Source organism: Klebsiella planticola ATCC 33531, from assembly GCF_000735435.1.
GTDB lineage: Bacteria > Pseudomonadota > Gammaproteobacteria > Enterobacterales > Enterobacteriaceae > Klebsiella > Klebsiella planticola.
The window spans coordinates 1-57,671 of record NZ_JMPP01000046.1 but is presented as its reverse complement, the minus strand read 5'-3'; the positions used below and the strand labels follow the sequence as shown (position 1 = coordinate 57,671).

Genomic DNA, 57,671 nt, shown 5'->3' with positions numbered 1-57,671 from the left:
CTTCGGAAATGAACGTTGGTGCTGTGACGGAAGCGCCGCCAACGGCGTATCCGAGCAGAAAACGGGATATCAGTAATACGGTGATATCCGGCGCGAGGGCTGACATTAATGCCCCGACAAGGAAAATAAATGACAGGCAGAGCAGATATTTTCGTCTGCCAAAATAATCGGCGAGGGTTCCGCCAAAAACGCTGCCAATAGCGGCGCCCACCAGCAATACGCTCATGACCAGACCTTCCGTCGTCGGCGTCAGGCCCATATATTGCTTCAGTGAAGAAAATGCACCATTAATAACCCCAGTGTCATAGCCGAATAGCAGGCCGCCAAATGTTGCCACCAGCGTTATTTGGTGAAGCCGCTTTCTTTGCTGTACGTTCAGTTTCATGATAGCTGACATTTTCATACCTTTTATTTTCATTAACAGCACCGGTCATTTTGTTTCTCTTCGCCCGCGGCGACAGGTTTATCCTGTCGAACGATGACGGAAGGAGACGAGATGGGTGGTGCGATTATTCGTCTTCATCACACTATGCTGAGGAGCAGCGGGCGATGAGGCGTGTTTTTGATTGACGGTGTGTTATCAGTGTCTCTGGATTGTGTGTGGCATCTGTGATGCTTGCTGTCGACCTTCACACGCTTACCCGACAGCGCTTTTGCACAGAACAGACTGTGCGGATCTGCCACCGCGTGTGGCCGTCGTTTATGCAGCGATGAAAGCCAATCTGCGGTACGAGGTGTTTTGCCGACGCCCCGTTGTTCTTTGTCACCGGCGTTCCTTTCAATGGGAAAACCATCGCGACCAGTACGTAGTCAATGGCATGACAACGCTCCCTGCCGTCCGACGAGGTCAATCTTCTTGCTGTTTCCTTCATGGTCTCCTCCGTGCTTGCGGGTTTGCGTACCGCCGAGAGTGGACAGATTGCGTTTTATCGAAGGGTAATATGACATCCGCTAATGAAATAAAATCACAAATAGATCACAAATTGAAAATTTCATTTCATTTCATTTTGTTTGAGACGAAACAAATTTCTCTTTGTGAGAAAAGATAATGTTTTTATATCATTGATAATTAAGGTTAAATTTTGATGGGGTTTGTGAGGGTGTTAAAAATAAGCTATTGAATTAAAAGTTAAATTTTTGATACGAGTCACGCTTTTAAATCCATACGATTATTAGTGAAATTAAAATTCCATTTTATATTTTTTATACGCTTTTGTTTTTTTTCCGGGTCACAGCCTGGTCAGGCGGGAACCGGGGCGAAACGCGCGGGACGAGGCCAGCCGGGGGAACACAGCGGACGTCAGGCGGGCACCCGGCGACGGATAGACGAACCAGAGGGCAACAGGGAGAGCGGCGGCCGGATAGCGCCGGGGGGGGGGGAACGCAAGTCTACGGCCCATTGGCGTATAAATCAGCGGCAGCGCTTGCGGTATTCCCCAGGCGACACGCCAAAACGCTGTTTGAAAGCGGTCGAGAAGTGGCTGTGGTCGCTGAATCCCCAGCTATAGCCAATTCCCGCCAGCTTTTCGTCATCACGGGCACTGTGCAGCGCCTGCGCGCAGAGATCGAGACGCCGGTTCTTAATATATTGCGCGACCACCAGCCCCTTGTCGGCAAACAACCGGTACAGACTGCGAACCGACATCCCGGTCTCGCTGGCCAGCCACTCCGGACGCAGATGTTCCGCCTGAATGGACTCATCAATTAAATCCATAATCTTCTGAAACTGCTTCTCCCTGCGCGATGGCCGGGGGTCGTGATGATGCAGCATCGGACGCAGCAGACAGACGATGGCCTCCAGCGCCGCGGCGCTCTCACTTTCCGACAGCTCCGGGCTGCACATGCTCTCCTGCAACAGCCGCTGGCTGAGCTGGACCATCGGTAGCGATTTTTCCAGCCGCGTGGCGATGCTTATCTCACTGCCGCGCAGCTGTTGTTCAAGCAGCTGTCGGGGGAGTAGCAGGGAGGCCTGGCGCGATGTCTGCTGCCAGAAAATAGAGCAGGGGCGTGATGCGTCAATCAGGGTGATGTCGCCGGCGTCGAGGACCACCTGGCGATCGTCCTGCTCGATAGCCGCCTGGCCGGAGAGCTGGAAAACGGTATAAAACCAGTCGTCATTGCTGCGCTTAATTTCGTTGCGGGTGCGGAACAGATTGACGCCGCTGGCGGTGACAGTGCTGACTTTCAGAGTGCCGGCATAGCTGGCGTCAATCTCCCCATGAAAGCGACCTTCCAGCGGACGAGCGGCAAAATGGCCGCAGACCTGATTGATTTTCGCCAACCAGCGCTGGTAGTCCTGTCCGTGCTCCGCCGTCGCCATAGTCTGTCTCATGTAAACATAATGTTTTTGCATTGTTGCATTTACACGGTGGCATACAAGAGCGAGGCGCGGAGTATATGAAAGAACTATTACCTGAGGCACATTTCTGCGTCCGCAATATGTTGAATTGCGGCGGCTGTCACAGCGGCACAAACGAATGTCACAGAGAAAAAAGCGCGATCGTCAGCCTCGTCGTAGACTGAATTCACGATCCGTGAGCAATAAGGAAGCGATATGTCCACAGCACAGGTAGCGCTGCTTGCCAGCGTTCAACAGTTTTTAGACCGCCAGCATGGCTTATATATCGACGGCACCCAGCAGGCGTCGCAGAGCGAACAGCGCCTGACCGTCTGGAACCCGGCAACCGGGCAGGCCATCGCCAGTACCGCGGATGCCAACGCGGCCGATGTCGATCGCGCGGTGATGTCGGCATGGCGCGCCTTCGTCGCCCGCAGCTGGGCAGGGCGCACGCCGGCCGACCGCGAACGTATCCTGCTGCGTTTTGCCGATCTGGTCGAACAGCACGGCGAAGAACTGGCGCAGCTGGAAACGCTGGAGCAGGGGAAATCCATCCAGATTTCTCGCGCATTTGAAGTGGGCTGTACGCTGAACTGGATGCGTTATACCGCCGGACTGACGACCAAAATCAGCGGACGTACGCTCGATGTGTCGATTCCGTTCCCGCAGGGAGCACGCTACCAGGCGTGGACGCGAAAAGAGCCGGTCGGCGTTGTCGCCGGGATCGTGCCGTGGAATTTCCCGCTGATGATCGGGATGTGGAAAGTGATGCCGGCGCTGGCGGCAGGGTGCTCTATCGTCATCAAGCCGTCGGAGACCACGCCGCTGACCCTGCTGCGGGTTGCCGAGCTGGCCACCGAGGCCGGGATCCCGGACGGAGTATTTAACGTCGTGACCGGCAGCGGCGCCGGATGCGGTTCGGCGTTAACCTCTCATCCGCAGGTGGCGAAGGTCAGCTTCACCGGTTCCACCGCAACCGGTAAGCATATCGCCAGGACGGCCGCCGACCGCCTGACCCGCGTAACGCTGGAGCTGGGGGGGAAAAACCCGGCGATCGTGCTGAAAGACGCCAACCCGGAGTGGGTAATCGAAGGGCTGATGACCGGCAGTTTCCTCAATCAGGGCCAGGTCTGCGCCGCCAGCTCGCGTATCTATATTGAAGCCCCGCTGTTCGATAACCTGGTGAGCGGTTTTGAACAGGCGGTGAAGTCGCTGCAGGTGGGACCGGGGATGCTGGAAACGACTCAGATTAACCCGGTGGTGTCAAAAGGGCACTGCGAGAAAGTGGCGGCTTACCTCGATGAGGCGCGCAAGCAGCATGCGGAACTGATTAGCGGACAGGCCGGGCCGGATACGCACGGCTATTATATCGCGCCGACGCTGGTGATTAATCCGGACGCCGGGCTGCGACTCAGCCGGGAAGAGGTCTTTGGTCCGGTGGTCAACCTGGTGCGCGTCGCCGATGGCGAAGAGGCGCTGCGTCTGGCTAACGACAGTGATTTTGGTCTGACCGCCAGCGTCTGGACCAGCGATTTGACACAGGCACTGAGCTACACCGAGCGCCTGCAGGCCGGGACGGTGTGGGTCAACAGCCATACGCTTATCGATGCCAACCTGCCGTTTGGCGGCATGAAGCAGTCCGGAACCGGGCGCGACTTTGGCCCGGACTGGCTGGACGACTGGTGCGAAACGAAATCGGTCTGCGTGCGTTACTGACTCTCGCCTCAGCGCCTGACGCCCGGAGTTCGAACTCCGGGCCGGGCGCTCTCCCGCTTCTCATTCTTTTTGCCATATGCCTGAGTTAGCCGCGGTTTATCGTGAAGAGTACGAGAAACAGCAGTGCGGGCATCGGTATGATGCCTGGTGACGTATCCTCGTGGGTAGTCCAGAAATCAACAATCATCTCCCTTCATGCCGACCACTACCTGTCAGTCTCTGCACCGATGATGGCAGTCACGTTTGACGATTGCCCTCCTGAGGTGATTGCCGTCTGCTATTTTTACTTTGTCAATCCTGACCGCTTTTCACGCAGCCTGCGATGAGGTTCCTATGAACTTACTGGTGTTTTGCGACGGTACCTGGAATACGCCCCAACAGCTTGATGATGGAAAACCCGCGCCGACCAATGTGGTCAAACTCAGGAATGCCGTGGCGGAAAACACCCAGCAGCGAGTCTATTACCACTCCGGCGTCGGTACCGATGGCGGGGTGGTCGATCGCTATATCGGCGGCGGCATCGGCGAAGGCCTTGATAAGAATATTATCAGCGCCTATTACTGGCTGGCGACCCGCTATCAGCCCGGCGATAAAATATGGCTGTTTGGCTTTAGCCGCGGAGCTTATACCGTCAGGAGTTTAGGCGGAATGATTTCGCGCTGCGGATTATTGAATGCCAGCCAGGCAGGAACCGGCGACGATAAAGTCTGGGAGGATATCAACGATCTCTTCAGCGATTACCGCCAGCCTGCAGGCAGCGCGCCGGCGATCGTTGCCAGCGTGGGTAGACCTTTTTATTCGGTGGCGACGGGGCGTCCGACCAGGGAGAGCATCCCTATATATTTTATTGGCGTCTGGGAAACGGTGGGGGCGCTGGGTATTCCCGACGATATGGCGTTAGCCAATCTGCTGGATGATCCCAAAAAGTATGCCTTCCACGATACGTCACTCAGCCCGATTGTCGAACATGCCCGCCATGCGCTGGCGCTGGACGAGCAGCGACAAAGTTTCATTCCCACGCTGTGGGACAATGTGGCGGATAACCCGCAGGTGAAACAGCGCTGGTTTGCCGGCGTGCATGCTGATGTCGGCGGCGGCTACGCGCAGTGCGGATTATCGGATATCACCCTGCAATGGATGATGGCAGAGGCAGCCGGACTAGGACTGACGCTGCTGCCGGGTATCGACGCCCAGCTGGCCCCCGATCCCCATGGACTGCTGCATGATTCGGTCACCGGCATTTTTAAACTGCTGCATACCTGCCCGCGCAGCGTACCGCGGATTGTCGCCGGAAGCCCCGATGTTGATGCCAGCGTGATACAGCGGCAAAGTCAGCCGATGCTGCTCCACGGTCGCTACCGACCGGTCACCGATGTGACGGCAGAACACCCGGCGACCTTTGACGTTTTTGCGCGCGAGCGCTGGAATGCAACGGGGATCTGGCTGGAAGCGGGAGTGGAGTATCGCTTTACGGCCACGGGGAAATGGCTGGATGGCTCGGTGCCCTGCGAGGCGGGCGGGACTGATGACGGTAAGTTTTATCCCGGCGAGGCCGCGCAGATTATGGCCTCCGTTTCCGACAAACTGGAAGCGTTATGGAAGGGGGCGACTAAAAACCAGGATGTGGATTTTTGGCTGAGTCGACGCGTCGGTACGGCACCGTGGTTCGCTCTGATTGGCGTGGTTGCCAATCACGCAGATCCCGCACCCGACGCGCCTGAGCCGCGGCATGAGATTGTGATTATCGGCAGCGGATGCCGGTTCACACCGGCTAAAAGCGGCTATTTTTACGCTTACGCCAACGATGCGTGGCAAATGTATGATAACAATCGTGGCAGCGTCTCCCTGACGATTTCCCGCTAAGCGCCATTGAACGCCGTGCCTGTCGTTATCCACGAACAGGACTTGCTGAATCACAGTATTTATCGCTACTGTTAATGCCTTCCCGCCATCGTGGCGGAGCTTATCATCAGGAGGCGGATATGATGTCGGAGGAGCCTACCGTTGCCCTTATCGGGCCCGGCGCGATTGGGACCACGATAGCCGCGGCGCTGCATGAAGTGGGGCGCACGCCGGTGGTGTGCGGGCGAACGTCTCATGCACAGCTGTTGCTCAGATTCGATGGCGGAGAGATTACGTTTCCCGGACCGGTACTGACCGACCCGGCGGCCATTGTGCGGCCATTTTCGCTGGTTTTCGTCGCGGTCAAGGCCACCCAGAACCCTACGATTTCCGCGTGGCTGAGCGCATTGTGCGATGAAAAAACGGTGGTGTGTGTGTTGCAGAACGGCGTCGAACAGCAGGCGCAGTTTGCTGACCGCGTTGCCGGGGCGACGGTGCTGCCTGCGGTGGTGTGGTTTCCGGCGCAGCGCGAACCCGATGCCTCTGTCTGGCTGCGAGCGACACCCCGGTTGACCTTGCCGGATCTGCCGCAGGCCCGGCTGGTACAGCAAACGCTGCAAGGGACCCGCTGCGCCGTGGATCTCGCCGATGATTTCACCACCGTCGCCTGGCGCAAGCTGCTGCAAAATGCGGTGGCTGGCCTGATGGTACTGACGGGCCGCCGTGCCGGTATGTTCGCCCGTGGCGATATCAACGACATCGCGCTGGCCTATTTACGTGAATGCCTGCTTGTCGCGCGCGCGGAAGGCGCAAGGCTGAGCGACAGCGTACCGCAGGAAATTATCGACGGATTTCATCGTGCGCCACCCGATCTCAGTACCTCGATTCAGATTGACCGCGAAAGCGGGCGGCCGCTGGAGTGGGAGATTCGTAACGGCGTGATACAGCGCCGCGGGCGTCGGCACGGCATTCCGACGCCGCTGAGCGATCTTATCGTTCCGCTGCTGGCAGCCGCCAGCGACGGACCGGGCTGACGGGATAAAGCGGCGGCGCTTGCAGCCGCCGGATAGCAGGCGGCATTCCGCGAGGTCTGGCCGCTGTGACTGGCAACGCGGTTGCCGTCTGTGTATGTTATCCCCTTGAGCGCTGGCAAGCGGAGATCTGCTTGCTCACTGTCCCACCGTCACACCAAAATTGTGTTTGATCTCAGCCTGCTATGTGCAAGCTGCCAATATATTTGGCGAAGAGAAGCATAGAAACTTGATCTCTTGTTAGAGCTGTCTACCATAAAAAGTAGCGCTGCGTTTAAATGCAATTCTTGCGTAGCACCATTCTGATTCTGGATATTCATTTCATTCTCTGACCTGGTTGTTACCCGGGATATTTATGCCTGTAACTCATCGTGTCGTTGAGCGAGGTGTCACATGACAAGACCTGCCTCTTATTTTAAAGATAACCTGTTTATATTTATTAAAAATGACTCCGGGCAAACATTGTAAATAACAGTCTGACTCAGCAGGTAATCGAGAGGCCAGATTTTATTTTTGGTGAGTATTAATGTTGCTGCTAATTATTGTATGCGTTGTACAAACCTGAGTTTATTAAATCACCTGAATGCTACGGGGGCTCTATGTTAAAAATCGGTGATGAAGGTAAGGCGGTAGCACAATTGGTTGACGATCTCCGCAAGCTATCATTCGGTCTTGCGCCAACGGATAAATTTGATCAGGTAGTAAAAAAGTCAGTAGAAGCTTTCCAGGTGGCCAACGTGGATGCCTCAGGCCAACCGTTAATTGTCGATGGTAAAGTAGGACCACACACCCGTTGGGCTCTCGATGCTGCTTTGGGTAAACACAGCGTTGTGCTTCAACACCCGACTCTCCCGACGTTCACCCCGTCAGGGGGAAGCCATGCGGGCCTGGCCGCGCTTAAAGTCGCTCAGGCGGAGATCGGCCATGGTGAAGAAGGTTCGGATAATCACGGTCCTGATATTAAAAAATATTTCGCCGGGTACGGAAACCAGGGGCAAAGCTGGTGCGCGGCCTTTGTCAGTTACTGTTTTAACCAGGGAGCAACTGCGGTATTCGGCTATCAAACATCAGCTCAGGCATTGCATAATAAAATGAAGTCATTAGGCCATTCTTACACTCCTTCATTGAGCAATCCACCACAGCCGGGTGATATTATTTGTTGGTTGAGAGTCGATCCTAAAAAGCAGCAAGAGACTGCCTGGATGGGGCATATTGGTATTGTTCAAGGCTATGCCGATGGCATTTTGTGGACTATTGAAGGTAATCGCGGAGCTTACCCCTCAAAAGTGAATATCTTCCATTATTCATGGTCAGTTTTAGTTGCTTCAGCAACTAATGATAAGTTTAAGGGACTGTATGGGCTCTCGCGCCATCCCTGATAATATTTAAATTCTACAGGATAATAAAATGGCCAATAAGAAAATGCCTTTTTACCCTATTATTTATGTTCGTGGTTATGCGATGACTGATCACGATATTAATGAGACTACCGCCGATCCTTTTAATGGTTTTAATCTTGGCTCAACGATGCTGCGAGCCTCTGCGAGCCAGAAAGATCGCCCGAAGAAATTTTATTTTGAATCGCCCGTTATTCGTCTGGCCTCGGAGTTTGGTTATAGCGATGTTTTTGAGCAGGGACTGGATATCACGGACGCTGGTTGGGCGCTGGATCCGGAGGGTAAACCTACCGGAAACATCCTGGATGATAAATCGGTGATTGTGTATCGCTATTATGACGATGCGTCCACGCTACTGGGAAGGGGTAAAACGCCCGACATAGCAACGGCGGCAGTTGGACTGTCAAGCCTGCTGGCCACGATCAGGCAGCTTTTGCTGGCAAACCCCAACAGCGGCGTGCAGGAGCCCGACGACTTTCGCTGTTATCTGGTGGCCCACTCGATGGGAGGCCTTGTTTGCCGGGCTTTTCTACAAAATCAGGCGCTTGATCCGCAGCAGATGGCCAGAAGCGTCGATAAATTTTTCACCTACGCTACGCCACATAACGGGATTGAGTTTGCGGAGATTAATATCCCGAATCTTCCCTGGCAAAGTAGCGTCGCTAACTTTAGTCGTGACCGTATGGCGCAGTATCTCGACCTCGAGAATGCGTACCAGCGTTATAAACGGGTCGATTTGATCCCTGAGTCCCGACTTCCCTCATCGCGCATTTTCACTATGGTAGGGACCAATCGCCTTGATTATGACGTTGCCGCCGGACTCTCGAGAACCTTTGTCGGGAACGGCAGCGATGGTCTGGTAAAAATTGAGAATGCTACGCTGAATGGTCTTAATGATGATGGCTCAATCGGCGCGCCTTGTGCGAAAGCCTTCACCTATCGCGCCCATTCCGGCTATTTCGGTATTGTGAATAGCGAAGAAGCTTTCCAGAATCTGGCACGCTTTCTTTTTGGCGATGTCCGCGTGGATATATGGTTGGAACTTAAGGACATTCGTCTTCCGGATGCGGCGCTAAAAGCGGCCGGTGGAGAGGCGAATAAGATTGACGCAATCTATCAGATAGAAGCTATTGCCTCTCCCCGGGGTAAACCCTGGTCGTTAACCCGACGTGTCGCCGAAGAAGATTCCGTTGCCTGTGTGACGCAAAAAGAGTGGAATACACAGGGACATGCTACGCAATATCTCTCGAGCGTCTTCTTGTCCAGGCGTGCGCGAGTGAATAAAGCCCGGCGCTCTCTGGCCTACAGCCTGATACTGGGAGTGAAAATTCCCGATTACGAAATAGAAAAGCGATTCTGGTTTAACGAACACTATGAAGGGGGGTATTTGTTCCGCAACTCTCTGATCCTTGAAATTGTTCCTCCGGCAAATGACGACAGCCCCTGGCGGATAAAATATGCCTGGCAGGACTCAGGGGTTTCCAACGCCGATATTATTCTGGACCCGCAGCAAATCGCCGATAATGCCTGTGAGGTCACGATTCCCGTAGAAAGTGTCTCCATCGATACCAAAGGCAATAAACGGCCTTCGGTGCCGGGGATCTCTGGGGCGTTGCGTTTTAACGTCCAGCTCTGGAACTGAGAAGCGTGCTAAAAGCGATAGCGCCACCGAGGTTACCCCCGGTGGCGGGCAGATTTCTCTCTCAGGCCTTGCGACAAACTACTTTTTCTTTTCGCCCAGCGTCGGGGTTTCGTCAAAGAAGTTCCACGGTTTCAACAGCGCATGCGCCCATTCGGTCGGCATAATCGGCCACTCCTCCGCGCGCGCCACGTGGGTGGTGCCGGTGGTTATCCAGACCACGTCATCGTGGTTGGTCAGCGACTCGTTATCCTTTGCATAGGCGCCAAGGCCAGTGTCATGGATCGAACGGTTCGGATATTTCCCTTCCGGATAACGCTCCGACTGATGATAGCGGGTGACCCACAGCTGCTTATCCATAAAGCTCAGACGGTGATAAATCCACTCATCCGGCGCGAATTTGGCGCCGGTTGCCGCCGGGTGAGTGCCGCCCGCGTAAGGGATAATCTGATACGACACCGGGTTACCCATCCGGTTCTCTTTGGTGGTATTACTCAGCAGGCGAATGGTGCCCGGGTCGAACTTCTGCGCCGCTTTTTGTTCGCTGTCGATGGTGTACTGGTTAATCTGCATGGTGCTGGTGCGCGGGCCACCGGCGGTATTGGGCTTCACTTCCGGGTCCATGGCCACCAGCGAGTTGTTCTCGCCATCAACGTCAAGGTCAAGGCGGAAATTGTAGATATGCTGGTGCGTGGTGCCGACGATGTTATGGTCGATCAGCGTCCCGTAACGGGTATCTTCTTTCGCGCTCGGATCGTGCATGGTCTTCGCCATGACGCCTTTGACCGCTTCGATTCCGGTGGCGCCGGCGTCGATGCCGATGGTGCCGTTCTCGTGGAACACCCAGTCAAAGATATAGTCGTAGTTGCCGACGGTACTGATCCAGCGGACCACCAGCTCGCGTCGTTCGGTGCTGACGTTCGGTTGCCCCATCTCCTGGTGTTTGTATTCCGGACCGGCATAACGCTCGAAGATTGCGATAGCGTGCGGGATAGTGGTTGGCGCGCCGGTATAATCAGCAATGGTTTCATCCAGCAGCACCGAGTTCGCCGGCGCATCTTTACCGCGGACGATTGGCGAGGTCAGGGTGCCCATGCCGTAGTCGCCGGAGTCGAGATAGGCTTTGAAGTACCAACCCACGTCCGGGTCACCATAAGGCACGATCATCCCGCCCAGCGAGCCTTCATACATCACCTGACGTTTCTGCCCGTTGTCGTTGTAGGTCACGGTGGAGAGAATCGGCCCGACGCGGGAGTTCAGCCGCAGGTGGAAATCCCAGTTCTGCCAGTGAATCGTGTCGCCGGTAATGGTGTAATTTTTGCCTTCCGGCTCGGTAATATCCAGCGGTTTAACCGCGGCAGCCACGCGGTCGCGGCCATCATAAGGGCGCGATTCCATCGGCACCGGGATCACCGGACCCTCTTCAATTTTGATGATTTTCTTCTGCTCAAGATCCACCACGGCGACCAGGTTTTCAATCGGGTGCGCCCAGTAGTTGCCGTCGCCGGTATCCAGATAGCTCACCACTTTCAGCAGACGTGAATCCTGCTTCAGGCCATCTTTGCCGTCAAAATAACCGACGGTCAGCGGAGTGGTGATGACTTTTTTGCTGTCGGTGATGCCGTGTTTTTTGAGCACTGCGGCGAATTCGTCACTGGCGTTAATAATGTTCTGCACGCTGACGAAATCATCCAGCAGGACCATGCCGTGGGCGTCTTTAATTGGCTGCCAGGAGAGGATTTTCTTATTCTGTAAATCCACCACGCTTTCGATGACGTGTTTACCATCGAGCATCACCACGTCAGCGGTGCGCGGCGCCTCAACGGCGGTTCCTTTTAACGCGAAGGCCCACACCGCCGCTTTATCTGGCTCGTGCAGTGAGATTTCGGTAAAACGGGTGTTGGGGCGGAATTGCGGCGAGGCTTTGACAATCGTCACCGCTTCGCTGATTTCCGCTGCGGATAACGAGTTGAGCGGATGCGGGCGTTTCTCGACCTGGAAGGTCTGATCAAGACCGGACTGGAAGACATCGTTGATAAAGGTATCGGAGACCCACGCCTTACCGTCTTTCATCACCACCGGAACCTGTAAATCCAGCGACTTACCGTTGACGATGGCCGTTTTCGCACCGGGCTTCACTTTGACGTAGGCGCCATCCTTCATCAGGGTAAACATCTGGGCATAATCATCCCACTGCACGTCGGCACCAAACGCCTGCAGCGTTTTGTCCATTGGGACCATATGCGCTTCGTCGCCGTGCGCGAACACCGGTGATTGCCAGGCACAAAACAGCGCAACGGCCAGGGCTAAGGCTGTTTTACGCGGGGAACGAATTGAGTTATTTGCCATTGTGACCTCATCTTATATTTATATTCCCGTCATGCTTTGGGTTGCATCTACGGTGACCACGCGTCCCTGCTGATTGTCTGCAACGCCAATGATTCCGGCGAGTTGTGTTGTCGCTTGCCGCTGCGAAATGCCGGCTTTACTCGCTTTAACCTACCAGCGGTTGGTCGGTTGGCGTTTGTGTGCTCTTGCCAGGTTGTTTGTCAGATTTGCCAGTTATGCCCGGAGCAAGCGGGCGGGGCACAAAAAATGCCTCCGCAGAGGCATCGGGTACCGGCCCGGCGCGCCCGGCGTTAGCCGGAACGGCGGGGACAGGCATCGGTTAAACCGCGAAGTCGCCGTGCTGACGGGCCACCAGCGTCAGGATGGAATAGAGCGCCACCGGCTGCTGGTGCTGGTTGAATATCTCTACCGCCCACTCCACCACCCCGGTCGCTTTCTCCTCGGCGCTACGCTGGCGCTTCACCGTTTTACGCTTGCAGGTCAGACGCACCTGAATGGTGTCGCCCGGCTTCACCGGTTCGATAAAGCGCAGGTTTTCCATGCCATAGTTGGCGATAACCGGCCCGACGCCGGCATCGACAAACAGCCCGGCTGCCGCGGAGATCAGGAAGTAACCGTGGACCACGCGCTCGCCAAAAATGGAGTCCGCGGCGGCAATTTTGTCCATATGGGCATAGAAGTGATCGCCGCTGAGGCAGGCAAAATTGACGATATCCGCTTCGGTCAGGGTGCGACGCGGGGTCAGCAGGCTATCGCCAGGCTGGATCTGTTCAAAATATTTACGGAACGGATGAATACGGTCCTCGCTGACTTCGGCGCCGCGAACCCACTGCTGACCGATGGCGGCCAGCATCGTCGGGCTGCCCTGAACCGCAGTGCGTTGCATATAGTGTTTTACCGCGCGCAAACCGCCGAGCTCTTCGCCGCCGCCGGCACGACCCGGCCCGCCATGAACCAGCTGCGGCAGCGGTGAACCGTGACCGGTGGACTCGACGGAAGAGGCCTCGTTGAGGATCTGGATACGGCCATGTGAACGGGCGGCGCCGAGGATAAACTCACGCGCCAGCTCGCCGCTGGCGGTCACCAGCGTTCCGACCAGACTGCCTTCCCCGGCGCGCGCCAGCGACAGCGCGTGCTCGCGATGTTGATACGGCATCAGGGTGGCAACCGGGCCGAAGGCTTCGATGGCATGTACCGCCGGCGTTTCATCCGGCTGCGGGCAGAACAGCAGCGTCGGCGGGAAGAAGGCGCCGGTGGCGTTAAGATCGGCCTTGCCGCCGAGCAGAACTTCGCACCCGGCCTGAATCAGCGCGTTCACCTTGTCCTGTACATCCTGGCGCTGGTCATGGCTGACCAGCGCGCCCATTTTCACCCCTTCCTGCGCCGGATCGCCGACGGTCACTTTTTGCAGACGGGCAATCAACGCTTCGCTGACCGCATGAAGCTGGGCCTGCGGAACGATGATGCGGCGGATAGCGGTACATTTCTGCCCGGCTTTGGTCGTCATCTCGCGCACCACTTCGCGGATAAACAGGGCAAATTCCGGCTGCCCGGGAGTGATGTCCTCTCCGAGCACGCAGCAGTTCAGCGAATCGGCCTCCATGGTGAAGGGGATCGATTTCGCGACCAGGTTAGGGTGAACACGCAGCTGCTGGCCGGTATGGGCGGAGCCGGTAAAGGTCACCACATCCTGGCTATCCAGATGATCAAGCAGATCGCCCGCGCCGCCGCAAATCAGGCTGATGGCCCCGTCCGGTACCAGTCCGCTCTCGACGATAGACTTGACCATCGCCTGGGTCAGCTGAGCGGTGGCGGTTGCCGGTTTGATGATGGCCGGCATGCCGGCAAGCCAGGTTGGCGCCAGCTTTTCCAGCATGCCCCAGCAGGGGAAGTTAAAGGCGTTGATATGCACCGCGACGCCGGATTTTGAGGTCAGAACGTGGCGGGCGGCAAAGCCCCCCTGTTTCGACAGCGGGATCAGTTCATCTTCCGGCCACAGCGTATCGTCCGGCAGCTCGCGACTGCCGAGGCTGGCGTAGGTAAACAGCGTGCCGATCCCCCCTTCAATATCAACCCAGCTATCGGCTCGGGTCGCCCCGGTTTGCGCTGAAATGGCATAAAACGCCTCTTTTTCTGCCTGCAGGTGTTTCGCTACCGCTTTCAGCATCGCGCTGCGTTCGATAAAGGTCATGGCCTGTAACGCCTTAGCGCCGCGGTCGATGGCAAAACGGCGCGCCTGTGCCATATCCAGCCCTTCGCTGGTGACTTCCCATAATGTCTCACCGCTGATGGCGTGGCGAAGCGGGCGGGCGTGGCCCCGACCGCTCTGCCAGGTGCCGGATAAATAGCTGGCTAACTGCTGCATGGTGAATCTCCAATATGTTACGTGAAATCTCTATAAATAGTTATTTTATGAATCATTAAATGCAAGCGACTATTTAATAATTTATTAACATTGTGATCGCGGGCGCGTCGTGTCCTGCCGCTTCCGGCCTGCGGTGTCGCGGTCTGGTGGCGATTTTTTGTCGTCATCATCACAAAAAACACAAACAAAATTTGTGGTTTTATTTAACCTGAGTGTAACTTTTATAAAACAAAGTGATTCACAAATGCGTATTTGTTGAATTTATTGGAATCATAAAGGTGATGACGTGACAGAAGAACAACGCTTTGACCAGCGTATCGCGCAGGATACGGCCATCGAACCGCAGGACTGGATGCCGGATGCCTACCGCAAGACGCTGATCCGCCAGATTGGCCAGCACGCGCACTCGGAAATTGTCGGCATGCTGCCGGAGGGCAACTGGATTACCCGCGCGCCGACGCTGCGTCGGAAGGCGATTCTGCTGGCGAAGGTGCAGGATGAGGCCGGACATGGCCTGTATCTGTATAGCGCGGCGGAGACGCTCGGCTGCGCCCGGGAAGATCTGTATCAGAAGATGCTCGACGGGCAGATGAAATACTCCTCGATCTTTAACTACCCGACGCTGAGCTGGGCGGATATCGGCGTGATTGGCTGGCTGGTCGACGGCGCCGCTATCGTCAACCAGGTGGCGCTGTGCCGGACTTCCTACGGTCCCTACGCCCGGGCGATGGTCAAAATCTGCAAAGAGGAGAGCTTTCACCAGCGTCAGGGGTTTGAAGCCTGTATGGCGCTGGCCGAGGGCAGTGAAGCGCAGCGTCAGATGTTGCAGGATGCGATTAACCGCTTCTGGTGGCCGGCCCTGATGATGTTTGGCCCGAGCGACGATAATTCGCCGAACAGCGCCCGCAGCATGGCGTGGAAAATCAAACTGCACTCCAACGACGAACTGCGTCAGCGCTTTGTCGATAACACCGTACCGCAGGTCGCGATCCTCGGCATGACCGTGCCGGACGCCGATTTGCAGCTGGATGAAGCGACCGGGCACTACCGCTTTGGCGAAATCAACTGGCAGGAACTGAATGAAGTGATCAACGGGCGCGGCATTTGTAACCACGAACGCCTGGCCGCCAAGCGTAAAGCCTGGGAAGAGGGGGCATGGGTGCGGGAAGCCGCGCTGGCGCATGCGCAAAAACAACACTCCCGCGACGCGGCATAAGGAGAAGCATGATGAGCAACGTTTACTGGCCGTTATATGAAGTATTTGTCCGCAGCAAGCAGGGGTTATCCCATCGTCACGTCGGCAGTCTGCACGCCGCCGATGACCAGATGGCGCTGGAAAATGCCCGCGATGTCTACACCCGGCGCAGCGAAGGCTGCTCGCTGTGGGTGGTGAAAGCCAGCCAGATAGTCGCATCCCAGCCGGAAGAACGCGGCGAGTTTTTTGATCCGGCGGAGAGCAAAGTCTATCGCCATCCGACTTTCTACAGCGTGCCGGACGGCATGGAACATATGTGAGGCAACGATGAACAACCTCAATCCCGTTGCAACCTATGCGCTGCGTCTCGGTGATAACGGCCTGGTGCTGGCCCAGCGCTTGGGCGCGTGGTGCGGCCATGCCCCGGAGCTGGAAATTGACCTCGCGCTGGCCAATATCGGCCTCGATCTGCTGGGCCAGGCGCGCAACTTCCTCAGCTATGCGGCTGAGCTGGCGGGGAGCGGCGATGAAGATACCCTGGCCTACGGCCGGGATGAACGTCAGTACGGCAATCTCCTGCTGGTGGAACAGCCGAACGGCAACTTTGCCGATACCATCGCCCGTCAGTTCTTTATCGATGCCTGGCATGTGGCTCTGTTTACCCGGCTGGTAAACAGTCGTGATGCGCAGATTGCCGCCATCGCCGCCAAGGGGCTCAAGGAGGTGCGCTATCACCTGCGCTTCAGCCGCGGCTGGCTGGAACGTCTGGGCAATGGCACTGAGGTATCGGCGCAAAAAATGCAGCAGGCGGTCGACGATCTGTGGCGTTTTACCGGGGAGTTGTTCCTCGCCGACGCGCTGGAGATTGCCCTTGTTGAGCAGGGTATCGCTGTTGACCCCCGCGACCTGCAGGCGGAGTGGCAGAGCACGGTTCACACCGCGCTGCTTGATGCCGGTCTGCAGATCCCGCAAGAGGCGGCGTTTCGCCACGGCGGCAAACAGGGACTGCACAGTGAACATCTCGGGCCGTTGCTGGCGGAAATGCAGTATCTGCAACGCGCTTATCCCGGTCAGCAGTGGTAACAGGAGGTGGCTATGCAACGTCTCGCCGCTATCGCACCCGCAGAAGTCCACGCTATCTGGGCACTGTTAAGTGAGATCCCCGATCCGGAAGTGCCGGTGCTGACCATTACCGACCTTGGCATGGTGCGCAGCGTGACACCGCACGGTGAAGGCTGGGTGATTGGCTTTACGCCGACCTACTCGGGCTGCCCGGCGACCGAGCATCTGCTGGGGGAGATTCGCGCAACGATGGCCCGCCACGGCTATACGCCGGTGCAGATTGTCCTGCAGCTTGACCCGCCGTGGACCACCGACTGGATGAACCAGGATGCCCGCGAGCGTCTGCGCCAGTACGGCATCAGCCCGCCGCAGGGGCACGCCTGCCATGCCGGTCTTCCGGATGAGGTGGTTTGCCCGCGCTGCGGCAGCGTACACACCACGCCGATCAGTGAATTCGGTTCGACGGCCTGTAAAGCGCTTTACCGCTGCGACAGCTGCCGTGAACCCTTTGATTACTTTAAATGTATTTGAGGTTGCCATGACGACGTTTCATTCGCTTACCGTCGCGAAAGTGGAGCCGGAAACCCGCGATGCGGTGACCATTACCTTTGCGATTCCCGACGCGCTGCAGGCGGAATATGCCTTCCGTCCGGGCCAGCATCTGACCGTGAAAGCCCGCCTCGGCGGGGAAGAGCTGCGCCGCTGCTACTCCATCTGTCGCAGCCGCTCGCCGGCGGAAATCAGCGTGGCGGTCAAAGCCATCGACGGCGGACGTTTTTCCCGCTATGCGCAGAGCGATATCTGCCAGGGCATGGTGCTGGAGGTGATGGTGCCGCAGGGGCATTTCGGCTACCAGCCGCAGGCCGGGCGCGAGGCTGACTATCTGGCGATTGCCGCCGGATCCGGTATCACGCCGATGATGGCGATTATTGGCGCCACGCTCGCCACCGAAGCGCATAGCCGCTTCACCCTGATTTATGGCAACCGCAGTAGCAGCAGCATGATGTTTCGTCAGGCGCTGGCGGATTTAAAAGACCGCTACCCGCAGCGGCTGCAGGTGGTGCATCTGTTCAGCCAGGAGTCGATGGACAGCGATTTGCTGCAGGGGCGCATTGATGGCGACAAACTGCGCGCGCTCTCTGCCAGACTGCTCGATTTCAGCCGCTTCGACGAGGCCTTTATTTGCGGTCCGGCGGTGATGATGGATGAAGCTGAAGCGGCGCTGCGCGAGCTGGGGATGGCGGAAAACCAGATTCATCTTGAGCGCTTTAATACCCCCGGAAGTCGCGCTAAACGCGCCACCGGCGTGCAGGCTGAAGGCCGCACCGTCACGATTCGTCAGGACGGCCGCGATCGGCAGATTGCCCTCACCGCGGAAGATGACAGCATTCTGGATGCGGCGCTGCGCCAGGGGGCGGATTTGCCCTTCGCCTGTAAAGGCGGCGTCTGCGCCACCTGCAAATGTAAAGTGCTGCGCGGCGAAGTGGCGATGGCGGCCAACTACAGCCTGGAAGCGGACGAACTGGCTGCCGGATATGTGCTGAGCTGCCAGGCGTTGCCGACCAGCGGCGACGTGGTGGTCGACTTTGACGCAAGGGGAATGGCATGAGCGATCTGCTGATAGCCCGTCACCAGCGGGTCCTGCTGCTGACCCTGAATCGTCCGCAGGCGCGTAATGCCTTGAATAACGCACTGCTGACGCAGATTGCCGACGCGCTGGACGCGGCGGCGTCTGACCCGGATATCCGTGCCTGCGTGATCGGCGGCAACCGCCGTTTCTTTGCCGCCGGCGCCGACCTGAACGAAATGGCGGAAAAAGACCTGCCCGCCACGATGGACGATATTCGCCCACGTCTGTGGGCGCGGATTGATGCCTTTCCGAAACCGCTGATCGCCGCTGTGAACGGCTACGCCCTTGGGGCGGGCTGCGAGCTGGCGCTGCTCTGCGACCTGGTGGTGGCGGGCGATAACGCGCGCTTCGGCCTGCCGGAGATCACCCTCGGCATAATGCCCGGCGCCGGAGGCACCCAGCGTCTGATCCGCTGCGTAGGGAAAGCGCTGGCCAGCCGGATGGTGCTGAGCGGCGAAAGTATTGATGCGCCGCGGGCGCAACAGGCCGGTCTGGTGAGTGAGATAACCCCGGCGCTGTTGACCGACGAATATGCCCTGAAGCTGGCGGCGACCATCGCCGGTCATTCGCCGCTGGCGCTGCGTGCGGCGAAACAGTCGCTGCGCCAGGCGCAGGAAGTGAGCCTTCAGGCCGGTCTTCAACAGGAGCGCCAGCTGTTTACATTGCTGAGCGCCACCGACGATCGCCGCGAAGGTATTGACGCCTTCTTACAAAAACGAACCCCGGAATTTAAAGGACGCTAATCGTGGACGCTTTTATTCTCAGCGAAGTAGAACAGGGTGTGATGACGATTACCCTTAACCGCCCGGATCGTCTTAACAGCTTTAACGACCTTATGCATCAGCAGCTGGCGGCCTGTCTGACTCAGGCCGAGCGCGATGACAACGTGCGCTGCCTGCTGATTACCGGTGCCGGACGCGGTTTTTGCGCCGGCCAGGATTTAAATGATCGCAACGTCGACCCCAGCGGTCCGGCGCCGGATCTGGGCCTGTCCGTTGAGCGTTTCTATAACCCGCTGGTGCGCCGTCTGGCGGCGCTGCCGAAGCCGGTGATTGCCGCGGTGAACGGCGTGGCGGCCGGCGCGGGCGCCACCCTCGCCCTGGGCTGCGATATTGTTCTCGCCGCGCGGTCGGCGAATTTTGTGATGGCCTTCAGCAAGCTGGGGCTGGTACCCGACTGCGGCGGTAGCTGGTTCCTGCCGCGGGTGGCCGGGCGCGCCCGGGCAATGGGGCTGGCGCTGCTGGGTGAGAAGCTCAGCGCCGAACAGGCCGCTCAGTGGGGGATGATCTGGCAGCTGGTGGAGGACGCCGAGCTGGCCGATACCAGTCGTCAGCTGGCCCGCCATCTGGCGACGCAGCCGACCTTCGGGCTGGGGCTTATCAAAAAAGCGCTCCAGGTCTCGGAGACCAACGGCCTCGATGCGCAGCTGGATCTTGAGCGCGACTATCAGCGTCTGGCCGGACGCAGCGATGACTATCGGGAAGGCGTCAGTGCCTTCCTGGCGAAGCGTCCTCCACAGTTCAGCGGGAAATAGACCATGAGCCAAACACTGCAAACCGTCGCCGTGATCGGCGCCGGCACGATGGGGGCCGGCATTGCGGAAGTGGCCGCCGCGGCCGGACATCCTGTCCTGCTCTACGATATCGCCTCCGAGGCGCTGACCCGCGCGGTGGAAGGCATTCGTCAGCGTCTGGCCGCCCGCGTGGCGCGAGGCAAGCTGACGGCGGACCAGGCGGATGCGCTGGTCTCCCGCCTTGTTCCGGTCACCGAGTTAGCCGCGCTGGCCGACGCCTGGCTGGTGATTGAAGCGGCGTCAGAGCGCCCGGATGTCAAAAAAGCGCTTTTCAGCCAGCTGGCGGCGATCTGCTCCCCGTCAACGCTGCTGACCAGCAATACCTCATCGATCTCCATTACCGCCATTGCCGCCGATGTAAAGCACCCTGAACGGGTGGCCGGTCTGCACTTCTTTAACCCCGCGCCGGTGATGAAACTGGTGGAGGTGGTGAGTGGTCTGGCGACATCGCCGGAAGTGGTTGAACAGCTGTGCCGGTGCGTTACGGCATGGGGAAAGCAGCCGGTACGCTGCCGTTCGACGCCGGGGTTTATCGTTAACCGCGTGGCGCGGCCGTTCTACGCCGAAGCGTGGCGGGCGCTGGAGGAGCAGGTGGCTCCCCCGGCGGTGATTGATGCCGCGCTGCGCGACGGCGGCGGTTTCCCGATGGGGCCGCTGGCGTTGACCGACCTGATTGGTCAGGACGTCAACTTCGCCGTCACCTGTTCGGTGTTTAACGCGTTCTGGCAGGACCGCCGTTTTCTGCCGTCGCTGGTCCAGCAGGAGCTGGCGCTGGCCGGGCGTCTGGGCAAGAAGAGCGGACAGGGCGTCTATCGCTGGCCCCTTGAGAGCGCATCCGTGCCGGCGCTGGCCGCTGTGGCTGAAACCTGCGGGGCCAAAGCAGTTCACACAACAGGTGACAGTGTCACCGGCAGGGTCACGATCGCCCTGGACGACGTTCGTGTGCTGGAAACGGAAGGCGAAACCGCCCAGGCGCTGAGCGTGCAGTATGGCTGCCCGGTGGTGGTATATGACTATTGCGCGGGTGACACCGTGGTTCTGGCAACGGCGGCGACGAACCCGGCGTCGGCGACCGACAAAGCGGTGCGCTATTTCCAGCAGCAGGGCAAGAAAGTGCTGCAGATTGCCGATTATCCCGGCCTGCTGGTCTGGCGTACCCTCGCCATGCTGATTAATGAAGCGCTCGACGCGGTGCAAAAAGGGGTCGCCAGCCCGGAAGATATCGATACCGCGATGCGCCTGGGCGTCAACTACCCGCACGGCCCGCTGGCGTGGGGCGAATCGGTGGGCTGGCAGCGCGTGCTGCGCATGCTGGAAAACCTGCAACAGCACTATGGCGAAGAGCGTTATCGCCCCGGTTCCTTACTGCGCCAGAAGGCGCTTGTGGAGCAGCGTAATGAACAATGAGGCCTGGCGCAACGCGCGCGCGATGTACGAAAAAGATACCTGCGCCAGAACCCTGGGCATCGAGATGATTGAAATGGATGACGGCTACGCGCAGATGAGCATGACCGTCTCGCCAGCCATGCTTAACGGCCATCAGACCTGTCACGGCGGACAGCTGTTTTCGCTGGCCGATACCGCCTTTGCCTACGCCTGCAACAGCCAGGGGCTGGCGGCGGTGGCATCTGCCGCCAGTATCGACTTCCTGCGTCCGGCGTTTGCCGGCGACCGACTGGTCGCCACGGCGCGAGTGAAGCAGCAGGGGAAACTGACCGGCGTCTACGACATTGAAATTGTTAATCAACAACAAAAGATTGTGGCCCTGTTTCGCGGCAAATCGCACCGCATCGGCGGCACAATAACGGGAGAAGTCTGATGCGTGACGCCTTTATCTGTGATGGGATTCGTACGCCGATTGGTCGTTACGGCGGGGCGCTGGCCAGCGTCCGCGCCGATGATTTAGCCGCCATTCCACTGCGAGAGTTGCTGAGCCGTAACCCGGGTCTCGATCCCTCGGTCATCGATGATGTGATTTTCGGCTGTGCGAACCAGGCCGGGGAAGATAACCGCAACGTGGCGCATATGGCGACCTTGCTGGCGGGATATCCGCAGACGGTCTCCGGCACCACCATCAACCGGCTGTGTGGTTCCGGCCTGGATGCGATCGGCTTTGCCGCACGCGCCATCAAAGCCGGCGAGGCGGATCTGCTGATTGCCGGCGGCGTGGAATCGATGTCGCGGGCGCCGTTTGTGATGGGCAAAGCCAGCGCGCCGTTCCAGCGCCAGGCCGAGCTGTTTGATACCACCATCGGCTGGCGTTTTGTGAACCCGCTCATGCAGCAGCAATTTGGCACTGACAGTATGCCGGAAACGGCAGAGAATGTAGCTGAATTGTTAAACATCAGCCGGGCCGATCAGGATGCCTTCGCTTTTCGCAGCCAGCAGCTGACGGCGAAAGCGCAGCGGGCAGGGATTCTGGCGCAGGAAATCGTGCCGGTGCAAATTATTGGCAAGAAAGGGGCGGTGAGCGCGGTTCGCGAGGACGAACACCCGCGGGCGGAGACCACCCTTGAACAGCTGGCCGGGCTAAAAACGCCGTTTCGCAAAGGCGGCGTGGTTACCGCCGGAAACGCCTCCGGGGTGAACGATGGCGCCGCCGCGCTGATTATCGCCAGCGAACAGCAGGCGCGGGCGCAGGGGTTAACCCCACGTGCACGAATTGTGGCGATGGCGACCGCGGGCGTGGAGCCCAGGTTTATGGGGCTGGGGCCGGTGCCGGCGGTACGCAAAGTGCTGGAGCGCGCCGGACTGAATATTAACGATATGGATGTTATCGAACTGAACGAAGCCTTTGCTGCGCAGGCCTTAGGCGTGCTCAGACAGCTGGGGCTGGCGGACGATGCGGAGCATGTTAACCCCAACGGCGGTGCTATCGCCTTAGGTCATCCCTTGGGAATGAGCGGCGCGCGGCTGGCATTGAGCGCCAGCCTGGAGCTGCAGCGACGGAACGGGCGCTATGCGCTGTGTACGATGTGTATTGGCGTGGGTCAGGGCATTGCCATGATCCTTGAGCGAGTGTGAGCGACTTTACCTGCGAGTACCCTAAAATGATAACTAATACAAAATTAGATCCGATTGAAACTGCTTCTCGTGACGAATTACAAGCTTTGCAAACCCAGCGCCTGAAATGGACGCTGAAACATGCCTATGACAATGTGCCGATGTACCGGCGTAAATTTGACGCGGCGGGCGTCCATCCTGAGGATTTTCGCGAACTGAGCGACCTGAGCAAATTCCCGTGTACCACCAAACAGGATCTGCGCGATAACTATCCGTTTGACACCTTTGCGGTACCGATGGAACAAATTGTGCGTATTCATGCCTCTTCCGGCACCACCGGCAAACCGACGGTGGTGGGCTATACGCAGAATGATATCGACACCTGGGCCAATATCGTTGCCCGTTCGCTGCGCGCCGCCGGCGGTACGGCAAAAGATAAAATTCATGTTGCCTACGGCTACGGGCTGTTCACCGGCGGTCTCGGCGCGCACTACGGCGCAGAGCGCCTGGGGGCCACGGTGATCCCGATGTCCGGCGGGCAGACGGAAAAACAGGCGCAGCTGATCCGCGATTTTCAGCCGGACATGATTATGGTGACGCCTTCCTACTGCCTGAACCTGATTGAAGAGCTGGAACGCCAGATGGGCGGCGACGCCAGCCGCTGCTCGCTGCGGGTCGGCGTCTTCGGCGCCGAGCCGTGGACGCTGGCGATGCGGGGGGAGATTGAGCGTCGGCTGGGGATCTCCGCGCTGGATATTTACGGCCTGTCGGAAGTGATGGGGCCGGGGGTAGCGATGGAGTGTCTGGAAACCGCCGACGGTCCGACTATCTGGGAAGATCACTTCTTCCCGGAAGTGGTGAACCCCAACGACGGTACGCCGCTGGCGGATGGCGAACACGGCGAGCTGCTGTTTACCACACTGACCAAAGAGGCGCTGCCGGTGATTCGCTACCGTACTCGCGATCTGACCCGCCTGCTGCCGGGCACCGCGCGCACCATGCGCCGGATGGATCGCATCAGCGGGCGCAGTGACGATATGCTGATTATTCGCGGGGTCAACGTCTTCCCGTCGCAGCTGGAAGAGGAGATTCTGAAAGTCGAGCATCTGTCGCCGCACTATCAGCTGGAAGTCAATCGTCGCGGCCATCTTGATTCACTTTCGGTCCGCGTCGAGTTGAAAGAGAGCAGCTTGTCGCTGAGTCATGAACAGCGCTGCCAGATCTGCCATCAGCTGCGTCACCGTATTAAGTCTATGGTCGGGATCTCGACGGATATTAGCATCGTCAACTGCGGCAGTATCCCTCGCTCGGAAGGCAAGGCCTGCCGCGTCTCCGACCTGCGCAAAATCGTCGCCAACGGTTAAGCCGCGTTTTCCCGGGTGGCGGCTTGCGCCCGACCCGGGCACCAGACCCCATCCCCGGTAAGCCTGCGCTACCGGGGATTTTCCTGTGCTATGATTCAGAAAGGACAACAATAACAACAGAATGAATCAAATGAGTAAACTCGATACTTTTATTCAACAGGCGGTCGAAGCGATGCCAATCAGCGGCACTTCGCTGATCGCCTCGCTGTACGGAGATTCCTTGCTACAGCGCGGTGGAGAAGTGTGGCTCGGCAGCGTGGCCGCGCTGCTGGAAGGGCTGGGCTTTGGCGAACGGTTCGTGCGCACGGCGCTGTTCCGGCTGAACAAAGAGGAGTGGCTGGATGTGGTACGCATCGGCCGACGCAGTTTCTATCGTCTGAGCGACAAAGGGCTGCGTCTGACGCGCCGGGCGGAGCATAAAATCTACCGCGCCAGCGCGCCGGAATGGGACGGGACCTGGCTGCTGCTGCTGTCGGAAGGGCTGGAGAAAAATCAGCTGGCGGAAGTGAAAAAGCAGCTGCTGTGGCAAGGCTTTGGCGCCCTGGCACCGAGTCTGCTTGCCTCGCCGTCGCAAAAAATGGCCGATGTCCAGTCGCTGCTGCACGAAGCGGGCGTGGCGGAAAACGTGATCTGTTTTGAAGCCCATTCGCCATTGGCGCTCTCCCAGGCGGCGCTGCGCGCCCGTGTGGAAGAGTGCTGGCATTTGACCGAGCAGAACATGATGTACGACACCTTTATTGCACTGTTTCGCCCGCTGCTACCGCTGCTGCGCGATGCCGATGCCGACGAGTTAACGCCGCAACGTTGCTTCCAGATCCAGCTGCTGCTGATCCATTTCTATCGTCGCGTGGTGCTCAAAGATCCGCTGCTGCCGGAGGAGCTACTGCCTGCGCACTGGGCCGGACAAACCGCGCGCCAGCTGTGCATCAATATTTACCAGCGGGTCGCTCCCGGCGCGCTGACCTTCGTCGGCGAAAAAGGGGAAAGCTCGGTGGGGGAACTGCCTGCGCCGGGGCCGCTCTATTATCAGCGTTTTGGCGGTTTGCCAGGCGCCTAAGGAGGCTTGATGCCGATTTATCAGATTGACGGTATGACTCCCGTTGTGCCGGATGAAAGCTACGTGCATCCCACGGCGGTACTGATTGGCGATGTGATCCTCGGGAAAGGCGTGTACGTTGGCCCTAATGCCAGTCTGCGCGGCGATTTTGGGCGGATTGTGGTTAAAGACGGCGCTAACATTCAGGATAACTGCGTGATGCACGGCTTCCCCGGCCAGGATACGGTGGTGGAGGAGGACGGGCATATCGGCCACGGGGCAATTCTTCACGGCTGCGTCATTGGCCGTAACGCGCTGGTGGGAATGAGCGCGGTGATTATCGACGGCGCGACCATCGGTGAGAACAGCATTGTCGGCGCATCGGCGTTTGTGAAGGCGAAAGCGGAGATGCCGGCCAACCATCTGATTGTCGGCAGTCCGGCAAAAGCGATCCGCACCTTAAGCGAGCAGGAAATCGCGTGGAAAAAACAGGGGACGCGGGAATACCAGGTGCTGGTGGAGCGCTGCAAGCAGTCGCTGCATCAGGTGGAGCCGTTAAAAGAAGCCGAGCCGGAGAGAAAACGGCTGGAGTTTGACGAGAACCTGCGGCCGAAATCATCATCCTGAACAAGAGCCCTCGGGCATCGGGGGCCTCATATTTAGCCCGCTCGCGAAAGAGTGCCGGGTGCGCCTGAATCGCCGCCAGCACTTTTGCCGCAAGTTCCATGGGGTTACGTCGCCTGGATTACCGGCTTTTAATGCTATCCACGCTGCTTTCCAGCGCTTGCGCCATTTTCGTCGGAGACGCCTTCAGCTGCGCTCTACGAGGCGGTGCGTAAGGGGAATGGGGAGAGGGCGAAAAAAACACTCCCACCGGGCGGTGGGAGTGGAAATCTTATGCTGCAACCACGCTGTCGATGGCCGCTTTGGCATCGGACTGCGCTTTGGCTGCGACTTCCGGACCATAAGCAATGCCTTCTGCGAAGACAAAGTTCACGTCGGTGATACCGATGAAGCCGAGGAAGGTAGACAGGTACGGCGTGACCAGGTCGGTCGGGGTGTCTTTATGGATACCGCCACGGCTGGTCAGCACAACCGCACGTTTACCGGTAACCAGACCTTCTGGTCCTTTTTCGGTGTAGCGGAAGGTCACACCGGCGCGAGCCACCAGGTCGAAGTAGTTTTTCAGCTGGGTCGGGATGTTGAAGTTATACATCGGCGCCGCGATGACAATCACGTCATTCGCTTTCAGTTCGGCGATCAGTTCGTCGGACAGCGCCAGCGCTTCCTGCTGACGCGGCGTCAGCGGGGCATCGCTCGGACGCAGCGCGCCAACCAGTTCACCATCCAGTACCGGAATCGGATTGGCTGCCAGGTCACGCACGGTGATAACATCATCGGCGTGCTGTTCGCGCCATTGTTCAACAAAATAGTCGGACAGCTGACCGGATTGTGAGTACCCTGCCAGAATACTGGATTTCAGTACTAATACTTTGCTCATGGGTGTTTCCTTATATGAGATTGACGGGTCGATGCCCTGGTGCTTGTTGACACTGTATTCACAATCATGCCACAGAGAAAGCGCAATAAATCGAACCCTGTATTCAATTTTTTTGAACAAGGCATGCGATTCGCAGATGTGGTAATATACAGCAATACATCACAAGAGATTTTTCCCGGCAGTGCACTGCCCGATAACGCTATGACAGAACAACAAAAGTTCACCTTCTCTCAGCTATTCCAACGGCTTGATGGCCTGATGCTGCGTGATAAGTCACGCTTTTCCCGTCGCCTGCATGGCGTGAAGAAGGTTAAAAATCCTGAAGCCCAGCAGGCTATTCTTCAGGAGATGGCGCAGGAGATCGAACAAGCCGCAGGGAGAGTCCTGCTGCGTGAAGCCTCGCGCCCAACGATTACCTACCCGGAAAATCTGCCGGTCAGCCAGAAAAAAGAGGAGATTTTGCAGGCGGTTCGCGACCATCAGGTGGTTATCGTGGCAGGGGAGACCGGCTCCGGTAAAACCACCCAGCTGCCGAAAATCTGCATGGAGCTGGGGCGCGGGGTGAAGGGGCTAATTGGCCATACGCAGCCGCGTCGTCTGGCGGCGCGCACCGTGGCCAACCGTATCGCCGAAGAGCTGCAAAGCGAACCGGGCGGCTGCATCGGCTATAAAGTCCGTTTTAGCGACCACGTTAGCGACAACACCATGGTCAAGCTGATGACCGACGGTATTCTGCTGGCGGAAATCCAGCAGGATCGGCTGTTGATGCAGTACGACACCATCATCATCGATGAAGCGCACGAACGTAGCCTGAACATCGACTTCCTGCTCGGCTATTTACGGGAACTGCTGCCGCGTCGCCCGGACCTGAAAATTATCATCACCTCGGCAACCATCGACCCGGAACGATTTTCGCGCCACTTTAACCACGCGCCGATTATCGAAGTGTCCGGCCGAACTTACCCGGTGGAAGTGCGCTACCGGCCAATCGTTGAAGATGCCGACGATACCGAACGCGATCAGCTGCAGGCGATCTTCGATGCCGTTGATGAACTGGGACGTGAAAGTCCCGGCGATATCCTGATCTTTATGAGCGGCGAGCGCGAAATTCGCGATACCGCCGATGCGCTCAATAAGCTCAATCTGCGCCATACCGAAGTCCTGCCGCTGTATGCGCGGCTGTCGAACAGCGAACAGAACCGCGTCTTCCAGTCCCACAGCGGGCGGCGGATCGTGCTGGCGACCAACGTCGCCGAAACCTCGTTGACCGTTCCGGGCATTAAGTACGTTATCGATCCCGGTACCGCGCGCATCAGCCGCTATAGCTATCGTACCAAGGTGCAGCGTCTGCCGATTGAGCCGGTTTCTCAGGCCTCTGCTAACCAGCGTAAAGGCCGCTGCGGCCGTGTGTCTGAAGGGATCTGTATTCGTCTCTATTCGGAAGACGATTTCCTCTCGCGCCCGGAATTTACCGACCCGGAAATTCTGCGTACTAACCTGGCGTCGGTGATCCTGCAAATGACCGCGCTGGGCCTCGGTGATATTGCCGCGTTCCCGTTCGTTGAAGCGCCGGATAAGCGCAATATCCAGGACGGCGTGCGTCTGCTCGAGGAGCTGGGGGCGATTACCACCGACGAGCAGCAGACCGCCTATAAGCTGACGCCGATGGGCCGCCAGCTCAGCCAGCTGCCGGTTGACCCGCGCCTGGCGCGGATGGTGCTGGAAGCACAAAAACACGGCTGCGTGCGCGAGGCGATGATCATCACCTCGGCGCTGTCGATTCAGGACCCGCGCGAGCGCCCGATGGACAAGCAGCAGGCCTCTGATGAGAAACATCGCCGTTTCCACGATAAAGAGTCCGACTTCCTGGCGTTTGTGAACCTGTGGAACTACCTCGGCGAGCAGCAAAAGGCGCTCTCCTCGAACCAGTTCCGTCGCCAGTGCCGCACCGATTTTCTCAACTATCTGCGGGTGCGTGAATGGCAGGATATCTACACCCAGCTGCGCCAGGTGGTGAAAGAGCTGGGGCTGCCGATTAACAGCGAGCCGGCGGAATATCGCGAAATCCATACCGCGCTGCTGACCGGTCTGCTGTCGCACATCGGGATGAAAGATAACGATAAGCAGGAGTTTACCGGGGCGCGCAATGCGCGTTTCTCTATCTTCCCGGGATCCGGTTTGTTCAAGAAACCGCCGAAGTGGACGATGGTCGCCGAACTGGTGGAGACCAGCCGCCTGTGGGGACGGATTGCCGCCCGCATCGATCCGGAATGGATAGAACCGGTGGCGCAGCACCTGCTTAAACGGTCATACAGCGAACCGCACTGGGAGCGGGCGCAGGGGGCGGTGATGGCGACGGAGAAAGTGACCGTCTACGGTCTGCCGATCGTCGCCGCCCGCAAAGTGAACTATAGCCAGATAGACCCGGCGTTGTGCCGCGAGCTGTTTATCCGCCATGCGCTGGTGGAAGGGGACTGGCAGACGCGTCACGCCTTCTTCCGCGACAACAACAGGCTGCGCACGGAAATTGAAGAGCTGGAGCATAAATCGCGCCGCCGCGACATTCTGGTGGATGACGATACGCTGTTCGATTTCTATGACCAGCGTATCAGCCATGACGTTATTTCCGCGCGTCACTTCGATAAGTGGTGGAAAGCGGCCAGCCGCGACACGCCGGATCTGCTCAACTTTGAAAAGAGTATGCTGATCAAAGAGGGGGCGGAGCAGGTCAGCAAGCTGGACTATCCGAACTTCTGGCATCAGGGCAACCTGAAGCTGCGGTTGACCTATCAGTTTGAACCGGGCGCTGATGCCGATGGGGTAACGGTACATATTCCGCTGCCGTTGCTCAACCAGGTCGAAGAGGCCGGATTCGAGTGGCAGATTCCCGGTCTGCGCCGTGAGCTGATTATCGCGCTGATCAAATCGCTGCCAAAACCGGTGCGGCGTAATTTCGTGCCGGCGCCGAACTACGCCGAGGCGTTTTTAGGCCGCGCGACGCCGCTGGAGCTGCCGCTGCTGGATTCGCTGGAGCGCGAGCTGCGGCGAATGAGCGGCGTGACCATCGATCGCGAAGCCTGGCAGTGGGAACAGGTGCCCGATCATCTGAAAATCACCTTCCGGGTGGTGGATGACCAGAACAAAAAGCTCGCGGAAGGGCGCTCGCTGCAGGAGTTAAAAGAGGCCTTGAAGGGCAAAGTGCAGGAGACGCTTTCTGCCGTTGCCGACGATGGTATCGAGCAGAGCGGGCTGCATATCTGGAGTTTCGGTCAACTGCCGGAGAGCTACGAGCAAAAACGCGGCAACTATAAGGTGAAAGCCTGGCCGGCGCTGGTGGATGAACGCGACAGCGTGGCGATTAAGCTGTTTGATAATCCGCTGGAGCAGCAGCAGGCGATGTGGCAGGGGCTGCGCCGTCTGCTGCTGCTCAATATCCCGTCGCCGATTAAGTATCTGCATGAGAAGCTGCCGAATAAAGCCAAGCTGGGGCTCTATTTTAACCCTTATGGCAAAGTGCTGGATCTGATTGATGACTGTATCTCCTGTGGCGTCGATAAACTTATCGATGAGGCGGGCGGCCCGGTGTGGAGCGAGGAGGATTTCGCGAAACTGCACGATAAGGTGCGCGCCGAACTGAATGAGACGGTGGTGGAGATAGCCAAACAGGTCGAACAGATTCTGACCGCGGTGTTTAACATCAATAAGCGGTTGAAAGGGCGCGTCGACATGAGCATGGCGCTGGGGCTGTCGGATATTAAGGCGCAGATGGGCGGGCTGGTCTATCGCGGCTTCGTGACCGGCAACGGTTTCCGCCGACTGGGGGATACCCTGCGCTATCTGCAGGCGATTGAAAAACGACTGGAGAAAATGGCCATCGATCCGCACCGCGACCGGGCGCAGATGCTCAAAGTGGAGAGCATCCAGCAGGCCTGGCAGCAGTGGCTGAATAAGCTACCGCCGGGGCGGCGTGGGGATGCGGATGTGCAGGAGATTCGCTGGATGATTGAGGAGCTGCGCGTCAGCTTCTTCGCCCAGCAGCTCGGAACGCCATATCCCATCTCCGACAAGCGGGTGCTGCAGGCTATGGAACAAATCGTCGCGTAAGCGACGATTTGCAAGCTGCGGACGTTCCCGCTGGCGCGGGCGACGGGGTTTAAGCAATCGCTTGACCTGCTTACCCGGATAACGGCGTCGCGCCGCTGTCCGGGCAGCGGCGCGGATGACTAGCCGTTCACCCACGCCAGCGTAAACCCATCCCAACCTTTACTGCCTACCGTTTGCAGCGCCGTGACCGTCAGGCGCGGATCGTCGGCCATCATCTCGATAAAGCGTCGTACCCCCTGCACGCGATCGTCCTCGCTGTGCGGGTTCGCCACCTCGCCGTCGCGCACCACGTTATCGCCGATAATCAATGTTCCCGCTCGGGAATAGCGCAAGGCCCAGCGTAAATAGTCGGGGTTACTGGGTTTGTCGGCATCGATAAAAATCAGATCAAAAGGCGGGCGATCGCCGAGGGATTCGAGGGTCTGCAGCGCCGGACCTTCCCGCAGAGTGACCTGCTTATCGACCCCTGCCAGGCGCAGATTTTCTCGGGCCACCGCGGCATGGTGCGGATCGGCCTCCAGGGTCAGCAGCTCGCCATCTTCCGGCAGCTCACGAGCCATCCAGATGGTGCTGTATCCGCCGAGGGTACCGATTTCCAGCACCCGCTGCGCCCGCACCATGCGCACCAGCAGCGCCAGAAACTGCCCCTGATTCGCGGCGACGTCAAAAGCGGGCAGCCCGGCGCGCTGATTGTTCGCCAGCACCTGGCTGAGCAGCGGATCGTGGGGAATTAAAGTATCAATCAGATAACTGTCTACGGCAGACCATTGTTGTTGCATAGGCGATTTCCCGCGTTACGTCCCTGATGAGTCAGACCAGCCGCCTCCCAGCGACCGGTATAAGTCCACCTGCGCCAGCAGCAGATTGTTTTTCACCTGCACAACGCTAATCTGCGTAGCGAACAGCGTGCGCTGGGCGTCCAGTACGTCAAGATAGGAGGAGTAACCGTTACGGTAGCGATTCTGCGCAATGCGCAAGGTTTCCTGCGCCACCTCCTGTTGACTGAGGAGTTCATTTAACTGCTCGCCATAGCGGGCGATGGCATCAAGACTGTCATTCACTTCCTGAAACGCGCCGCGCACCGTCTTCTCGTAACCGTACAGCGCCTGGTTGCGCTGCGCCATCGACACATCCACCTGCGCATTGAGCGCCTGGCGGTTGAGCAACGGGGCGAGAATACTGCCGCCAAGGCTCCACAGCCGCAGCGGGTTATCGAGCAGGTCCGGCAGCGTCCGATCCTGCAGGCTACCGGTGGCGGTCAAATTGATCGACGGCAGGAGCTGCGCCTGCGATGAGGCGAGCGTGGCATCGGCGGCAATCAGCTGCCGCTGGGCCTGAACGATATCCGGACGGCGGTTCAGCAGCGTGGAGGGCAGCTGGGACGGCAGTGCGAGCGGCGTCAGTCGGGCGAAATCCTGACGCTGAATGCTGCCAGGGTTGCTGCCGGTCAGGACGCTCAGGGCGTTCTCTTGCTGAGCTATCTGATGCTGAAGCGGCGGGATCTGCGAGCGCGTTGAACGCAGTTCGGAATCTGCCTGCATCAGCTCCAGGCGCGAAGTATAGCCGGTCTCAAACTGACGTTTAGCCAGGTTGTACGCGTCCTGGCGCGATTTCAGCGTCTGCCGGGTGACCCGCAGCTGTTCATCCAGCGAGAGCAGCGTCAGATACCCCGCGGCCACCGAAGTGGCGACGGTGAGATCGGCGGCGGCGGCGGCGGCTTTTTGCGCCTCCAGACTCGCCTGCGCGGCGCTGGCCGCGCTGCGGTTGGCGCCCCAGATATCCACATCATAGCTGGCGGTTAATCCGCCTTTGTAGACCGTGCTGTGCACGGGCAGGCCGGTTGCGGCGGACTGCGCCCGCGCGCGGGAGCCGGTCAATGAGGCATCCAGCGCTGGAAAGAGGGTGCTGTCGGCGGCGTAGGCCCGGGCCTGATACTCATTGACCCGTTCACGGGCGATCAGGACATCGCTGTTGTAGCGTAGCGCCTGGTCGACATAGCGATTGAGCTGGCTGTCGTGAAAGTTGCGCCACCATACGCCTTCCACCGGGCTGGTCGGCCCGACAGCGGCACGCCAGGCGGCCGGAATCTGTAATGACGGCCCGGCCCGCTGAACGTCCGCCGATTGACAGCCGATCAGGACCAGGGCCAGCGCGAGAGTCAGCGGGCGGATCATGGCTGCGCTCCCTCGCGTGTATCGATGGTGACCTGCACCGACATTCCCGGGCGCAGTCGCGAACTGTTCTTCTGTCCGTCATTCACGGCAATGCGTACCGGAATGCGCTGGGCGATTTTGACGAAGTTGCCGGTGGCGTTATCCGGGGAGATGGCGCTGAACTCAACGCCGGTCGCCGGCGAGATGCTCTGTACGGTACCGCTGAATGTTTCACCGTTCAGCGCATCAACGCTAAAGGTGGTGGGCTGGCCGATGCGAATTTGTGCCAGCTGGGTCTCTTTCATATTGGCGATCACCCAATGCTGCGGCGGCACCAGCGAGGTTAAGTGGGTACCGGCGCTAACGTAGGCGCCGAGGCGCACGGATATTTGTCCGAGCTGACCGGCGGTGGGGGCGACAATGCGCGTGTTGTTCAGATCGATTTCCGCCAGCTCCAGCGCCGCGCCGGCGCTGGCGACGTCGGCGGCCAGCGCATCGCGGTTTACGATGGTTGATTGCAGATCCTGGCGCGACATTTCCAGCGTTGCTTTTGCCTGTTCGATATCGGCGGAACCTTGCGCCGCGCTGGCCCGGGCAGAATCGCGTTCGCGAATGGACAGTGAACCGTCGGCGGTCAAATCCTGCACGCGTTTTAAATCCGCCTGGTTTTTCTGGTTCTGCGCGCGGGCGTTTTGCAGCGCCGCTTCGTTACGCTGAATGACCGCCTCGGCACTTTTGCGCTGCTGCAGGTTATTTTTCAGCGCCGCCTGTTTCATCGCCAGCGTCGCCTGCGCCTGGTGAACGCGCTGTTTATAGATACGGTCATCAATCTGGAACAGCACCTGTCCCGGTTTGACATTATCAAAATCCTGCACGTTGACGGCGGTGACATAGCCACTGACCTGCGGACTGATAAAGGTGGTCTGTCCGCGCACATAGGCGTTATCGGTGAACTGACTGTGCCGGGTAAACGGCGGCAGTTGCCAGGCGTACAAAATCGCCAGTACGCCGATAAGGCCGATGGCGGCGGCGGTAAAAATAGATACCACGCGGATATTATTGCGGGTGTTGGCCTGTTGCCTGGCCGCATCCTGCTGACTCATAACGACTCCAGAGTAAAAATTATCAATGTTATTTGCTGCCCGTCGCGCGTTTCAGCGCGATACGGGCGGTAACACGCAGTCTTATCAACCGCCAGAACACCCAGATCAGCGTCCCGGCGGAAATCGCCGCGGTCAGAAGATAGGTGTCATTGTAGGCAAGAATATTGGCCTGCAGCGTCGCGGCGTTTTGCAGTAGCGTGCTGGCCTGCACGTTCAGCAGGGTGCTGTCGCCAATCTGGCTTTGGTACAGCTGGCTGTACTGCTGCAGGCGCTCGGTAATTAACGGGTTCAGGGTGGTGAGCTGATCGGCCAACTGACTGGAGTGGAACTTCTCACGCCAGGTCTGGAAGGTGCCGAGAATAGCCGAACCCAGCAGGCCGCCGATATTCTGGCTCATGCCAAACAGCACCGAAAAACTGACCAGGTTGCGCGGGTCGGCAATGACGCCGCCGATCCCGGCGAGCATCGCCGGAGCGAGGAAAAAGGCGCTGCCGAAGCCGAGTAAGAACTGGCTGAACATCAGCTGCTCCGGGCGAGTCAGGATGGTGGACTGACTGTCGAGCAGCGAGGCTATCATAATGCAGGCCAGCGCGGTGGCGATCGGCCAGTAGAGCCGCTGCGGATTGAGGGTCAGACAGCTGGCGACAATCCCGCTGAGGATGCCGGCGAAAATCGACCAGGCCAGGGTGCCCATCTGTTCGTTTTGCAGCCCCGCATACTGTAGCCAGCCGATAACCCCGGTATTTTGCTCCGCCAGGACGATGCGAATAAGCAGCATAATCAACCCCAGGCGCAGGATACTGCCGCTGGAAAGCCAATGCGTATTGAGCAGCGGGTTGCTGCGGTTGTGCTCAAAAACAATGGCCGAGACAATTAACACCACCGCGCCCGCCAGCGACCAGCCAATCCACGGGGCTTCAAACCACCAGTCGAGACGGCCAAGCGACAGGACCGCGCAGACCAGCGCCATCCCAGGCGCCAGCAACATGAAGGTAATGAAATCCTTTTTCTCGAACACCTTTTTCCGATCGCTGGGCGGCAGTTTGAGCACGATAACGCAGGCAAGGGAGATCAGCGCCAGCCCCAGTTCGAAGAAGTAGAGTCCGCGCCATTCGTCAAGCTGTAACAGTTCGGTGGAGAACAGGCGGGCAATGGGGATCGCCAGAGAAGAGCCGGTAATACCAATCGTCAACGCTTTCAAACGATGGCGAGCGGGCCACGCCTGCACCTGATAATAGATACCCAAAGAACTGAGCGCTGCCGCCACCATGCCGTGGGCGGCGCGGACCATCATCGCCGAGCTGAGATCGTTGACGAAGAGGTGGAAAAAGGTCACCAGCACATAGAGCACGAGGAAGCCTTCGGTAAAGGCGCGCAGGCCAAACTGCTGGCGGAATTTCACCAGCAGCAGGTTAATCGACACGTTGGTCATCACGTACACTGCGGGCAGCCAGGCGATTTCGGTGGACCATGCGGCAAAGGTCCCCTGCAGGTTTTGCAGGTTGGCGGTCACGACCGCATTACCCAGCGCGCCGGTCAGGCACACCAGCAGCCCGACGATGCCATAGGCGATGCGTTTCGGAGGACTGTGAATCGGCGTGGACGGCGAGCCGAGCAGCGCGGGTTTCTCATGCGGCGCCCAGTCATGAGGGCGATAGGGATTACTCTCGCGGCGCGGCATTATTTTTTCTCCAGCTCGCGCAGCAGTTTTTCCAGCACCCGCTGAGTGTGCTCGCGCTCCTCGGCGCTGATGGAACTGAGGATCTCTTCGCGCAGGGCGTCGGCCACGGTTTTGACCTGTTGATAGACCTCAAGCCCCTTCTCGGTGGCGACCAGCAGCCGTTTGCGTTTATCGCGCTCGGTGATAACCCGCTCGACCAGCCCCAGCCCGACAAGGCGATTGACCAGTGGAACGATGGTGGCGCTTTCCACGCCGAGTTCCTGGGCCAGCTCAATTTGCGACAGCGGCTCGGCGTTGCGGGCAATGGCCGCCACCGCGACCCAGCTGGCCTGACTCATTCCGAGGTCTTTCAGGCGGCGATTGACCGCCAGCCGCCAGTGGTGGGCCGTGAGATACAGCAAATGGGAAAAGGTAAGCTGGCGGTTATCCATAGTCTTCTTCGTATCCGATCCTGACAAAATCATTAGAGCTCTAACGATTCTATTCCTGATGGAAAACCAAATTCAAGGGCAGATGCTAAAAAGTTGTTAACACTACCTGCGCTTATCAGGGGGGGAGACGTCACAACCAGACACGCAGGGAGGGGGAGGCACGGACCGGGAAAGGGCGCGGCTGGTGGCATGCCCGGGCGCGGGCAAAAAAAAAGCCCGGGCTATAGCCCGGGCGGTGATTGCGGCATCCTTAACCTGGATAGATACCGCGATCTTTACGCGCCATCAGAATGCGTTCACAGGCGACGATATAGGCTGCGGTACGCAGAGAGCACTCTTTGTCCGCGGCCTTCTCGCAAACGTGAATGATCGCGTCAGTCATGATGCGGTCCATCTTGGCGTTGATCTCTTCTTCGCTCCAGAAGAAGCTCGCCATGTCCTGGACCCATTCGAAGTAGCTGACGGTCACGCCGCCGGCGTTACAGATAACGTCAGGAACCACGACGACGCCGCGTTCGGCAAGGACATCATCCGCTTCCGGATAGGTCGGGCCGTTCGCTCCTTCCAGCACCAGCTTACAGGTCAGTTTTTCCGCGCGCTCGCGAGTGATCTGGCCCTCCAGCGCGGCAGGGATCAGAATGTCCATCTGGGTGGTCCAGAAGGCATCTTTGTCGATTTCACGGGCGCCCGGGAAACCGGCAATCTGTTTCTTCTCAGCCTGCCATGCGGTCAGGGCGGCCATATCGATGCCCCCTTCGTTATACAGGGTGGCGGTGTGGTCCTGAATCACCACGATCCGCGCGCCCACTTCAGCGAACAGACGTGCGGCTTCGCTACCGACGTTACCGAAACCTTGCAGCGCCACTTTCGCGCCTTCAATTTCAATTCCGGAACGACCGGCGACTTCACGGCCGGTAATAAAGACGCCGCGCCCGGTCGCTTTTTCACGTCCCAGCGAACCGCCGAGGTGAATCGGCTTGCCGGTCACCACGCCGGTAATGGTGGTGCCATGGTTCATGGAGTAGGTATCCATCATCCACGCCATCACTTTACCGTTGGTACCGACGTCCGGGGCCGGAATATCTTTCTGCGGCCCGATAATCAGACCGATTTCGCTGGTATAGCGGCGGGTCAGACGCTCCAGCTCGCCTTCTGACAGGCTGAACGGGTCGACGCGAACGCCGCCTTTGGCGCCGCCGTAAGGAATATTGACCGCGGCGCACTTAATGGTCATCCAGGCAGAAAGTGCCATCACTTCGTTCAGGTCAACGTCTGGATGGTAGCGAACACCACCTTTACCCGGTCCACGCGATAGATTGTGCTGTACGCGGTAACCTTCAAAGTGGCGGATGGTGCCATCATCCATCTGCACCGGAATGTCGACAATCAGCGCGCGTTTGGGGTGACGCAGAGTTTCCACCCAGTAGGCGAGATCGCCCAGATAAGGCGCGACGCGGTCGATCTGGCGCAGGTAGGTTGTCCATGGAGATGTACTACTTTCAGATGCGTAAGATAACTTTTCCATAAGAGTCCTGTTCTCAATGTTATTTATGTCGTGTGAAACCGTGGAATAGGTACAGCAGTAAACTCTGTGCAATGAATGTTATCACCAATTTTATAAACCGGTATTTGACGGGCATTCCGAATTTTAAATTTTTGTTAGAAATTTGGTTTTTTGATTGCATAACTACGCACCGAAAAACGTGGTCATGTTGTGCATTTGTATGCATATTTTATGCACTTTAGTGAATGGTAAAATAATTTTTTCATATTTATCATTATCTTGATGATCTTCAAAAAGTGAATAAAATGACAGTTCCGGTATTGACTTTGTTACGCGACAGGGCCCAGCATGAGGGTACGCAATACACAAGGTATTAACTGAAAGTTAACAAATACCCATAAATATAAAAAGGCTTTGTTTTATTGTGGTGAATTTACCTTCATCGCAACGGGCTCGTTCGCCCGTAAAACAAGGAGCGGGGAATTGTTAATGTCGACTCACCATGATTGGCCCACTGAATAATGCCAATATTCGTTCCGGAGAATTGTTATGTCAGGCTCTATGACTCGTGAAGATTTTAATTCTTACATGGTTCCCTGTTTTGCCCCTGCGCCCTTTATTCCAGTGAAGGCGGCGGGCTCGAAAGTCTGGGATCAGCAGGGTAAAGAATATATCGATTTAGCGGGCGGTATTGCCGTTAACTCTCTCGGGCACACCCATCCGGCGCTGGTTGCGGCGCTGAAATCTCAGCTTGATAACCTCTGGCATATCGGCAACGGCTATACCAATGAACCGGTGCTGCAGCTGGCGAAAACGCTGGTGGAGTCGACCTTTGCCGATAAGGTGTTCTTCTGTAACTCCGGGGCGGAAGCCAATGAAGCGGCGCTGAAACTGGCGCGAAAATATGCCCACGATAAGTCCGGCGGCGAAAAAAGCGAAATCATCGCCTTCCAGAACGCTTTCCACGGCCGCACGCTGTTTACCGTGACGGTTGGCGGGCAGCCGAAATACTCATGCGATTATGCGCCGCTGCCGCAGGATATTACCCATCTGCCCTATAACGATATCGCGGCGGTCAAAGCGGCAATATCGGACCGCACCTGCGCGGTGATCGTCGAACCGATTATCGGCGAAGGCGGCGTGATGCCTGCCGACCCGGCGTTCCTGCAGGCGCTGCGCGAACTGTGCGACCAGCACGATGCGGCGCTGATTTTTGACGAGGTCCAGACCGGCGCCGGACGTACCGGCACGCTGTATGCCTACCAGCACTACAACGTGGTGCCGGATATTCTCACCAGCGCTAAAGGACTCGGCGGCGGTTTCCCGATCGGGGCGATGCTGGCCAAAGAGGCCTGGGCTCAGGTTTTCCAGCCAGGCACCCACGGCACCACCTTCGGCGGCAATCCGCTGGCGGCGACGGTCGCCAATACCGTTCTGGCACAGCTGGATGACCAGCTGCTGGCCGGCGTCGCCCGGCGGCATGACCTTATCGTCGAGAAGCTGAATGCGCTGAACGCCCGCTACGATCTCTTTAGTGCGGTACGCGGTATGGGGCTGCTGATCGGCGCGGAGCTGGCCAGCCATCTGCGCGGCCAGGCCAAAACCCTGACCAATCTGGCAGCGGAAGAGGGTCTCATTGCGCTGATTGCCGGTCCCGATGTTCTGCGCTTTGCACCGGCGCTCAATATTCCGCTGGCGGACATTGAGGACGCTTTCGTGCGCCTTGAACGCGCCGTCGCCCGCCTGACGCGCTAATCGGGAGACGGTTTATGATGCTATTTCGTCCCGTTCGGCAAGATGACCTCGACGATATTATCCGCCTCGCGTCGCGGGCGGGGGTCGGCATGACCTCGTTACCCAACGACCCCGCGCGGCTGGCCGCGCGGATCCAGCGCAGCGTCGAGACCTTTGCCGGTAAGCTGCCGCGCGGCCAGCAGGGCTTCCTCTTTGTACTGGAAGATACCCGCCTGGCGCGGGTCGTGGGGGTCAGCGCCATTGAAGTCGCCGTGGGCCTCGATGAGCCGTTTTATAATTTCCGCCTGCAGCGTACCGTCCGCGCCTCGAAAGAGCTGGGGGTATATAAAAATCAGGAGTTGCTGAACCTCAGCTACGACCATACCGGACACAGCGAGCTGTGCACGCTGTTCCTTGACCCGGAATATCAGAAAAACCGTAATGGTCTGTTTTTGTCGAAGGCGCGCTTCCTGTTTATCGCCGCCTTCAGAGAGCTGTTTTCACCGCATCTGTTTGCTGAATTGCGCGGACGTAGCGATGAGCAGGGCAATTCCCCCTTCTGGGACGCGCTGGGCCATCACTTTTTCGACATTCCGTTTGCCGATGCCGACCGGCTGACCGGTACGGGAATGAAAACCTTTATTGCCGAACTGATGCCGGCGTACCCGATTTACGTGTCGCTGCTGCCGGATGACGCCCGCGAAGCGATAGGCCAGGTGCATGCCAATACCTCGCCGGCGCGGGCGATTCTCGAGAAAGAGGGATTCAGCTGGCGCGGTTCGGTCGACATTTTTGATGCCGGCCCGGTACTGGAAGCCGAAACTGACGCCATCAGGGCCATCAGCGAGAGCCAGTTTATTCCGGCCATGCAGCTGATGACGGAGCGCTCGACGCCGCTTATCGTCGCCAACAACCAGTTCGAACAGTTCCGCGCGGTATTGATATCGCCGGACGATCAACCGCAACTTAATCAGGCCGCGCTGGACGCACTGGCGGTGAATGAAACCGACCGGGTTCATGCGGTGACTTTACATCCGGAGGCAAGAACATCATGGCGATAAATGCACAGTTAATCGCAGGGCAATGGCAGCAGGGGAGCGGCGCAACGCTGACCAAACTGGCTCCGGAAGATCAATCCGTCCTGTGGCAGGCGGCCAGCGCCGGTGCGGCGGAGGTGCAGGCGGCCTGCGCGGCGGCGCGCGGGGCATTCTATGCCTGGTCCCACCGACCGCTGGCGGAGCGCATCGCCTGCGTTCAGCGATTTGCGGCCCTGCTGGAAGCGCAAAAAGAGGCGCTGGCGACGCTTATCTCCCGGGAAACCAGCAAGCCGCTGTGGGAAACCCGGACCGAAGTGCAGGCGATGATTGGCAAAGCGGGCATCTCGATTGAAGCCTACAGCGAGCGTACCGGCCAGCGCGAAACGGCGATGCCGGACGGTAAAGCGCTGCTGCGCCACAAACCGCACGGCGTGATGGCCGTTTTCGGCCCCTACAATTTCCCCGGTCACCTGCCGAACGGACACATTATTCCGGCGCTGATTGCCGGGAATACCGTGGTGTTTAAGCCGAGCGAATTGACCCCCGCCACCGCCGAACTGACGGTGCAGCTGTGGCTGCAGGCCGGGATCCCGGACGGCGTTATCAACCTGATTCAAGGGGGGAAAGAGACCGGCCAGGCGTTGCTGGAAAACCGGGATATCGACGGCGTGCTGTTTACCGGCAGCGCTTCTACCGGGTTCCATTTCCATCGCTACCTCAGCGGCCAGCCGGAGAAAATGCTGGCGCTGGAGATGGGCGGCAACAACGCGCTGATCGTCGCCGACGTGACCGACAGCGACGCGGCGCTGAACGTGATTATTCAATCCGCCTTTATCTCTGCCGGACAGCGCTGCACCTGCGCGCGTCGGCTGCTGGTCAAACGCGGCGCCGAAGGCGATGCGCTGCTGCAGCGGCTGGTTGAGGCCAGCGCGAAGATTCGCAGCGGAAAATGGGACGCCGAACCACAGCCGTTTATGGGCGGAGTGATCTCGCTTCAGGCGGCGCAGGGGATGCTGGCGGCGCAGGACAAACTGGAAGAACTGGGCGGCAACATCCTGCTGCGCCTGCGTCAGCCGGACCCGCGCTCCACGGTCTTAACGCCGGGCATTATCGACGTCACCGGCCTGGATGTTCCCGATGAAGAGTACTTCGGCCCGCTGTTGACCGTGATCCGCTATGACACCTTTGATGAGGCGATCCGCATTGCTAACCACACCCGTTATGGGCTGGCCGCAGGGCTCATTTCCGCCGATCCGGCGCTGTTTGCGCAGCTTGCCGACGAGGCACGCGCCGGGATCGTTAACTGGAACAAGCCGCTGACCGGCGCCTCCAGTAAAGCGCCTTTTGGCGGCGTGGGGGCTTCCGGCAACCATCGCGCTTCGGCGTGGTATGCCGCCGATTACTGCGCGTGGCCAATGGCCTCCCTGGTCAGCGAAACGCTGACGCTACCGGCGACCCTCTCGCCTGGCCTGTCATTCTGATAACGGATTCTGTGAGGACACCATGTCTGGTTTTGAAGCTAATTTTGATGGCCTGGTTGGGCCGACGCACCATTACGCCGGTCTCTCGGTCGGCAACGAAGCCTCGCAAAACAACCGCGACGGCTTATCCAACCCGAAGAAAGCGGCGCTGCAGGGGCTGTTTAAAATGAAAACCCTGGCCGATAAAGGCTTCGTTCAGGGGATTTTACCGCCGCAGCCGCGGCCGAATATTTCCGCTCTGCGCGGACTGGGTTTTCAGGGGAGCGATGCGCAGGTGATTCAGCAGGCCGCAGTCGAAGCGCCGCATCTGCTGTCCGCATTTAGCTCTGCGTCGTCGATGTGGACCGCTAACGCCGCCACGGTATCGCCTTCCGCCGACAGCGCCGACGGGAAGCTGCATTTCACGGTCGCCAACCTGAACAACAAGCTGCATCGTTCTCAGGAGGCGCCGACCACAGCGTCGATTCTGCGCGCCACCTTTGCCGATGAGACCCGTTTTAGCCACCACGACGCGCTGGCGCAGCATGGCGATTTAGGCGACGAAGGGGCGGCGAACCATAACCGCTTTTGCACCGACTATGGCCGCCAGGGGGTACAGTTTTTTGTCTACGGTAAGCGCGCCAGCGGCGGCGTGGCGCCGTCGAGATATCCGGCCCGCCAGACCCTCGAAGCCAGCCAGGCGATTGCGCGGCTGCATCGGCTGAATCCGGAATATACCGTATTCGCCCAGCAGGATCCGGCGGCCATCGACCACGGCGTGTTCCATAACGATGTGATTTCGGTCAGCAACCGCCACGTGCTGTTCCATCATCAGCATGCTTTTTTAAATCAGCAGGCGGTGCTGGACACGCTGCGGGAGAAAACCGCACGGCTGGATATCCCGTTTACCAGCGTCGAAGTGCCCCAGGCGCAGGTCAGTCTCGACGATACCGTGGCCTCCTATCTGTTCAACAGTCAGCTGCTCAGTAAAGCGGATGGCTCGATGCTGATCGTGGTGCCGGAAGAGTGCCGCCAGCGCAGTAATGTCTGGCAGTACCTGAATGAACTGGTCAGCAGCGGCGCTTCGCCGATCAACGAAGTGGCGGTCTTTGATCTGCGAGAAAGCATGCGTAACGGCGGCGGCCCGGCGTGCCTGCGCCTGCGCGTCGTGCTGAATCATGACGAACTGGCGGCGGTGAATCCACGTAGCCTGATGAATGACGAACGCTATCAGCAGTTGACCGGCTGGGTTGAAAAACATTACCGCGACCGTCTGCATGCCAGCGACCTCGGCGACCCGCAGCTGTTGAGCGAGGTTTACCAGGCCCTTGATGAACTGACGCAGATTTTAGGTCTGGGTTCGGTCTATGACTTCCAGCGCTAAGGGGCCGGGAATGGAAAAAACAGTCAATGATTTACTCCACTGCAAGCTGAGCAGTTGGCCTTTTCCGGCGGCGATGGAGGCCAGTTGGTTAGCCGATGGCGTGCTGCAACTGCTGCCGCAGACGCCCTGGACGCAGGCTACGGTAGTGTCGGCGGGGATTCATGGCAACGAAACCGCGCCGATTGAGATCCTGCTGCAGATCATGCAGGCGCTGAGCGAGGGTAAACAGCCGCTCAGCCATGCGCTGCTGCTGGTGTTCGGCAATCTGCCGGCCATTCGCGCTGGTCGCCGCTATTTACATAATGACCTGAACCGTCTGTTCGGCGGGCGGCATCTCGCGGTGGCGCCGGGGAATGAGTCCCGGCGTGCGGCGGAGCTGGAGGGGGCGGTCGCGGCCTTCTTTGCGACCGCGGATCGCCAGGGCCAGGTGCGCCGTCTGCATCTGGATTTGCATACCGCGATACGCGGTTCGCGCTACCGCCAGTTTGCGCTGCTCCCGGCCCGCGAGGGCGAGTATGACGCCGGGTTTTACGCGCTGCTGCAGGCCAGCGATATGGATGCCATCGTGCGTCATACCGAACCGGGCGGCACCTTTACGCACTACACCAGCGAAAAATTCGGCGCGCAAAGTGCCACCCTGGAGCTGGGCAAGGTGCTGGCTTTTGGCGAAAACGACCTCCGTCTGTTTGCCGGGACCGACGCCACGGTGCGCGCGCTGATTGCCGACGCTGCGCTACCTGCGCGGGCCAAAGCGCCGGCGGACTATTTTCTGGTGCAGGAGAGCATCATCAAGAGCGACAGCGATTTTACGCTCAACCTTGACCCGAAAATTGACAACTTCACCGCGCTGCCCGCCGGGTATGAAATTGCCCGCCAGCCGGATAAAACGTGGGTTGTTCCGGCTCACGCGCCGTACATCTTATTTCCGAATGCGGGAGTGGCAACCGGGCAACGCGCCGGTTTGTTGCTGAAGTCAGCCGCGCCATGCCTTTCTTTGCCTGCTTGAAGGAATCGACATGACTCAACATCAACGCGAGGGGCAGGTGAATCCTGCCATCGACGGGGAGTGCCCGTCGCAACTCAAACGCGGCCTTGGCGCCCGGCACATTCAGATGATTGCGCTGGGCGGCGCTATCGGCACCGGCCTGTTCATGGGGGCGGGAAGAAATATTGCGGTGGCGGGGACGTCAATCCTCGTGATTTATCTACTGGTGGGGTTTTTTACCTATATGGTGATGCGGGCTATGGGCGAGGTGCTGCTCACCCGGCTTGATTACCGTTCTTTCGCCGATTTCGTCGGCGATTATCTCGGTCCGCAGGCCAGCTTCTATTTAGGCTGGACCTACTGGCTGAGCTGGGTGGTGACCTGCATCGCCGATGTGGTGGTGTGCGGCAGCTATATGCAGTACTGGTTTCCGGAGATGTCAGCCTGGATGCCGGCGCTCAGCACCCTCGGCATTCTGTTCCTGTTCAATTTGCTGTCGGTCAAAATGTTCGGCGAGGCCGAATTCTGGTTTGCGCTGATCAAGGTCATTACGATTATTGCGCTGATCGTCACCGGCGCGTGGATGGTGGCGACCGGCTGGACCTCGCCTGATGGCGTGAAAGCTTCGCTGAGCCACATCACCGACCCGACGGTGTTTATGCCGCATGGCGTCACCGGCTTCTTTGCCGGTTTCCAGATAGCTATCTTCTCCTTTACCGGAATTGAGCTGCTCGGAACGATGACCGCCGAAACCCGTGACCCGCAGAAGATTTTACCGAAGGCGATTAACGCGCTGCCGCTGCGGATTATCATTTTTTATCTGCTCTCGATGGTGGTGATTATTGCCGTGGCTTCCTGGCCTGGCGTCTCGCCGGATGCCAGCCCCTTCGTGACGCTGTTTGCTAATGCCGGACTGCCTGCGGCGGCGGCGGTGATTAACTTTGTCGCGCTGACCTCGGCGATGTCATCGGCCAACAGCGGCGTCTACTCCAGTACCCGCATGCTGTACGGCCTGTCGGTAGAGAAACATGCCCACGGCCAGTTCCGCATTTTGTCGCGCACCACGCGTATTCCGGTGCGTAGCCTGCTGTTCTCCTGCTTCTGCATGCTCAGCGGTACGCTGCTGCTGTTCCTGGTGCCGAACGTGATGACGCTGTTCACCATTGTCTCGACGCTGGCGGCGATTATGGTGGTATTCAGCTGGGGGATGATTCTGGTGGCTTATCTGGTGTACCGCCACAAGCGTCCGGATCTGCATCAGCAATCGATGTTTAAGATGCCGGCGGGGGTTGTCATGAGCTGGATCAGCCTGCTGTTTTTCGCCTTCTCGATTTTTATCATGATCTTCGATCCGGATACGCTGAAAGCGCTGATGGCGACGCCGCTGTGGTTTGTGGCGCTGTGGCTGTTCTGGAAGATAAAACAGAAGCGGGAAGGGCAAACGCAGCTGGAGAAGCTGAACGCCTGACCTGACGCCGACAGCAGCGAGTCTGCTGTCGGCGTGGTCTTAGCCAATCATGACCTGCCCGCAGGCATCGGATTCCGTCTGCTGCCACAGAAGAGGGCGTCTGTCGACAAGCCCGCCGTTCCTGCCAGATACCCCCGCGACCGTCCTCCGCGCCTGTTATCGATCTTCGCGTGGCCAACATGATTATTAGCGAGCCTCTGCGCGTTAATGGCATCATTGCGGCCATGATTCGGGCGCAGGCCAGCGTTTTTCGCTATTGTGGGTTCTTTTTTAGTGACGTATTGCCGTTTATTCGCCGCCACCGTGGGCGGCGGTTTATGATATGGCCGGACGTCCTTGACGGATGAGATGGCACGAAAGGAGCGAGTATGAGTGAGCAGTTTCCATCCCTGCCGGATGCCACGCTGGCGGCGGCCAACTGCCTCGGCCAGTGGCTGGCGCTGGATGATTTTACCGCGCAGGCGCCGACGCCGGCGGTGGATATTGTGGTGCTGGCGGGCAACGCGGTGATCCCGACCATTGACGCCGCCTGTCGGCTGGCGGCTGACGCCGGGGTGCCGCTGCTGATTAGCGGCGGGGTTGGCCACTCCACGGCCTTTCTTTACGACGCGATACGCAACGAGCCGCGCTATCGGTCGCTGCCGGTCGACGGGCGCCCGGAGGCGCATATCCTCGCCGATATCGCCCACCGTTTCTGGCATATCCCCCGCGACAGGATCGTGGTTGAGGATCGTTCCACCAACTGCGGCGAGAACGCGCGCTTTACCCGCGAGATGCTGGCGGCGACGGGAATCGCTCCCCGCGCCGGCGTGGTGCTCCAGGATCCGACGATGCAGCGGCGGACCATGGCGACCTTTGCCCGCGTCTGGCAGGACGAGACGGTCGCGCCGCAGTGGTACAGTACGCCGGGCTGTGCGCCGCTGCTGGGCAATACGGCGAACGGGCTGGCTTTTCGCGGTGACTCTGCCGGGCTGTGGCCGGTCGGACGCTATCTGTCGCTGATTCTGGGAGAGCTGCCGCGGTTGCTGGATGCCCCCCAGGGATACGGCCCGCGCGGAAAAGATTTTATCGTCCATGTGGATATCCCCGCCCGGATCCTCGAAGCCGGACAACGGTTGAGTGAGGACAACCTGCTGGGTGAAGCGCTGCACGCCCGCGCTCCCGGATGAGTGTTGCCCGTTTGCGGCGCGTTTTTCGCAAACGGGCAGTTTTTGTTGCCAATATGTAACTTTATCGCCGTGATGTCGGCGCGTTTTCATGAGCTGTTTCACAAAATCATGCTGACCGTCTGCTTCTGGCGCTGCGTGTGGGTAGATTTTTAACAAATAAGTTACTTGTTAAAAACACTAAATCTACAGGAGCAGGCCATGACAGCACCCGTTCAGCACCCGATGTATATTGATGGTCAGTTTGTGGTTGGGCGCGGCGACGCCTGGATCGATGTACTCAACCCGGCAACGGAAGCGCTGCTTTCCCGTATCCCCGATGGTACGGCTGACGATGCCCGGCGGGCTATTGAGGCGGCAGAGCGTGCGCAGCCGGCCTGGGAGGCGCTGCCGGCGATTGAGCGCGCGGGCTGGCTGCGGAAAATTGCCGCCGGCATTCGCCAGCGCGCGCAGGAGATTGCCGCGCTGATCGTGGCGGAAGGGGGCAAAATCCAGCAGCTGGCGGCGGTGGAGGTCTCATTTACCGCCGATTATCTTGACTATATGGCCGAGTGGGCGCGTCGCTATGAAGGCGAAATCGTCCAGAGCGATCGGCCAGGGGAAAATATCCTCGTCTTCAAACGCGCGCTGGGCGTCACCACCGGAATTCTGCCGTGGAACTTCCCGTTCTTCCTCATCGCCCGCAAGCTGGCGCCAGCGCTAATTACCGGCAACACCATCGTCATTAAACCCAGCGAGTTTACCCCCAACAACGCCGTCGCATTTGCGCAGATTGTCGATGACATCGGCCTGCCGAAAGGGGTGTTTAATCTGGTGCTGGGCCGCGGCGAAACCGTTGGTCACGAGCTGGCGGCAAATGCCAAAGTGGCGATGGTCAGTATGACCGGCAGCGTCGGCGCGGGCGAGAAGATTATGGCCGCCGCGGCGAAGAACATCACCAAAGTGTGCCTTGAACTGGGCGGTAAGGCGCCGGCTATCGTGATGGATGATGCCGACCTTGAGCTGGCGGTAAAAGCGGTGGTGGATTCCCGGGTCATTAACAGCGGGCAGGTATGTAACTGCGTGGAGCGGGTCTACGTGCAAAAAGGCATTTACGATCGATTTGTGAATCGCCTGGGCGAAGCCTTAAAGGCGGTACAGTTTGGCGACCCGGCTACCCGCGACGATATCGCCATGGGGCCGTTGATCAACGCCGCCGCGCGGGAACGCGTCGAACAGAAAGTGGCCAGGGCGTTAGCGCAGGGGGCGCGTCTGGCGCTGGGCGGCAACGCGGTAGCGGGGAAGGGCTATTTTTATCCGCCGACTCTGCTGCTGGACGTGCGTCAGGAGATGGACATCATTCATGAAGAGACCTTTGGCCCGGTGCTGCCGGTGGTGGCGTTTGACACCCTGGATGAAGCGCTGGCGATGGCCAATGACAGCGACTATGGCCTGACCTCCTCGATCTATACCCGGGATCTGAACGTGGCGATGAAGGCGATAAAGGGGCTGAAGTTCGGTGAAACCTACATTAACCGTGAGAACTTTGAAGCGATGCAGGGCTTTCATGCCGGATGGCGAAAATCGGGTATCGGCGGTGCCGACGGTCGTCATGGGTTGAATGAGTATCTGCAAACCCAGGTCGTCTATTTGCAGTCTTAAGCGCCGGTTTCGGCTGACCAACAAGCGGATAGCCAGGCTATCCGCTTTTTTGCGTCGCCGCGATGGCTAGTGGGCAAATTTATCCAGCACGCGGATTAGCTGGGTGACAAAACCGTACTCGTTATCGTACCAGGCAACGGTTTTGACCAGCTGAACGTCGCCGGCTTCGGCGACTTCAAGCTGGGTGGCATCGTAAATCGAGCCGAAATGGCTGCCGATAATGTCGGAAGAGACGATCTCTTCTTCGGTGTAGCCGAAGGATTCGTTGTTCTCCGCCGCTTTCTTCATCGCCTGATTGACCTCATCGGCGGTGACTTTTTTCTCCAGGATGGAGACCAGTTCGGTGACTGAGCCGGTTTTGGTCGGCACGCGCTGGGCGTGACCCTTCAGCTTGCCGCTGAGCGCTGGAATAACCAGCCCGATGGCTTTCGCCGCCCCGGTGGTGTGCGGGATGATGTTTTCCGCCGCCGCGCGCGAGGCGCGTAAATCTTTCCCCCGCGGGCCGTCAACCAGCGACTGAGTGCCGGTGTAGGCATGAATGGTGGTCATGGTGCCGAGCTTAATGCCGAAAGCGTCGTTGAGGACTTTGGCCATCGGCGCCAGGCAGTTGGTGGTACAGGAGGCGACGGAAATGATGGTGTCATCGGCGGTCAGGGTATCGTCGTTGACGTTATAGACGATGGTTTTCATGTCACCGGCAGGGGCGGAGATCAGGACTTTTTTCGCCCCGGCATCAAGATGCGCCTGCGCCTTCTCGGTGGATGTGTAGAAGCCGGTACACTCGACAATCAGTTCCGCACCCACCGCTGTCCACGGAATATGCCGGGCCTCTTTCTCGGCATAGACGGTAATTTTTTTGCCATTCACGATGAGCGCATCTTCCGTAAAATCAACGCTCCACGGGAACGGCCCGTAGTTTGAATCATGTTTTAACAAATAGGCCAGCACTTTCGGCGAGGTAAGATCGTTGATCGCCACCACTTCAAGCGGGCTGTTCACTTCCAGTAAACGGCGTAATACCAGACGTCCGATACGACCAAAGCCATTAATCCCTAGTTTGCTCATCTAAAGCCTCCGATAGGATAGTGAGTGAGGTTGAGGGTATAAGACACTCCAGGCATACTCTACTCATGGCGAATCGGCAACCCGGAAAGTCTCGCCATCCGCTAAGCGGTTGAAAAACACTACAGAAAAATTAATGTATTCTCTGCCGCGGGCTAGTCGCGTTTCCCGTATCTTGCTAAGCGCGGTGTTCCCTCGTATTTTGAACCTTTTCACCGCCCGTCGGGCATGAGTGACTTTGCGACGAGGAATCATGGAACGTTTATTTGTTTACGGCACGCTGCGTCCGGGCCATGAAAATGCCCCCATTCTGGAAAATATCGGCGGCGAGTGGCTGCCGGGTTGGGTGCACGGCACGTTTTATGCGCGCGGCTGGGGGGCCGCTGCCGATTTCCCGGGTATCGTCCTCGATAAACAGGGGCCCCGGGTCGACGGTTATCTCTTTATATCGGATAAACTTGCCGCGCACTGGCCGATGCTGGATGAGTTCGAAGAGGGCTACGACCGGGTGGCGGTAGAGGTGACGATGGCAGAGGAGCAGAGCGTGACCGCGTGGATCTATCAGCTTCAGCCGCCAGCCCGCCGATAACGCATCCCGGCGGGCTGCTCCAGGCCATGTGCTCCGCCCGGCGGCGGGCAGGGCGTGGACGTGGCAAACTTATTTGTCGCGCCAGCCCATCGCCGGCGCAACATGTTGCAGGATGGACTCGATGACGTGCACGTTGTAATCGACGCCGAGCTGGTTTGGCACGGTCAGTAGCAGCGTATCCGCCTCGGCAATCGCCTCATCCTGCTGCAGCTGCGCAATCAGCTTGTCCGGTTCGGCGGCATAGCTGCGACCGAAAATTGCGCGGGTCTTCTCGTCGAGGAAACCGACTTTATCGCTGTCGTCATGGCTGGAGCCAAAATAGCGCCGGTCCCGATCGTCCATCAGGGCAAAAATGCTGCGGCTAACGGAGACGCGCGGCGTCCACGTATGCCCGGCTTGCGCCCAGGCGTCGCGATAGGCCCGGATCTGTTTCGCCTGCTGAATATGGAACGGTTCGCCGGTTTCATCGTCTTTTAAGGTCGAGCTTTGCAGGTTCATTCCCAGTCTGGCGGCCCACTCCGCCGTTGCATTCGAACCGGCGCCCCACCAGATGCGCTCGCGCAGGCCTGCGGAATAGGGTTCCGGGCGCAGCAGACCCGGCGGGTTCGGGAACATCGGCTGCGGATTGGGTTTCGCAAAGCCTTCGCCGCGCAGGACGTCCAGCAACACCTCAGAATGCCGGCGCGCCATATCGGATTCATTTTCCCCTTCGCCAGGGACGTAACCGAAATAGCGCCAGCCGTCGATCACCTGCTCCGGGGAGCCCCGGCTGATACCCAGCTGCAGGCGTCCGCCGGAGATCAAGTCCGCGGCGCCGGCATCTTCGGCCATGTACAGCGGGTTTTCATAGCGCATATCGATAACGCCGGTACCTATCTCAATACGCCGGGTTCTGGCGCCGATCGCCGCCAGCAGAGGAAACGGCGAACTGAGCTGACGGGCAAAGTGATGCACTCTGAACCAGGCGCCGTCAGCGCCCAGCTCTTCAGCGGCCACCGCCAGATCGATGGATTGCAGCAATGCGTCAGCGGCAGAGCGGGTAGCGGACTGCGGCGATGGCGTCCAGTGTCCGAATGACAAAAATCCAATCTTTTTCATGACGTCTTTATCCTGGTTTGCAGGGAATGTTCAGTAGACGGGTGCCGGCCTCGGTGAAGCCGGCCGGTTCTCGTTTGGCATAATCACTACTTTACGTATTCCCTGAGGAGAATAAATAACGTTTGTTTAACATAATGCATCAAATAAATTGATTGAAACGGGGCGCCGGTAGCGCCGTCCGGGAGAGAGCGGCTGGGGCGATGCGCCGCTGAACCCCGATAATATGTGGCGCATTTTAGGCCAATTCGTCGCTCAGTTCCCTGTTAAGCTTATTGTCCCGTCAACGTTGTCAGAGTGTGATGATGTCAGAAAAAACGCCGCCGGCGACATCCGGCGATTGGGTCGACTTTCGCCGGGATGCCGCTACGGGTATTGAAAGTGTCAACGCGCACTTTAAAGGCCATGCTTACGACAGCCACGACCACGAGGAGCTGCTGCTGGGGGTCACTTTACAGGGTTCACAGCGCTTCAGCTGTCACCGCGCGGTGCATACCAGTACGCCGGGGAAAGCGATCCTTATCGAACCGGGAGCCGTGCATGATGGCCACGCCCCGCAGCCCAGCGGATTCACCTATGCCATGCTCTACATCCCGCAGCGCTGGATGTCCGACAGTCTGCGTCAGCGCGGCATGGGCGATATTTCTCTGGTGGAAGCCGCCTTTCGCCATACGCTGACCGACGATCGCGACTTGATCATGGCCATCTCGCAGGCGTTTGCGGCCATTCATCATGGGGAAGGTCGGTTGGCGTGTGATGAGAGCCTCGATCGTCTGGTGGCGCATCTGACTCCTCACGTTGCCGTGAAGCCGGCGACGGCGATGACCGATTCACTGGTCAGGATGAACCGGGTCCGCGAGTATCTGCACGACCATCTCGCCTGGAATACCGGCCTCGATGAGCTGGCTGAGATCAGCGGTATCGACCGGTTCCGCCTGAGCCGGCAATTCAAGGCGGCCTTCGGGCAGACGCCCCATGCCTATCTGGTCAGGCTGCGCCTGCGCACCGCGCGACGGCTGCTGGCCGGAGGCCTCGCGGTGTCGCAGGTTGCGGCAGAGACCGGTTTTGCCGATCAGAGCCATCTGGGTCGCTGGTTCCGGCGCGCTTACCGGATCTCACCGGTGGCCTTTCAGAGCCGCTGCTCAAACGTTCTATACTGATGCCCCGGGCTTACGTGAAGATAATATTTTCGCGGTACAGACAGGAGTATTTTGATGACCTTTGACACGAAGATTGCCTATATCGTGCGCGATGATTTAGCGACATGGCAGCGACTGAACGTGGTGGCGTTTCTGGCGACGGGGATTGCCTCTGCGGCTCCCGAGATCCTCGGCCAACCCTATATCGATTCACTGGGCCGGCAGTATGGCAATATGTCTGGCCAGCCCATGCTGATATTTGAGGGCGGGCTGGAAAAATTACAGGTTGTGCATCGCAAAGCGCTTGAGCGGGAAGTGACCATTATTCCCTACATTCACGCCATGTTTGCCACCGGGTACGATGAGGCCAATCGTGAGGTGTTTATCAGCGCCGATGCGGAGAATCTGGATCTGGTCGGGCTCGGGATCCGTGGCCCGAAAAAAATGGTGGATAAGGTGATCAAGGGACTTTCCCTCCACGGTTAGTTTGCCTGCCGTTGCCACGAGGGCGGATTGCCCCAGGTCGCTGCCGCCTCGGGCGGCAGAAACCCTGTCCGCCCCCATCTACCATCCTGCTTCGACGGGAATCGCGTATTGACCTGCCTTCAGTCGCTGTTGTCCTTGCGGCGATCTGTGCTTTAATTCAGAGATGGCGCAATTGGCCAACGGCCTGATTGCCGACATGTTTTCATCGACGGTTCCGGGAGTTGCGCTGCATTCCTCTCTTCCCGCACCCGATACTCTCTTTTATTCTCTGAGTGAAATATGACCCTGAATCAGTTTTATCCAATCGGTACCCCGGGGCAACCCTGGACAGCAGTCGAAATACAACGCTGGCGGCAGAATCAGAGGCGATCCCGGAGCTATCAGCGCGATGTGTCCGCTGTACTTGATGGCCTGAAGCAGCGCTTCGATGTCATTCAGTATGGCGAATTGCGTTACGCCGATGATGTTTATCCGTTGAGGGCGGCAAAATCAAAAAACTGGGACGATACTCTGCCGGTGGCTCTCGTTACCGGCGGCGTCCACGGTTATGAAACCAGCGGCGTGATGGGCGCCCTGACGTTTTTGACTGAATATCAGGATGAGTATGCGGGAAAAATCAATCTACTGGTGGCGCCCTGCGTCAGCCCCTGGGCCTATGAGCGTATTTCCCGTTGGAACTACGATGCCGTCGACCCTAACCGGCAATTTTTCCCCGAGGGCGCAGCGGAGGAGTCCCAGGCCTTGATGAGGCTCATTTCGCCGCTGCAAGGCCGCTTCGCCGTGCACGTTGATTTGCATGAAACGACCGATACGGACGAAAGTGAGTTCAGCCCCGCGCGGGCTGCCAGGGACGGCGTGGCCTATAAACCGGAGAATATTCCTGACGGTTTCTATCTGGTCAGCGACGAGCGCAATTCAAGACTGGATTTCCAGAGCGCGTTGATTTCTGCGGTTGCGCAGGTGACGCACATTGCTCCGTCGGTGCCTGGGGAGACCGTGCTCGGTTATCCGGTCATCGGTCATGGCATTGTTGAGTATGACAATAATGCCTGGCACCTGTGCTCGACCATAACCGGCGCGCCGTTTACCACCACAACCGAAGTCTATCCCGATAGCGCGAAAACTTCTCCGCAGGAGTGTACCCGGGCGCAGGTTGTCACCGTCCGGCGGGCCATTGAATTTGCATTATCACGCTGAGTGATCGGAGCGGGCAGATATCGCCCGCTCTGCCCGCCAGGTTTTGCCGATCCTTTCCCCTGGGCTAACGACAATGCGTTTTATGCTGCATGCGCAGGCCATGTCCTGGCCGCATTCTCATCACGCCGATGCACATTCTGGCGCCATCGGCGGCGGCCTCGAGCGAAGAGCAGACCCAACAGCGGACTACAGGCACTGATTTGGCGCGTTTGCTGAAAAGGGATCGATATGCACCATGACATTGAGAATGCCGTTTGTTTGCAACACTCTTTCCCGCGCCGCGACGGCGATGTCATGGCTATCGCGGACGGAGAGATGTTCCGGCACCTCCAGATGCACATCGACAAGGATAAGATCTCCCGCTTTACGCGTTTTCAGATCATGAAGCCCGGCGACCCCCGGTGTTGACAGAAGCAGCGCTTTGATTTCATGTTCTTTATCGCTATCCGCCGCGCGGTCCATCAGATCGTGCATCGCATCAGCCGCGAATGCGTAGCCCATGCGCAGGATCAGCAGCCCGACCACCAAAGCCGCCGCCGGATCAAACCACGGGTAGCCGGCCAGCGTCCCGGTAATACCGATAGCGACAACCACCGATGAAGCGGCATCAGAACGGGCATGCCATGCATTGGCCATCAGCAGAGAGGACTGGAGGCGGATCGCCACCCTGTGCATATAGCGGAACAGCGTTTCCTTGATCGCGAGAGCGGTAAGCGCGACCCACAGCGCGGTAACATGTACCTCGGAGAGTGACTCAGGGTGCAGCAATTTCCCGGCAGCCGACCACAGCATACCGACGCCCACGGCAACCAGCATCATTCCGAGAATCAATGACGCGCCGTTCTCGTATCGCCAGTGGCCGTAATGGTGATCGTTGTCCGAGGGTTTACGGCTTTTTTTATTTGCCAGCAGCACCACCGCATCTGCCACTAAATCAGAAAGAGAATGAATACCATCAGCAATTAAACCCTGAGAGCCAGAAAATATACCGCTAAGAATTTGCATGAATGACAAGATAATATTAACCGCGGCGCTGATTAATGTGCTTTTTTGTGCGATAGCTGAACGTTCATGATACCCATTATCATTTCGCATAAAACAGTCCGTTTAAATAATTAACATCAGGCACTGGATTATACTGGCGTAATCTTAATGTAAGGTTAATGATAAAAGAATAAGTTACGGGTGAGCTGATTTATATATATCCGTCATGCCAGGATGACTCATTTCCTGATCACAAGGAAAACCACTATGCATCTGGAACGACACAGTATCGGCAAAGTAGGGTGGCTGAGAGCGGCGGTGCTGGGCGCGAATGATGGCATCGTGTCGACCGCCAGTCTGGTTCTCGGGGTCGCCGCGGCGGGCACTTCGCCGTCGGGTATTTTACTGGCCGGGGTGGCCGGGCTGGTTGCGGGCGCCATGTCGATGGCAACCGGCGAATATGTTTCCGTTTCATCGCAGGCGGATAGCGAACACGCGGCGCTCAGTCAGGAAAAAAGAGAGCTGGCGGCAAATTACGAGGAAGAGGTGCAGGAACTGGCTTCGCTGTACAGGCAGCGCGGACTGGAGCCGGCCCTGGCGCAGCGGGTCGCGGAACAGCTTATGGCGAAGGATGCGCTGGACGCTCATGCCCGGGAAGAGCTGGGGCTGACGCAGACCAATTCGGCGCAGCCGCTGCAGGCCGCGATATTTTCAGCGTTTAGCTTTTCCGCCGGCGCGCTGCTGCCTGTCATCATCGCCTGGCTAGCGCCGGCAACGCGGGTTTTTCCGTTCGTGATTCTCGCCACCCTTTTTTCGCTGGTCATTCTTGGCTATATCTCCTCGGTTGCGGGGAATGCGTCACCGTTGAAGGCAATAATAAGAATCACGTTCTGGAGCGCAATGGCTATGGCTTTATCCATGGGGGCCGGTTCTCTCGCCGGTCAGGCGATGGCCTGAATGACCGTTAAGCGATAAGGAAACATAAAATTGAAAAAATATTCAGGGAGTCAGATAGCGCTGCACTGGCTGGTGTTGCTGCTCATCGTCATCACTTACGCGGCGATGGAGTTTAAGGGGATCTTCCCTAAAAATTCCCCAGGTCGTTACTGGATGGCGACCGCGCATTACAGTTGTGGGGTCAGCGTATTTATTCTGATGTTAGTCAGAATGGTCGTCAGGCTTTTTTCTCCGCAACCACCGGTGGTCCCGGCGCTATCCCTGTGGCAGAAACTCAGCGCCTCGTTGATGCATTTTATTTTATATTGCCTTTTTATTATCCTTCCGGCACTGGGGGTTCTGTCGCTCTATTTTGGCCAAAAAGAATGGAGCTTTATTTTTATTAATATGCCGATTTCAGCAGTGAAAAACAGTCTGCTGCAAAGCAGCCTGAAAGACGTTCATGAATTCCTGGCCAATACCGGTTATTTTATCGTTGGTTTGCATGCCGCGGCTGCCCTGATGCACCACTATATATGGCGTGACAACACCTTACTCCGAATGATGCCAGGAAAACATCGGGACTGAGCCGGTAATCTGCCCCCTCACTGGGTCATGCCGGGAGAGCGTCGCGCGCAACCTCCCCCGGAGACCGTTCTCCGGAACACGCCGGCGCGTTCCGGTTTGTATTTCAGCGCCACGCGCTATCGGGGGATAATGCGTGCCTCTCTCAGCTGCGCGAAGAGACTGAAAAACATTTCGTCGGTTGCCTGCATTCGGGAGAAGCCCGCCCGACGCAGTTTGCTACCATCGCCAAACATGTCGTAATGCCAGCCAAAGACGAAATCGGCAAAATTGCCGTCGCTGAGCCGTAAAAGTTCCGGCTCCACCAGCCGCTGCCCGGCAAGGTCGCGCCATTGCGCGCGATAGTCCTTAAATAACTGCTGAAAGGAGAGCCTGACCGGCGGGGCAACCTCCAGCCCAAACCAGCGTGCGATCTGCGGCCATAGTTCGCTCCAGCGCCAGACGTCACCGTTATTGACATTGAAAGCCTGATTCTGCGCCACGGGCGAGGTTGCCGCCCACAGGGTCGCCTCTGCCAGCAATCCGGCATCCGTGAAATCGACGATGCTGTGCCAGGTCTGTGGTGAACCGGGAAAACGCAGCGGCAGATTCAACGCCCGGCACAGCGAGGCGTACAGGGCGATGCTCAGGGCGAGATTCATGGTATTGCCCGCCACCGCGCTACCCACTACGCCAGGGCGGATGGCATTCCAGTGCCACGTTTTTC

48 protein-coding genes (1 of these 48 running past the window's edge) are annotated in these 57,671 nt (G+C 58.4%); 33 read left to right on the top strand and 15 right to left on the bottom strand.

The window, feature by feature from the left end; all coding sequences use genetic code 11:
* Together GRPL_RS07420 and feaR are read right to left on the bottom strand one after the other, a co-directional pair.
* Positions 1-397: the start of a sugar porter family MFS transporter gene (locus tag GRPL_RS07420; protein ID WP_032688017.1), read on the bottom strand. Its footprint begins 1,049 nt before the window's first position; only the first 397 of its 1,446 coding nucleotides appear in the window; it begins with the start codon at positions 395-397; the stop codon falls past the left edge of the window.
* Between the two features lie 1,014 nt (positions 398-1,411).
* Complete coding sequence (gene feaR, locus GRPL_RS07425; RefSeq protein ID WP_032687981.1) at positions 1,412-2,320, bottom strand: transcriptional regulator FeaR; 909 nt, start codon at positions 2,318-2,320, stop codon at positions 1,412-1,414.
* Between the two features lie 234 nt (positions 2,321-2,554).
* Here feaR and GRPL_RS07430 point away from each other — a divergent pair, with 234 nt between their 5' ends.
* The 5 genes from GRPL_RS07430 (at position 2,555) to GRPL_RS07445 (ending at position 9,966) form a co-directional block, all read left to right on the top strand.
* The gene (locus GRPL_RS07430; protein ID WP_032700048.1) at positions 2,555-4,054 is read left to right on the top strand and encodes an aldehyde dehydrogenase family protein; all 1,500 of its coding nucleotides are present in this window, start codon (positions 2,555-2,557) and stop codon (positions 4,052-4,054) included.
* Positions 4,055-4,387: 333 nt separating this feature from the next.
* Positions 4,388-5,917: a T6SS phospholipase effector Tle1-like catalytic domain-containing protein gene (locus tag GRPL_RS07435; RefSeq protein ID WP_032700046.1), complete on the top strand. Its 1,530-nt coding sequence runs from the start codon at positions 4,388-4,390 to the stop codon at positions 5,915-5,917.
* A 122-nt stretch (positions 5,918-6,039) separates the two neighbouring features.
* Positions 6,040-6,930 carry an oxidoreductase gene (locus GRPL_RS07440; RefSeq protein WP_032700078.1) on the top strand — a complete coding sequence of 297 codons (891 nt, stop codon included), beginning with the start codon at positions 6,040-6,042 and terminating at the stop codon, positions 6,928-6,930.
* A 596-nt stretch (positions 6,931-7,526) separates the two neighbouring features.
* Positions 7,527-8,306 (top strand): NlpC/P60 family protein, encoded by a 780-nt coding sequence (locus GRPL_RS0125830; RefSeq protein ID WP_049267976.1) that lies wholly within the window; start codon positions 7,527-7,529, stop codon positions 8,304-8,306.
* A gap of 82 nt (positions 8,307-8,388) precedes the next feature.
* Positions 8,389-9,966, top strand: a complete 1,578-nt coding sequence (locus GRPL_RS07445; RefSeq protein ID WP_210434730.1) for an esterase/lipase family protein — start codon at positions 8,389-8,391, stop codon at positions 9,964-9,966.
* A gap of 78 nt (positions 9,967-10,044) precedes the next feature.
* Here the strand turns inward: GRPL_RS07445 and tynA are convergent, their stop codons facing one another.
* Together tynA and paaZ are read right to left on the bottom strand one after the other, a co-directional pair.
* Positions 10,045-12,312, bottom strand: a complete 2,268-nt coding sequence (tynA, locus tag GRPL_RS07450; protein ID WP_032700042.1) for a primary-amine oxidase — start codon at positions 12,310-12,312, stop codon at positions 10,045-10,047.
* Between the two features lie 319 nt (positions 12,313-12,631).
* The gene (gene paaZ, locus GRPL_RS07455; protein ID WP_032700040.1) at positions 12,632-14,677 is read right to left on the bottom strand and encodes a phenylacetic acid degradation bifunctional protein PaaZ; all 2,046 of its coding nucleotides are present in this window, start codon (positions 14,675-14,677) and stop codon (positions 12,632-12,634) included.
* 286 nt (positions 14,678-14,963) lie between these two features.
* Between paaZ and paaA the strand changes: the two genes are divergently transcribed.
* The 13 genes from paaA (at position 14,964) to paaY (ending at position 26,167) form a co-directional block, all read left to right on the top strand.
* Entirely contained in the window at positions 14,964-15,893 is a 930-nt protein-coding gene (gene paaA / locus GRPL_RS07460; RefSeq protein WP_032696330.1) for a 1,2-phenylacetyl-CoA epoxidase subunit PaaA, read from the top strand.
* A gap of 11 nt (positions 15,894-15,904) precedes the next feature.
* A complete protein-coding gene (gene paaB, locus GRPL_RS07465) occupies positions 15,905-16,192 on the top strand; it encodes a 1,2-phenylacetyl-CoA epoxidase subunit PaaB (RefSeq protein WP_004861295.1) in 288 nt (95 codons plus the stop codon).
* A 7-nt stretch (positions 16,193-16,199) separates the two neighbouring features.
* Positions 16,200-16,955, top strand: coding sequence for a 1,2-phenylacetyl-CoA epoxidase subunit PaaC (gene paaC, locus GRPL_RS07470; protein WP_032696329.1), 756 nt, complete (start codon positions 16,200-16,202; stop codon positions 16,953-16,955).
* A gap of 12 nt (positions 16,956-16,967) precedes the next feature.
* Positions 16,968-17,465 (top strand): 1,2-phenylacetyl-CoA epoxidase subunit PaaD, encoded by a 498-nt coding sequence (gene paaD, locus GRPL_RS07475; protein ID WP_032700038.1) that lies wholly within the window; start codon positions 16,968-16,970, stop codon positions 17,463-17,465.
* Between the two features lie 7 nt (positions 17,466-17,472).
* Positions 17,473-18,543 (top strand): 1,2-phenylacetyl-CoA epoxidase subunit PaaE, encoded by a 1,071-nt coding sequence (paaE, locus tag GRPL_RS07480; RefSeq protein ID WP_032687972.1) that lies wholly within the window; start codon positions 17,473-17,475, stop codon positions 18,541-18,543.
* A complete protein-coding gene (gene paaF / locus GRPL_RS07485; protein ID WP_032700037.1) occupies positions 18,540-19,307 on the top strand; it encodes a 2,3-dehydroadipyl-CoA hydratase PaaF in 768 nt (255 codons plus the stop codon). Before paaE ends, paaF begins: the two co-directional genes overlap by 4 nt.
* A gap of 2 nt (positions 19,308-19,309) precedes the next feature.
* Positions 19,310-20,098: a 2-(1,2-epoxy-1,2-dihydrophenyl)acetyl-CoA isomerase PaaG gene (gene paaG / locus GRPL_RS07490; RefSeq protein ID WP_032700035.1), complete on the top strand. Its 789-nt coding sequence runs from the start codon at positions 19,310-19,312 to the stop codon at positions 20,096-20,098.
* A gap of 3 nt (positions 20,099-20,101) precedes the next feature.
* Positions 20,102-21,544, top strand: coding sequence for a 3-hydroxyacyl-CoA dehydrogenase PaaH (gene paaH, locus GRPL_RS07495; protein ID WP_032696325.1), 1,443 nt, complete (start codon positions 20,102-20,104; stop codon positions 21,542-21,544).
* Complete coding sequence (paaI, locus tag GRPL_RS07500) at positions 21,534-21,956, top strand: hydroxyphenylacetyl-CoA thioesterase PaaI (protein ID WP_032687967.1); 423 nt, start codon at positions 21,534-21,536, stop codon at positions 21,954-21,956. Before paaH ends, paaI begins: the two co-directional genes overlap by 11 nt.
* Positions 21,956-23,161: a 3-oxoadipyl-CoA thiolase gene (gene pcaF / locus GRPL_RS07505; RefSeq protein WP_032700034.1), complete on the top strand. Its 1,206-nt coding sequence runs from the start codon at positions 21,956-21,958 to the stop codon at positions 23,159-23,161. Before paaI ends, pcaF begins: the two co-directional genes overlap by 1 nt.
* A 26-nt stretch (positions 23,162-23,187) precedes the next feature.
* Positions 23,188-24,504: a phenylacetate--CoA ligase PaaK gene (gene paaK, locus GRPL_RS07510; RefSeq protein ID WP_032700076.1), complete on the top strand. Its 1,317-nt coding sequence runs from the start codon at positions 23,188-23,190 to the stop codon at positions 24,502-24,504.
* Positions 24,505-24,634: 130 nt separating this feature from the next.
* Positions 24,635-25,561, top strand: a complete 927-nt coding sequence (gene paaX, locus GRPL_RS07515) for a phenylacetic acid degradation operon negative regulatory protein PaaX (RefSeq protein ID WP_162180099.1) — start codon at positions 24,635-24,637, stop codon at positions 25,559-25,561.
* A 9-nt stretch (positions 25,562-25,570) separates the two neighbouring features.
* A complete protein-coding gene (paaY, locus tag GRPL_RS07520) occupies positions 25,571-26,167 on the top strand; it encodes a phenylacetic acid degradation protein PaaY (RefSeq protein WP_032687964.1) in 597 nt (198 codons plus the stop codon).
* Between the two features lie 268 nt (positions 26,168-26,435).
* Here paaY and azoR read toward each other — a convergent pair whose 3' ends face one another.
* Positions 26,436-27,041: an FMN-dependent NADH-azoreductase gene (gene azoR, locus GRPL_RS07525; protein WP_032687963.1), complete on the bottom strand. Its 606-nt coding sequence runs from the start codon at positions 27,039-27,041 to the stop codon at positions 26,436-26,438.
* Positions 27,042-27,242: 201 nt separating this feature from the next.
* On the opposite strand from azoR, the gene hrpA reads away from it, so the two are divergent.
* The gene (gene hrpA / locus GRPL_RS07530) at positions 27,243-31,145 is read left to right on the top strand and encodes an ATP-dependent RNA helicase HrpA (RefSeq protein WP_032687962.1); all 3,903 of its coding nucleotides are present in this window, start codon (positions 27,243-27,245) and stop codon (positions 31,143-31,145) included.
* Positions 31,146-31,264: 119 nt separating this feature from the next.
* Here the strand turns inward: hrpA and GRPL_RS07535 are convergent, their stop codons facing one another.
* From GRPL_RS07535 to GRPL_RS07560, 6 genes are all read right to left on the bottom strand, one after another.
* Positions 31,265-31,924: an O-methyltransferase gene (locus GRPL_RS07535; protein WP_032696323.1), complete on the bottom strand. Its 660-nt coding sequence runs from the start codon at positions 31,922-31,924 to the stop codon at positions 31,265-31,267.
* 15 nt (positions 31,925-31,939) lie between these two features.
* Complete coding sequence (locus GRPL_RS07540; protein WP_032687960.1) at positions 31,940-33,319, bottom strand: efflux transporter outer membrane subunit; 1,380 nt, start codon at positions 33,317-33,319, stop codon at positions 31,940-31,942.
* Positions 33,316-34,401, bottom strand: coding sequence for an HlyD family secretion protein (locus tag GRPL_RS07545; RefSeq protein WP_032696322.1), 1,086 nt, complete (start codon positions 34,399-34,401; stop codon positions 33,316-33,318). Before GRPL_RS07545 ends, GRPL_RS07540 begins: the two co-directional genes overlap by 4 nt.
* Positions 34,402-34,429: 28 nt before the next feature.
* Entirely contained in the window at positions 34,430-36,082 is a 1,653-nt protein-coding gene (locus GRPL_RS07550; RefSeq protein WP_032687958.1) for an MFS transporter, read from the bottom strand.
* A complete protein-coding gene (locus GRPL_RS07555) occupies positions 36,082-36,513 on the bottom strand; it encodes a MarR family winged helix-turn-helix transcriptional regulator (RefSeq protein ID WP_032687956.1) in 432 nt (143 codons plus the stop codon). The genes GRPL_RS07550 and GRPL_RS07555 overlap by 1 nt, the downstream gene beginning before the upstream one ends.
* 250 nt (positions 36,514-36,763) lie before the next feature.
* On the bottom strand, positions 36,764-38,038 hold the full coding sequence (locus GRPL_RS07560; protein WP_004861355.1) for a Glu/Leu/Phe/Val family dehydrogenase: 1,275 nt from the start codon (positions 38,036-38,038) through the stop codon (positions 36,764-36,766).
* Positions 38,039-38,566: 528 nt separating this feature from the next.
* Between GRPL_RS07560 and GRPL_RS07565 the strand changes: the two genes are divergently transcribed.
* The 8 genes from GRPL_RS07565 (at position 38,567) to aldA (ending at position 48,892) form a co-directional block, all read left to right on the top strand.
* Positions 38,567-39,772, top strand: coding sequence for a bifunctional succinylornithine transaminase/acetylornithine transaminase (locus GRPL_RS07565; protein WP_032687954.1), 1,206 nt, complete (start codon positions 38,567-38,569; stop codon positions 39,770-39,772).
* Positions 39,773-39,789: 17 nt separating this feature from the next.
* On the top strand, positions 39,790-40,812 hold the full coding sequence (gene astA, locus GRPL_RS07570; protein WP_162180100.1) for an arginine N-succinyltransferase: 1,023 nt from the start codon (positions 39,790-39,792) through the stop codon (positions 40,810-40,812).
* Entirely contained in the window at positions 40,803-42,269 is a 1,467-nt protein-coding gene (gene astD / locus GRPL_RS07575; protein WP_032700028.1) for a succinylglutamate-semialdehyde dehydrogenase, read from the top strand. The genes astA and astD overlap by 10 nt, the downstream gene beginning before the upstream one ends.
* 22 nt (positions 42,270-42,291) lie before the next feature.
* Complete coding sequence (gene astB / locus GRPL_RS07580; protein WP_032687950.1) at positions 42,292-43,632, top strand: N-succinylarginine dihydrolase; 1,341 nt, start codon at positions 42,292-42,294, stop codon at positions 43,630-43,632.
* 10 nt (positions 43,633-43,642) lie between these two features.
* A complete protein-coding gene (gene astE, locus GRPL_RS07585; protein WP_032696317.1) occupies positions 43,643-44,638 on the top strand; it encodes a succinylglutamate desuccinylase in 996 nt (331 codons plus the stop codon).
* Positions 44,639-44,648: 10 nt separating this feature from the next.
* The gene (locus tag GRPL_RS07590; protein ID WP_032687948.1) at positions 44,649-46,085 is read left to right on the top strand and encodes an amino acid permease; all 1,437 of its coding nucleotides are present in this window, start codon (positions 44,649-44,651) and stop codon (positions 46,083-46,085) included.
* A 368-nt stretch (positions 46,086-46,453) separates the two neighbouring features.
* A complete protein-coding gene (locus GRPL_RS07595) occupies positions 46,454-47,254 on the top strand; it encodes a YdcF family protein (protein WP_032700027.1) in 801 nt (266 codons plus the stop codon).
* 198 nt (positions 47,255-47,452) lie between these two features.
* Complete coding sequence (gene aldA, locus GRPL_RS07600; protein WP_032700026.1) at positions 47,453-48,892, top strand: aldehyde dehydrogenase; 1,440 nt, start codon at positions 47,453-47,455, stop codon at positions 48,890-48,892.
* Between the two features lie 66 nt (positions 48,893-48,958).
* Here aldA and gap read toward each other — a convergent pair whose 3' ends face one another.
* A complete protein-coding gene (gene gap / locus GRPL_RS07605) occupies positions 48,959-49,957 on the bottom strand; it encodes a type I glyceraldehyde-3-phosphate dehydrogenase (protein WP_032687945.1) in 999 nt (332 codons plus the stop codon).
* 250 nt (positions 49,958-50,207) lie between these two features.
* Here gap and GRPL_RS07610 point away from each other — a divergent pair, with 250 nt between their 5' ends.
* Complete coding sequence (locus tag GRPL_RS07610; RefSeq protein WP_032700024.1) at positions 50,208-50,543, top strand: gamma-glutamylcyclotransferase family protein; 336 nt, start codon at positions 50,208-50,210, stop codon at positions 50,541-50,543.
* A gap of 69 nt (positions 50,544-50,612) precedes the next feature.
* Here the strand turns inward: GRPL_RS07610 and GRPL_RS07615 are convergent, their stop codons facing one another.
* A complete protein-coding gene (locus tag GRPL_RS07615) occupies positions 50,613-51,641 on the bottom strand; it encodes an LLM class flavin-dependent oxidoreductase (protein WP_032687943.1) in 1,029 nt (342 codons plus the stop codon).
* Between the two features lie 302 nt (positions 51,642-51,943).
* On the opposite strand from GRPL_RS07615, the gene GRPL_RS07620 reads away from it, so the two are divergent.
* The 3 genes from GRPL_RS07620 (at position 51,944) to GRPL_RS07630 (ending at position 54,460) form a co-directional block, all read left to right on the top strand.
* Entirely contained in the window at positions 51,944-52,798 is an 855-nt protein-coding gene (locus GRPL_RS07620) for an AraC family transcriptional regulator (protein WP_032696313.1), read from the top strand.
* 54 nt (positions 52,799-52,852) lie between these two features.
* Positions 52,853-53,263, top strand: coding sequence for a DUF2000 domain-containing protein (locus GRPL_RS07625; RefSeq protein ID WP_032687940.1), 411 nt, complete (start codon positions 52,853-52,855; stop codon positions 53,261-53,263).
* Positions 53,264-53,653: 390 nt separating this feature from the next.
* On the top strand, positions 53,654-54,460 hold the full coding sequence (locus GRPL_RS07630) for a M14 family metallopeptidase (RefSeq protein ID WP_223306622.1): 807 nt from the start codon (positions 53,654-53,656) through the stop codon (positions 54,458-54,460).
* Positions 54,461-54,646: 186 nt separating this feature from the next.
* Here the strand turns inward: GRPL_RS07630 and GRPL_RS07635 are convergent, their stop codons facing one another.
* Positions 54,647-55,555 (bottom strand): cation diffusion facilitator family transporter, encoded by a 909-nt coding sequence (locus tag GRPL_RS07635; RefSeq protein ID WP_032700020.1) that lies wholly within the window; start codon positions 55,553-55,555, stop codon positions 54,647-54,649.
* 156 nt (positions 55,556-55,711) lie between these two features.
* Between GRPL_RS07635 and GRPL_RS07640 the strand changes: the two genes are divergently transcribed.
* Together GRPL_RS07640 and cybB are read left to right on the top strand one after the other, a co-directional pair.
* The gene (locus GRPL_RS07640) at positions 55,712-56,401 is read left to right on the top strand and encodes a VIT1/CCC1 transporter family protein (protein WP_032687936.1); all 690 of its coding nucleotides are present in this window, start codon (positions 55,712-55,714) and stop codon (positions 56,399-56,401) included.
* A 30-nt stretch (positions 56,402-56,431) separates the two neighbouring features.
* Positions 56,432-56,968 carry a cytochrome b561 gene (gene cybB, locus GRPL_RS07645; RefSeq protein WP_032700018.1) on the top strand — a complete coding sequence of 179 codons (537 nt, stop codon included), beginning with the start codon at positions 56,432-56,434 and terminating at the stop codon, positions 56,966-56,968.
* 116 nt (positions 56,969-57,084) lie between these two features.
* On the opposite strand, the gene GRPL_RS07650 is transcribed toward cybB, so the two are convergent.
* On the bottom strand, positions 57,085-57,671 hold a 587-nt coding region (locus GRPL_RS07650), incomplete at its 5' end, for a Rossmann-fold NAD(P)-binding domain-containing protein (RefSeq protein WP_032700016.1).

Coding starts and splice junctions, on each gene's coding strand:
- feaR (WP_032687981.1), bottom strand. CDS start 2,320: ATGGCGACGGCGGAGCACGGACAGGACTACCAGCGCTGGTTGGCGAAA.
- GRPL_RS07430 (WP_032700048.1), top strand. CDS start 2,555: ATGTCCACAGCACAGGTAGCGCTGCTTGCCAGCGTTCAACAGTTTTTA.
- GRPL_RS07435 (WP_032700046.1), top strand. CDS start 4,388: ATGAACTTACTGGTGTTTTGCGACGGTACCTGGAATACGCCCCAACAG.
- GRPL_RS07440 (WP_032700078.1), top strand. CDS start 6,040: ATGTCGGAGGAGCCTACCGTTGCCCTTATCGGGCCCGGCGCGATTGGG.
- GRPL_RS0125830 (WP_049267976.1), top strand. CDS start 7,527: ATGTTAAAAATCGGTGATGAAGGTAAGGCGGTAGCACAATTGGTTGAC.
- GRPL_RS07445 (WP_210434730.1), top strand. CDS start 8,389: ATGACTGATCACGATATTAATGAGACTACCGCCGATCCTTTTAATGGT.
- tynA (WP_032700042.1), bottom strand. CDS start 12,312: ATGGCAAATAACTCAATTCGTTCCCCGCGTAAAACAGCCTTAGCCCTG.
- paaZ (WP_032700040.1), bottom strand. CDS start 14,677: ATGCAGCAGTTAGCCAGCTATTTATCCGGCACCTGGCAGAGCGGTCGG.
- paaB (WP_004861295.1), top strand. CDS start 15,905: ATGAGCAACGTTTACTGGCCGTTATATGAAGTATTTGTCCGCAGCAAG.
- paaC (WP_032696329.1), top strand. CDS start 16,200: ATGAACAACCTCAATCCCGTTGCAACCTATGCGCTGCGTCTCGGTGAT.
- paaD (WP_032700038.1), top strand. CDS start 16,968: ATGCAACGTCTCGCCGCTATCGCACCCGCAGAAGTCCACGCTATCTGG.
- paaE (WP_032687972.1), top strand. CDS start 17,473: ATGACGACGTTTCATTCGCTTACCGTCGCGAAAGTGGAGCCGGAAACC.
- paaF (WP_032700037.1), top strand. CDS start 18,540: ATGAGCGATCTGCTGATAGCCCGTCACCAGCGGGTCCTGCTGCTGACC.
- paaH (WP_032696325.1), top strand. CDS start 20,102: ATGAGCCAAACACTGCAAACCGTCGCCGTGATCGGCGCCGGCACGATG.
- paaI (WP_032687967.1), top strand. CDS start 21,534: ATGAACAATGAGGCCTGGCGCAACGCGCGCGCGATGTACGAAAAAGAT.
- pcaF (WP_032700034.1), top strand. CDS start 21,956: ATGCGTGACGCCTTTATCTGTGATGGGATTCGTACGCCGATTGGTCGT.
- paaK (WP_032700076.1), top strand. CDS start 23,188: ATGATAACTAATACAAAATTAGATCCGATTGAAACTGCTTCTCGTGAC.
- paaX (WP_162180099.1), top strand. CDS start 24,635: ATGAGTAAACTCGATACTTTTATTCAACAGGCGGTCGAAGCGATGCCA.
- paaY (WP_032687964.1), top strand. CDS start 25,571: ATGCCGATTTATCAGATTGACGGTATGACTCCCGTTGTGCCGGATGAA.
- azoR (WP_032687963.1), bottom strand. CDS start 27,041: ATGAGCAAAGTATTAGTACTGAAATCCAGTATTCTGGCAGGGTACTCA.
- hrpA (WP_032687962.1), top strand. CDS start 27,243: ATGACAGAACAACAAAAGTTCACCTTCTCTCAGCTATTCCAACGGCTT.
- GRPL_RS07535 (WP_032696323.1), bottom strand. CDS start 31,924: ATGCAACAACAATGGTCTGCCGTAGACAGTTATCTGATTGATACTTTA.
- GRPL_RS07540 (WP_032687960.1), bottom strand. CDS start 33,319: ATGATCCGCCCGCTGACTCTCGCGCTGGCCCTGGTCCTGATCGGCTGT.
- GRPL_RS07545 (WP_032696322.1), bottom strand. CDS start 34,401: ATGAGTCAGCAGGATGCGGCCAGGCAACAGGCCAACACCCGCAATAAT.
- GRPL_RS07550 (WP_032687958.1), bottom strand. CDS start 36,082: ATGCCGCGCCGCGAGAGTAATCCCTATCGCCCTCATGACTGGGCGCCG.
- GRPL_RS07555 (WP_032687956.1), bottom strand. CDS start 36,513: ATGGATAACCGCCAGCTTACCTTTTCCCATTTGCTGTATCTCACGGCC.
- GRPL_RS07560 (WP_004861355.1), bottom strand. CDS start 38,038: ATGGAAAAGTTATCTTACGCATCTGAAAGTAGTACATCTCCATGGACA.
- GRPL_RS07565 (WP_032687954.1), top strand. CDS start 38,567: ATGTCAGGCTCTATGACTCGTGAAGATTTTAATTCTTACATGGTTCCC.
- astA (WP_162180100.1), top strand. CDS start 39,790: ATGCTATTTCGTCCCGTTCGGCAAGATGACCTCGACGATATTATCCGC.
- astD (WP_032700028.1), top strand. CDS start 40,803: ATGGCGATAAATGCACAGTTAATCGCAGGGCAATGGCAGCAGGGGAGC.
- astB (WP_032687950.1), top strand. CDS start 42,292: ATGTCTGGTTTTGAAGCTAATTTTGATGGCCTGGTTGGGCCGACGCAC.
- astE (WP_032696317.1), top strand. CDS start 43,643: ATGGAAAAAACAGTCAATGATTTACTCCACTGCAAGCTGAGCAGTTGG.
- GRPL_RS07590 (WP_032687948.1), top strand. CDS start 44,649: ATGACTCAACATCAACGCGAGGGGCAGGTGAATCCTGCCATCGACGGG.
- GRPL_RS07595 (WP_032700027.1), top strand. CDS start 46,454: ATGAGTGAGCAGTTTCCATCCCTGCCGGATGCCACGCTGGCGGCGGCC.
- aldA (WP_032700026.1), top strand. CDS start 47,453: ATGACAGCACCCGTTCAGCACCCGATGTATATTGATGGTCAGTTTGTG.
- gap (WP_032687945.1), bottom strand. CDS start 49,957: ATGAGCAAACTAGGGATTAATGGCTTTGGTCGTATCGGACGTCTGGTA.
- GRPL_RS07610 (WP_032700024.1), top strand. CDS start 50,208: ATGGAACGTTTATTTGTTTACGGCACGCTGCGTCCGGGCCATGAAAAT.
- GRPL_RS07615 (WP_032687943.1), bottom strand. CDS start 51,641: ATGAAAAAGATTGGATTTTTGTCATTCGGACACTGGACGCCATCGCCG.
- GRPL_RS07620 (WP_032696313.1), top strand. CDS start 51,944: ATGTCAGAAAAAACGCCGCCGGCGACATCCGGCGATTGGGTCGACTTT.
- GRPL_RS07625 (WP_032687940.1), top strand. CDS start 52,853: ATGACCTTTGACACGAAGATTGCCTATATCGTGCGCGATGATTTAGCG.
- GRPL_RS07635 (WP_032700020.1), bottom strand. CDS start 55,555: ATGCGAAATGATAATGGGTATCATGAACGTTCAGCTATCGCACAAAAA.
- GRPL_RS07640 (WP_032687936.1), top strand. CDS start 55,712: ATGCATCTGGAACGACACAGTATCGGCAAAGTAGGGTGGCTGAGAGCG.